Here is a 45,067-nt window from a genome sequence, read left to right as displayed (position 1 = left end):
ATCAGCGGTATGGTTGGGGGACGAATCAGCCTAACAGTGTAAAACTGGAGGATTTCATCGATTTTAGTTATTCAGTTTATGAAGAAGGTTGAAGATAGACTTCTTGACGTAAATGAACAAGGGGATTTACTATTGCTAGAAAAGTGTGCTTATAGTAATAACAACGGGCTTCTAACTTGTTTATAATAACTACTTCGATATATGAGTATAAATAAAAAATAAGCAGTTCAATTCATTCGCGTGTAAATTGAACTGTTTATTTTTATTGAAAATCAATGTTGTTTTATGATCAAAGTAACTCATATAACATATCACTAATTGAAATTTGCAATTTGAGATATTAGCATATATTCATTGTCATAGTTTATTCAAGAAAATTTATATTAAAATAATTTGTTAAGTTCTATCAGAGGTAGATGGAAATTTTTAGTCTCATCAAAACTAACTTGTGGTTCATTAAACAGAAGAGATGGGTATCCTAATTACGATGGTGGGGGGGCAGACTCAATTTAGTTTCGTGCAAGGCCTCTTTCAAATGCCGCTAGATGATTTATAGAAGCATTGCGCAGTTGGGTAAAGACTAATCGAACATCATTTGGAATATTAAGGACTAAAAATTTTTCATACATCGAAATATTGTCTATCTCACCTTGTACACAAGTAGCGTATGCCGCTTTAATGTTTTCCGGAGTAGTAATGAATGTGTACGATATATCTTCAGGTAGAGGAATCTGATAGCGATAAAAAAGGGGTAATAGTGCATTGATATGTCTTAATTCAGCATCCCTTATTTGCGCAAATGGACGAATATATCCAAAGGTTTCCAAAATATTATTGTATCTTGCTTGAGCTAAATACTCGTCTTGGAGGGCATAAGTCAACATTTGAGGCAAGGTTAATGTGGAGGCATTTAATGCCCCAGTTGCACCGTAATTATTAATTTGTCGTAATGGATTAGAATAATACAAATAGTTCTCCTCCCAGTATCTAAATTTTATTTATCTTATGCTATATGTTGGGTTGTTGTTCAATTTACAACACAGGGAAACAGGGAGCCATTACTTTTGTTTGCCCCTTTAATGAATAATATTAAAAAACTGCAGATAAACTTCAATAAACGTCAATATACAAAAGTACATTTATTAAGAATGATACATAGGATACATATGACAATAATGGAGGAGTGAGAAGATGTATTATTCACCATATATGTATCCAAATTACTATGTAAGTGTTCCAATGCACCATGTTCGCCAACATCCTATATATTGGGGTTACCCACAAGAAACAAATATGGGGAGCATGTATCAACCAACGCAAATAGAAGATAGAGCAAAAAATATGGCATTTAAAGATCAAGGGAAACAGCCATTCGTAATAAATATAGAGGAAGCTGCGGAAAGGAATCGCAACTTTCGCACGGCAATATGGACCGGAAATCATTTACAGGTTACATTGATGAGTATTGGTGTTGGAGAAGACATTGGTTTGGAAGTCCATCCAGATGTAGATCAATTTCTACGTATTGAAGAAGGTCAGGGGCTTGTTCAAATGGGTGACACCGAAAATAATTTGAACTATGAAAGAAGGGTTTCTGAAGATTATGCTATCATGGTTCCTGCTGGTAAATGGCATAATTTAACAAACACTGGAAATAAGCCATTAAAGTTATATACCATTTATGCACCTCCAGAACATCCATTTGGAACGATTCACCAAACGAAAGCAGATGCAATGGCTGCGGAAGAAGGCGGTAATTCGGCCAATCCAACTTATTTCGGTAGAACTCCAGATGAATGGGTACAGTATACAGAGTTTTTAGTGAAAGAAGGATTAGAAGACGTTAAGAGAGGAATAAATGCTACACATATCCTTCAAGAGTTTATTCTCATGGGAGTTCTCGTTGGAAAAGGCTATTCTCCTGAAAGAGCATATGAGACTGTAGAAGAATGGGAACGTACGGGAGAATCAAAACTTCTTCAGCAAAGTAAAAATATGTAGGGATAGTCTAGTATTAAATGGGGTTTGTCATTTTGACAAAACTCCTTTTTTTATTTTTATGAAATGTTAAATGTAACTTTCATCAAATTTTCACATTGGAAGGGTAAGGTACATTAGACGGAGTTTGAAAGTGAGGAAATACGATGGCTATAGCAAGTAAGTTAACAGCAATTGGTATAATTGCTCTAAGTTTCGCAGTAGGCTTTCTATCCTTCTATCTGTTAAGTGACTTAACTAGAGAGCAAAAGAAATTACAGGTAGAGGAAATAATATCGCAATTATTCAATTTTGTAATCTTTATTTGGATTGGGAAAATCTTAATAAACCTTTCCACTTTTATATCGGATCCTTTATCCATTTTGGCTTATCCGAGTGACTCAAAATCATTTTATTTTGCTATTGTATCAATAGCATTAATGCTTCTATATAAATCGAAACAAAAAACATGCAAGTAATTACCTTATTGGATTCTTTTGTCCATCTATTTCTTATTAGTTCGTTTGTATATGAGTTTATTCAATTCGTTGTAGTGGATAATTTCTATGCATTGGGATATTTAATTTTATTATCCATTTTAATCGCTATATTCTTTTTGTTACGGGAGCGTTTTACTACTTTGAAGATGTTGACGGTCATTGTTATAGTTTGGTCGATTGGTATGCTTATTTTAGGATTTGTTCAGCCTTTTGTGACGGTCTTTGGTTATATCATGGCACCATGGTTTGTTGGATTGTTTTTAGTAATGAGCGTCGGTATTTTAACTTATAAAATAAGAAGGGGGGCTACATAATGGGTATTATTGAGACTGATACGATGCTACTGGTAGGAATGCTATTAGCAATAGGAGCTGGTGCTTTATCATTTTTATCGCCATGTGTTTTGCCAATTTTCCCAGCCTATATGTCGTATATAACGGGCATTAGTGTAAAGGAATTACAAGGTAATAAGAATAGAAAAATAGTTCGCCAGTTATTCGCTCATTCGTTCTTCTTCCTTTTAGCAGTTTCCCTAGTATTCCTTAGTTTAGGTGCCAGTGCTTCGTTTTTAGGACAATGGGCGCAAAAACTCTTGGTTGGTGATTCTGGACTACTCATTCAGCGGATAGCAGGAGTTTTTATTATTATAATGGGGTTATTTATAGCGGGTTGGATCCAAATACCGTCTCTAATGAAGGAACGGCGGTTTCATTATACGAAAAAACCAGCTGGATATGTTGGGACATTCTTTATTGGGCTTGGGTTTGCTGCTGGATGGACACCTTGCATCGGACCAATTTTCGGTTCCATTCTACTCTTAGCTGCTAGTAATCCCGGTCAAGGAATGTTTTATACGATTATGTATGTATTTGGATTTGCATTACCATTTCTGGTCTTAACATTCTTTATTGGGAAAACGAAATGGATAGTACGGCATAGCAACATCATAATGAAGATAGGTGCCATCATGATGATTTTGATGGGATTCGTTCTATTCTTCGGATTAATGCCACGTATTTCAGGATTCTTACTAGATTTAGTACAAGATACTTGGTTATCAAGATTAGGGTAAACTTAGGAGGTGTTTGTGATGAAAAAATGGATTCTTTTAGTTGTAGTGATAGGTATGGTAGGCTGGGCAGTCTATGATTTCCTCGACTCAAACAAAAAGTCTGCGGTCCATTTTGAAAATGTAGAGGAGCTACAAGAAGTAGAGGCTGAAGCTACAGATGAAGGAGTAGAAGAAAATCAGAAGCCTGTTATTGGTTTGGAAGTTGGGAACAAGGCACCAGATTTTCAACTAGATACGTTAAGTGGGGACAGTGTAAAATTATCGGACTTTCGTGGACACCGTGTAATGATTAATTTTTGGGCAACATGGTGTCCACCATGTCGAGCAGAAATGCCTGATATGGAAAAGTTCCATCAAGATAAGGATATTGTTATTTTAGCAGTTAATCTAACCAATTCGGAATCTACTGTAGAAGATATAGAGAACTTTGCTGACGAATATAAACTAACTTTTCCAGTTTTAATGGATTCCAATTTAGACGTAGCAAATCTCTATGCAATCCAACCAATTCCAACTACTTATATGGTTGATTCCAACGGATTGATTAGTTACAAGGCATATGGTGCAATGAATTACGATTTGATGGTGCAGGAATTTGAGAAGATGGAGTAAATTACATATGATGGGCAAAGAGGTGAGAGAATGAAACAAACCATATTAATTGTTGAAGACGATAAAATGATACGTGATTTAATCAGCATTTATTTGAAAAAATCAGGCTATGATGTTGTGGAGGCTGTAGATGGAGAGGAAGCAAAGGAAGTATTTCTATCGAAACATCCTTGTCTTATCATACTAGATCTAATGCTCCCTAAACTTAGTGGAGAAGAATTTTGTACATGGGTTCGGGAACAAGAGAGAAATGAAGTATCGATCATTATGCTATCTGCTAAATCACGTATAGAGGATAAAATTAATGGGTTAAAGATTGGGGCAGATGATTATATAGTGAAACCATTTGAACCAGAGGAACTTCTAGCTCATATTGAAGCTGTACTACGGCGAACAGGGCAATTTTGCCAGAAGATTACTTATGATGGATTATGTATTAAACCTCGAAAAGGGGAAGTTTTACTTTTGGATCAAGAAGTAAAACTAACGAAGCATGAGTTCAATCTTTTATATTATTTTATGGAGAATCCGAATACGGTTATCTCTAGAGAAAGCCTTTTGAATCAACTATATCCTTATGCGGACAAATTAATACTAGACCGGACAATAGATGCACATATAAAGAAACTAAGGAAAAAAATCGAAGAAAATCCAGCTGTACCTAAACGAATTATTACGGTCCGAGGAATGGGGTATAAATTTGTTACGGAATAAAATAAGAAAGGTGCTTGTTCCCAAACAATTTCTTTTTCGATTAACGTTTATTAACATATTAGTGATTGCTGCATTTGTAGGTTTAAGTAGTTGGGCAATTTATAATACTGCATGTGTTCTTGCGGATGGATTAACTTCAATGAGTAATCAAAAACAAGCTCAATTCGAGACGACATTATTTCAATACTTGTGGATATTCAGTATTTCTACCATTATTATTGGTAGTCTTATTCATTTCTATTTAACCAAAAAGTTGATTCATCCATTAAAAGAACTAATTTCCTCTACTAAAAGGATGAAACAGGGTGAATATCCTAATCCTATTCAAGCTAAATCAGATGGTGAAATAGGCGAATTAATTAGTCATTTTAATGATTTAATTAAACAGCTTGAGGATAATGAACTTCATCGACAAAAACTAGTTTCTGATTTATCCCATGAGTTTCGTACTCCTCTATCCAACTTAAAAGGGTATCTCCGTGCATTACAAAGTGGAGTGATTCAAGGAGACGAAAAGCTATACCAATCTTTATTCAATGAATCAAAGCGGCTTATTCATTTGGTAGAGCAGATGGAACAACTGAAAGAATGGGATCACGTATCAACCCAGAGTTTTTCAGAAAAATCACTTGTTCAAATTGAAAAGATAGTGGAACAATCGATAGAAATGTTTCGCTGGGCAATAGAACAGGAAGACATTAACATGCAAGTAGACGTTGCACCGAGTATTATTAAACTAAATAGTGGTGCAATCTCACAAGTCATTAGTAATTTACTTGATAATGCCATTCGCTACTATGAGGGTAGTGGGTCAATAACAATCAAGGGAATAGATTCTCAATCAGAGTATAGGCTTAGTATAGCTGGACCCGGAAAATCTCTTTCGATTGATGAGCAGGAACGAATTTTTGAACGGTTTTATCGTGTTGACCATTCGAGATCACGAGAATATGGCGGTTCTGGTTTAGGGCTTGCTATTTCAAAAGAGATTATTGAACATCACCGAGGAAAGATAGGTGTTATTTCAGAAGAGAATGTGCATACCTTTTGGTTTAGTCTGCCTAAAGGATAAGTATTGACTTTTAGCTATCTCATGAGGGCATTATTAAAAAATAAGAGAGGCGAATAAAATGAAGTTTAATTTTAAGGACTCAGGAGCGTTAGAAGCAGAATTTGAATATGGTAAACTTGATATTTCGAGTAATTCGGAACTTGGCTTTCGACCAGTACAGCTACTCGTTTCGTCACTTGTGGGGTGTAGTGGGGGATTATTAAAGAAGGTAATGGAAAAGAAACGTATTGCTTTTGATACAATTAAAATGGAGGTAGAAATCGAACGTAATGAGGAAGAAGCGAATAAAGTTACAAAAATAGTGTTACATTTCATTGTTTTTGGTAAGAATTTAAGTATTTCAAAAGTCCAAAAATCGCTTGACCTTGCAATCAAAAACTGTGCCATGATTCAGTCTGTTAATAGTGCTATTGAAGTTGTTGAAACAATAGAAGTTAGAGAAAAGTAGGTCGGGTGAGCATTGTTGGTAAAAGGAAGGTGTTGGAAAGGTTCTACCATATTAATGAGCGTGGGAAGATTAATCTAAATCTAAACAATCAAAACCTGTCTCATTCTAGAACCATCCAAAAAAATAGAAATCAAAGGGTTGACATTTTACCCTAGGGGGTATATTATTGGTCTTGTAATTGATTTTCAACAAGCTAAATCAATGGAGATCTATAAAAGGTATACTGCAAACGTCGTTATCAATAACGACTAATTTATTGCTAAATATTATACCCATAGAGGTATAATAAATACCAAATCGTAAATTTTTTTGTTAAAAATAATACCGTGGGGGGTAAATGTATGATTCAAGCAAATCACCAATTAGATGCAAAAGGCTTAGCTTGTCCAATGCCAATTGTGAAAACTAAAAAAGCAATTACGGATCTTGAAGATGGTCAAGTATTGGAAGTTCAAGCTACAGACAAAGGATCTAAAGCTGATTTAGCAGCATGGGCAAGCACTGTTGGACACCAATATCTAGGAACATTGGAAGAAGGCGATGTTCTTTATCATTACATTCGCAAAGGCTCTAATGAACCAGAAGTGGAAAAAACATTTGAACACACTGTTTCACTTGATGAAATTGAATCAGGTGACGGTTTAATTTTAGATGTGCGTGAAGCAGCAGAATATGCATTTGGTCATATTCAAGGTGCAAAGTCCATTCCAATGGGTGAATTAGAATCACGCCTTGAAGAATTGGATAAAGAAAAAGAAATCTATGTAATCTGCCGTACAGGGAAACGTTCTGATTTGGCAGCACAACTATTAGCAAACAATGGTTATAAAAAAGTTTATAACGTTCTACCGGGTATGAATGAGTGGAACGGAAAAATAACAAAAGAAATCTAGGAGGAATTTATTATGTCAGAAAAAGTAGCTATTATCGCAGCAAACGGTGGAATGTTTGATGCATACAAAGTATTCAATATCGCAACAGCAGCAGCAGCTTCAGAAAAAGAGGTACAAATCTTCTTCACTTTTGAAGGACTAAACTTAATTCATAAACAAGCAATGCACGCTTTAGAAATGCCAGCAGGAAAGGAACATTTTGCTGAAGGGTTTGAAAAGGAAAATGTTCCTACTATCCCACAACTAGTTGGGATGGCACAGGAACTAGGTGTTAAATTTATAGCATGTCAAATGACAATGGATGTTATGGGACTTACGAAAGAAGATTTCGTTGATGGTATAGAAGTTGGTGGAGCAGTAACATTCCTAGAATATGCAAAAGATGCATCACCAACATTAACTTTCTAATTAGATGATCAATCTTTATGCAGTGGAGAAATTCTCCACTGCTAAAAAATAATTTAAAATATACCTAGGGGGGTAATTCAATAATGACAGTAAATAAATGGACTGCAGCAGAAGTTGCTCGAAAAGTAATTGATAACGAAGAATTATTTATTTTAGATGTTCGTAATCATGATGCATTTGAGGATTGGAAAATTGAAGGACATAAATTCGAGTATTTAAATATCCCTTACTTCGAATTATTAGATGGTGTAGAAGAGATTTTGCCTAAACTTCCAACAGATAAGGAAGTATTAGTAGTATGTGCTAAGGAAGGATCTTCCGTTATGGTAGCAGAAATGCTTTCTGAAGCTGGTCGTGAAGTTGCATATCTTGAAGGTGGAATGAAATCTTGGAGTAGTTATCTAGAACCAATTAAAGTTTCCGATTTAGAAAATGGTGGGGAGCTATACCAATTTGTTCGTTTAGGAAAAGGTTGTTTATCTTATATGGTAATTTCTGAAGGCGAAGCAGCTATTATTGATGCAGTGCGTTTCACGGATGTATTCACAAACTTTGCGAAAGAAAAAGGAGTAGAAATCAAGCACGTATTTGATACACACCTACACGCAGATCATATTTCAGGTGGACGTCATATTGCAGCAAATACAGGAGCAACTTACTATCTACCACCAAAAGATGCGACAGAGGTAGTGTTTGATTACACGCCACTTACAGAAGGATTAAATGTAAAAATTGGTGCATCTCAAATTGATGTAAATGCACTTTATTCACCGGGTCATACCATTGGTTCTACTTCATTTGTTATCGACAATCAGTTCTTGTTAACAGGTGATATTTTATTTATCGACTCCATTGGTCGTCCCGATTTAGCAGGACTTGCGGAAGATTGGGTAGGTGACTTACGAGAAACATTATATTCCCGTTATCGTGAACTAGCTGAAGACCTAGTGGTGTTACCTGCACATTTCATGATTATTGATGAGTTAAATGAAGATGGTACAGTGGCTAGAAGATTAGGTGATTTGTTTAAAGAGAATCATGGATTAAACATCGAGGATGAAGCGGAATTCCGTCGTACTGTTACAGATAACCTACCACCACAGCCAAATGCGTATGAACAAATTCGTCAGGTAAATATGGGGAAAATCACACCTAATAATGACGAACAAACAGAAATGGAAATCGGTCCAAACCGTTGTGCAGTTCGCTAATTAATCAATAGAAAAAAATGGGGGTAAATTAAATGAACATTACAAAAACATTAGATGCAAAAGGCTTAGCATGTCCTATGCCAATTGTAAAAACTAAAAAAGCAATGGATACGATTAACTCTGGTGAAGTACTTGAAGTACTTTTAACAGATAAGGGTGCTTTAAATGATATCCCACCATGGGCTAAATCAGGTGGCCATACCGTATTAGAACAAAAAACAGAAGAGGATGTTCTGTACTTCTATATTCAAAAAGGATAAAGAAAACCAAATAGCGAGTAGCGTGAACTACTCGCTTTTCTAAATAAGAAAGAAGGTTTAGTAATGGATTTAACTTTTATCATCGTTGTGTTTGCAATTGGGTTTATTGGTTCCTTTTTATCCGGTATGTTAGGTGTTGGGGGTTCCATTATTAAATACCCAATGCTACTTTATATTCCCCCTTTATTTGGTCTAGTAGCATTTACAGCCCATGAGGTTTCTGGAATAAGTGCAGTACAAGTACTGTTTGCTTCCATTGCAGGTGTATGGGCATATCGAAAAGGTGGATACCTAAACAAGCAGCTCATCATTTATATGGGTGGAGCTATCCTAATAGGAAGTTTAATTGGTAGTTATGGATCGAGTTTCTTATCCGAGCAAGCAGTAAATGTTGTGTATGGTATTCTAGCTGTGATTGCAGCTGTAATGATGTTTGTACCAAAGAAAAAAATGGACGATGTACCATTAAATGAAGTTACCTTCAACAAGCCGCTAGCGGCAATATTAGCATTAATTGTGGGAATAGCATCTGGTATTGTCGGTGCGGCAGGAGGTTTTTTACTTGTACCAATCATGCTTACGGTTTTGCACATTCCAACACGAATGACGATTGCAACAAGTTTAGCAGTAACGTTCATTTCTTCTATCGGGGGAAGTGTTGGTAAAATTGCTACTGGACAAGTAGATTATTGGCCAGCTGCTATTATGATTGTAGCAAGTTTATTAGCGGCACCACTTGGAGCAAAAGTAGGAAAGAGAATGAATACCCGAATTTTACAAGTGATATTAGCACTTTTGATTGCGGGTACTGCTATTAAAATTTGGATAGATATTTTGACTTAAATAATATTTTAAACCTTCTAGATACGAAAATAGACAATAATAAAGGAGATGCAGACTGATGAAAAGTATATCAGCAGTAGAGTTACATGAGAAAATAAAAAATGGAGAAAACGTCCATATTATTGATGTCCGGGAAGACGTTGAAGTTGCAGAGGGGAAAATTCCTGAAGCTAAACATATTCCTTTGGGGGACATCCCAAATTCTTTAGACAAAATAGATAAAAATAAACATTATTACATGGTTTGTCGTTCTGGTGGAAGAAGTTCAAGAGCATGTGAATTTTTAATCAATCAAGGATACAATGTTACGAATATGACTGGCGGAATGTTAGCGTGGGTTGGTGAAATAGAATAGGAGGCTTAAATATGGGAAAGAAAGTACTGATTGTTGGTGGAGTTGCTGGTGGAGCTTCTGTCGCTGCACGAGTCAGAAGATTAGATGAAAGTGCAGAGATTATTATGTTTGAAAAAGGTCCTCACGTATCCTTTTCGAACTGTTCGTTACCTTATCATTTAAGCGGTATTGTAGAAGATAGCGAAAAGCTTGTTTTAATGTCTCCCGATATCTTTAAGAGTCGCTACAATATTGAAGCTAGGGTACAACAGGAAGTTATTCAAATTAATCGGGATAAGAAAACAATCACTGTAAAAGATTTGATCTCAGATAAAACATACGAAGAGGGCTATGATAAATTGGTGCTTTCCCCCGGTGCTTCACCTATTCGACCAAATTTAGAAGGCATAGACAATTCTAATGTTTTTACAGTACGAAACGTAGTCGATATTGAGAATATCAATTCATATATCAAGCAAAAAGGTATGAAGGATATCGCGGTCATCGGTGGTGGCTTTATTGGAGTAGAGGTTGCAGAAAATCTTAAACTTGCGAACTATAATGTAACATTAGTTGAGTTTGCAAATCAAGTAATGGCACCATTTGATTACGATATGGCTCAAATCCTTCATAAAGAAATGGTGGATCACGGAGTTGAACTTATTCTAGATGATGGGTTATCTAAAATTTCTGATGGATATATTACAACAAACTCCGGTAGGAAAATTGATGCGCAGGCAGTGGTATTAGCGATTGGTGTAAGACCTGAAACCAACTTGGCTAAGGAGGCAGGTCTTGAGATTGGAGAAACAGGAGCTATTAAGGTCGACTCCAATTACTTAACAAGTGATAGAGATATTTATGCAGTTGGGGATGCCATTGAAGTGTATCATCGTTTGTTACAAAAACAAACAAGACTAGCACTAGCTGGGCCAGCCCAAAAACAAGCCAGAGCGGCTGCAGATCATATGTATGGAATTCCAAATAGAAATATCGGTGTAATAGGATCATCATCCATCCATCTCTTTGATCTAAATGCAGCATCTACTGGACTTAATGCAAGAACAGCTGAGCAAGCAGGAATGATGTACGATTATGTTTACTTAATGCCGGGAGATAAAGTGGGACTCATGCCAGACAGCAATCCGATGCATTTTAAATTGGTTTATGAATATCCAACAGGTCGAATTTTAGGTGCGCAGGCAATTGGTAAAGGAAATGTAGATAAACGAATTGATATTATTGCAACCATGATTACAATGAATGGAACGTTGGAAGATTTGAAAGACCTAGAATTGACCTACTCCCCAATGCTAGGAACAGCTAAAGATGTCGTTAATCATGCCGCTTTAGTAGGGCTAAACCTACTACAAGGCAGATACAAAGAAGTAAAAGTTTCCCAAGTTCGAGAACTAGTAGAAAGTAATGCTTTTATTATTGATGCACGAGAAAAAGGTGAATATAATGCAGGTCATTTTAAAAACGCAGTTAATATTCCTTTAAGTGAGTTTAGACAGAGACTTGATGAAATTCCAAAAGGTCAGCCCGTATACATTCACTGTCGTTCAGGTCAAAGAAGTTATAATATGGTAATGGCATTACAAAATTTAGGATATGAGAATGTATACAACATTTCTGGTTCCTATTTGGGTGTAAACCTTTATGAATATTTTAATGATTTAGTTACTGGTAGAGAAAGAATAGTAACTGAATATAATTTTAAGTAGACTTAAAATCTGAAGAATATTATTTAACAGTATGAAACGGAGGTACATTATTTGGTGTATCCTCCATTTATTTTCTAATCTCAAGATGTGTATAAGTTTTGTTAAAGAAATCAAAAGCGACTAATAGAAAATAATATTGAAATCTTGACAATATACCTTATGGGGTATATTATTATTTATGTATTCCTTATTAAAAGGTGATCAATTATGATTATATATTTGCTATGTGTAGTTTTTGTTTTATTATGTTACGAATTATATAGAAGGTATTTCCCAATTATGGGAATAACTTGTAAGAATAGAATTGGCGAAAAGGATATCGTTATATTAGATTTAAGAGATTACAACGAAAAAGGAACTTTAAAAAATGTGGCAATGCAGATACCTTACGCTTATTTGAGAAGACACTACAGTGAGATTCCGGATCAGTCACTTCATGTTGTAGCGAGTGATCGAATGGATATTAATCTAGGGGTGAGATTTTTATTAAGAAAAGGATATAGTGTTAGTAGTTTCGAGATTATAGGTTGTGCATGTAAAGGAGGAATAATAGATGGAGTATGATAAATCTGTTATAAATCGTTTAAAACGTATTGAAGGTCAAATTAGAGGCGTATTAAATATGATTGAGCAAAATAAAGATTGTAGGGAAGTAATTACTCAATTATCAGCATCTCGTACTGGTATTGATCGTACAATTGGATTAATTGTAAGTATGAATTTAGAACAATGTGTTCGAGAGAATATTGAAAATGATGAAGATACGAAAGAACTTGTAAAAGAAGCAGTAAATTTATTAGTGAAAAGTAGATAAGGGTTCTAAAAATTTTCTTACTAAAAGGAAATTTAACAACCTTTTTCTTTTTAAATAAAACATACCCCGATGGGTATGTGGTTAAGTCTAGTCTAATGGAAGTAACCGAATGAAACAATTAGAACAGAAGGTAAAATGACATCAGATAAAAATTAAGAAAAGAGAAGGTGAAGGTAGAGTGGATATTATACAATGGATTTTTATTATTTTGATCGCACTCTTTGTGATCAATCGTTTTATTCCCAAAAAAGGCATTACGAATATAACTGTTCAAGAAGCAAAAGATAAATTTAAGGATAAAAGTGTTCAATTTATAGATGTCCGTACACCGGGTGAATATAAAGCAAATCATCGCAAACCGTTTAAAAATATCCCACTTTCCAACTTGCCTAGCCAAGTAGACAAATTGGAAAAACATAAAGAAGTTGTTGTTATATGTCAAAGCGGAATGAGAAGTGCAAAAGCAGCAAATATCCTGAAAAAACAAGGATTCGAAAATATTTACAATGTAAAAGGTGGAATGAGTGCTTGGTATTAGAAAGGATGACAAGTGATGGCAAAACAAATAGCACCAGAAGAAGTAGCTAAACGTCTTCAAAATAGTGAAGAAGTATTCATAATTGATGTTCGTGAAAATGGAGAAGTAGCTAGTGGTAAAATCCCAAGTGCCAACAACATTCCTTTAGGTCAGCTTGCATTACGAAAAGGTGAACTGGACAAGGAAAAGAGCTATGTGGTTGTTTGTCAATCAGGTAATCGAAGTAAAGCTGCCTGTGGAATACTAGAGGCATTAGGTTTCAAAGTTGAAGATATGGTCGGTGGAATGAATAATTGGAATGGAAACAGTGAATAAAAACTAAGTAGATAGGAGTGAAATCAAAAGATGTTTCATTACACAATAGAGACACACAAATCTAGAGAAGATGCCATTAAGTCATTGGAAGTAAATTTAAAGGAAGAAAAGTTTGGTGTTCAGTGGCAGTTTGACATTAAGGAAACATTGCAAAAGAAAGGATATGAACTAGACCATCCATTTACTGTTTTAGAAGTATGTAATCCTATAGAAGCGCAGCGTGTGTTGTCAACGAATCAGCTAATTGGATATTTCCTTCCATGTAAAATCGTTGTTTACGAGGATAATGAAGGGAAAACTAACATAGGGCTACCAAAACCAACTGCTCTAATTCAAATGGTAGAAGATGAAGAATTAAAGGAAATTGCAACCGACATTGAAGAAAGACTGATTGCCTGTATTGATAAAAGTAAGTAATCAAGTGAAGTTCAACAGGATTTTCATTTAGTAAAAGAGGTTATGTTCAAATGAATCAAACTGTCACGGTATATACATCAAGCTTCTGCCCTGTCTGTGGAATGGTAAAAAGCTTTCTAGACTCCTTTGATATCACTTATAAAGAAGTAATTGTAGACTTAAATCCTATAGCAAGGATGAAAGTAATAGGAAAAACGAAAAGATTGACGGTTCCGCAAACCAATATAAATGGAGAGTGGATAAGCGGGTTTGATCCGGAGAGAATGTTAAAGATATTGATTAAATGATCTCGTACTACTACGAATACGTAAAGACAGTAAGGATATAAACATTCTTTACTGTTTTTTTGTGATATAAAAATAAAGTTATATCATTAAAAAGGCATTATTCTAGCTTTAATATTCCTCTACAAAGGGTAACTTTTATGTACAACATAGAATTGAATACAGTGGTTAATTAAAGATAAAATAATATATGGTAACTATTAATAGTTACCAATAAAAGATACTATGCAGAGTAATAGTGCAATAAAGTTAGTGAAATACAGTGCCAGTCAATGTTTGGGTTGGTATCTATTAATGGTTACCATTCATATTTAAATGGCTATTTTGATGTTAGTGATTATCAAATGAGTGTATTACTTTGGATAATGGTTACTATTAATCGTAACTAATAGTAAAAGTGGATAGAAAGGTGAGAGGTGTAACTGCAGGAAAAGTGTTGATCTGATAGCTTTTATTCATAGTATGGGTTTGTCAAATAAAGTGTGTAAGTCCCTTTTACTCAAGATACTTTAACACTCTATGTTTTAGCTCATCTTGAAGAAGAAGTTGGTTCATAACCATTGCCCAGTTTTGATTATGGCCACCTTCCCATTTGGTTTCGAGTTCTTTTACCCGTAAAAATAATACTTTTAATAGGGCGTTCTCGTTGATATGTTCCCCTTAACTCAAAATCACTTAATCGGAACCTTACTTCAATTATATTGCAGGAGTCTATTTGGATTTGGGAAGAGAAATTTTAAAATAGGACCGAAATGTTTTTATTAATTAAAAATAAGGAGTATAGGAACGGTTTCCACGCATTATAATTACAAGCTATTGCGTAAAAATCCGTTTCAATACTCTTTTTATGCAAACTCCTCATTAGATTCATAAACCTTATTTGCCAACGCTTCAAGCCAATAAGTTACTAACTTTATTCCATCAATCAACTCAATGTTTAAGTCCTTAGCATACTTTCTAGCTGCAGGGCTAAAATTTGATGTTGTAACAACGTATCCTCCTTTAGCACCTCGTTTCACCATGTTTGAATGTATCAAGGCAATAGGAGTGAAATCAAGATTTTCCTTATACGCCTTAACTTGACCTAAATAAAGTCCATCTTCTCTTTCATGTTCAAAGTCTATCCCATAGTCTCCTGATTTCACGGTAGTAAATGCGTGTCCTCCATATTGATTTTTCATAATAGGTACAACAAAATCTTCAAATTGATAAGGTAGTTGTTTAAGAAAAAGGTCTGTTGATTTCAAGAACTCAATTTCTTGGTTATCGTTTTTAACACGAGGAAAATTGAATCGATAGTACAACCCCATAGCCATTGTTCTTTTTAATTCTAAACTAGTTTCTATCTTTCTAACGATTATGGCAGCCTCTTGCTCATCACGCTTCTTAATGTACCATATTAATCCGCCAATAATTATTAATAGTAGTATTATTATGAGTACCAAAACGTTCATAATAGACACCTCCTATTACCAATGTGAACATATTTAAATAGATTTATACTGAAGGATATACTTTCGATGGAACAGATAGAAGGGATCTATTCCGTAAGAGTATCTACAATTGAGTGACTTATCGAAACTTTCTAGGGATAAATCGTATAAAAAGTAATATTTTAGTAACTAGCCAGGTAAGTATCCCACTAAAGAAAGGGAGTCCTTACTTTGAAACAATTGTATATAAAACAAAAAGTAATGAGTTTTAACGACAAGTTCACGATAAAGGACGAGCAGGAGAATGATGCTTATTATGTGGAAGGAAGTTTTATGAAAATCCCAAAAACGTTCTCCATCTTGAATACAGCTGGAGCAGAGGTTGTTGCACTTATAACGAAAAAGGTGATCAGCTTCCTGCCAAAATTTAATGTTGAAGTGAACGGCCAAGAGGTATTAACGATTAATATAGAGTTTTCTCTGTTTAAACCACGTTATTCCATTGATGCCGCTGGGATAGAAGTGCAGGGGAACTGGTGGGATATAAACTTTGAAGTGTTACAGCATGGGGAAAGTGAATAAAGAATGGTTCGCATGGGGCGATAGCTACAAGGGACAAGTCCTGAACGAAAAGATGGAGACGATTATTATTGCACTCGTAATAGCCATTGATTGTGTGAAGGCTGACAACTCAGGAACTCTACCAGATATGACATAACATTAGTTTCAACAGCATTTACTAAGGAGATAGGTAATGCAGGCAAAGTTAGTTTGAAATACTACCAGTATGATTTACAAGGGAAAGCGATTTCCGAGAGCTCATACATCAATGAATGTCGATAAATAAAGCCCTACAAACAACTTATCTAGTGTGTGTCTGCAGAGCCTTTTATAGATTTCTATTCGAAAATGATTCTCCTATCCGTAATTACTACTAGTTCAGCTTATAGTTCTTTATAAATAAATATCGCTGTATAAAAAAAGATGAACAGCTAAGTTTACCTTTCTTTTTGGATAGATTTACTTCTATTTTCCAGAAACACGGGGTGAAAAATCTGTAACATTATCAAGGCCAAAATCTTGCTTGCTAATAAAATATTTATCAAAGAAGGTTGATTCAATTCCTGTCATTCGGTAGAAAAAAGTAACTTCAACTTTCCAATCGGTTTCAATCATGCGGCGAATGTCCAGTAGGCCCTTTTTTGAAACTAAATCAATTATTGACTTTACCTTCATCGGTTTTTGGATAGGTATTAATTCATCAAGAGGCTCTTTTTTTAAATATCCCTTCCTATGAAGTGCAGCATAAAAATTTCGATGCGTTTTTGGTTCGATAATCCTTAGTTTGGCTGCCCGGTAACCTAGTACTTGCAGTGAGACACTCCATTTCTTTTTTAAATCGATGTAAGCATCTGGATTAGTAATATGAAGTATGTCTTTCATATCATTCCTAAACTCATCCTCTGGCAAAAGGAATGTACCTGCAAAAATATTTGCCTCATTTTCTATATTCTTATGCTCCTTGCGATCTAGGTTAGTGAATTCAATACGATAGTGAAGTAGTATATGAGCTAGTTCATGGGCAATATCAAAGTTCCTTCGAGATGCGGAACGTTTCATATTTCCTAAAATGATGTACGGACGCTCATTATTAGTCCATAAACTATATGCATCAATTTCTTCTCCTAACGCCTTCTCGAAAATAAACACGCCACTTTTTTCAACTAAAAACATCAAATCCTCATTTGTATCATTCCTAAAACCAAGTTTTTTACGAGCTAGTTCAGCTACTTTATTAATTTGAACCAATCTATCATCGGTTGAATTATTCAGATAACTAATAACTTCGTCTCTTAAGCGAATAATCTGCATAGTGGGATACCTTACTTTTGCCGTTAAATAGTCAACAAATGTATCTAAATATTCTATATGTTTGGCTTCGGCCTGTGTCTTTGAGACTACATTCATAATCTTAGAACGGTAAGCTATGTTCATAACATTTACAGTTTCTGTTTTGTTTGTTTTCTTCAGTACATCATTAGTGTAAAAATACTTATTCTTAACATTGAAAACCTGTTTTAATTCGTTAATAACTTGCATTTTTGGAGATGTATAATTATTTTCGTATTGCCAAACCGCTTGTTCTGTTACACCTAATATATCAGAGAGCTGTTTTCTCGAATACCCATGCATGATACGAAGATTGGTTAAATTTTCACCAACAAACATGCTGCTCCCTCCTTATCTAACTACTTTAACAAATTGCTACTTCAGTCATTCTTTTCTTCTTCCTCAAGAATACCAATGTCAAATGCTGCTGGATCCATTATTTCATCACCTGCATCTGGAGCAACTACTTCGCGCTCTTCTTCTGTCAAGTCTGCTCCAGAAATATAAGCTGATAGATTTTCTACCTCGTAAGCTATATTATCTCCTGGATTCGGTAAATAATGCATAATTTCAGATACTTGATATGCTTCATCAAGTGCGTAAGTAAGTATATGAAATTCATTATAGGAGGATTTGAATTGCTCTATTTCACTCTTTATCCGATTTTCTGGGACCAAGAACGATAGTTGTTCAGAGCGTTCCACAGCAAATGCTGAAGCATCGTCAATTTTATTGGGAAATGCTATGTCTTTATTGATCTGTGATAGTTCGTGAAGATAAGTTCGTATACGGCCATTTCGCTTATTAGCTAGCTTTGCTTGGGAGAAACTTTCTTTATTAAAATAGGCAGCATTTTTGATTAAAAAAAGAATTTTAGAATCTCCATGTACAAATTGAAGATAGTCCCATGTTAACCCTGCTTTTGATTTCTTGTAAGTGAACCCATGTTCACTACATTCCTCTGCAACTTTACTTTCTATAAAGTTCCCTTTAGTCCAAGCAAAGGCAGAACTGATCTTCATATTTTTTCTCCGATCTTTTCGATGTTCGATGTAATCCCGGTAACCTTCTACTATTGCCTCGACTATCATCTTACTTTGTTCTGAATCGAATTTGTATTGTTCCATGCCCCTATCACTCCAATTCATTAAGTATACATCTGCTTCTATTTTAGTAGATAATTAGCAAAATGAAAATGATTTTTTTGATTTTTTTAAAGTTTAACATGAAAAACAATTAAATTATTATAGTCTAAGGGGTGTTGTGAAAAGCACCCAATGATAATATTACTTTATTTTTTAAATATAACAATCAGTGATAAAATAGAAAGGACAAATAAAGGGTTAGTTTACCCCGGAGCAACCGTTAGTTTTAGTCAGAGTAAACAGACGCTAGCACCCCGATCCGTTCAACTAACAATCAGTGGGGGAAGAGCGAAAAACCCCACTGATTGAAGTTTCACTTTATTAAATAGAAAACTATCCATCAACAGGTTGAAGATTTATGTTTAGATGAATTAAATTTAGAAGCAGAACGAGATAATGTATGTATAAACATAAGAAAAGCGACAACCTTGATTCATATATAAATAATTCATTGATTGAAAGCGGTTATTTAAAAAAATACTTTACCATATAGGATGGGACATGCCATGAAAGAAATGAAAGAAGCGCTTGCTTTATATCCGAAGAAAACAATTGATATTAATACATTACAAGAATTATTCTCCGCCTTTTTTGATAGCTATGAAGCATTTGCAGAAGAAGTGCTTGCACTAGAGAATGCAGGCATTTTGTTGATGATGAAAAGTAAAGGCCGCTCGACTAGACAACCATCTATCGCCCTGCATTATCGTATTCAAAGCGCAACGTTAAAAAAAGTTCATCACCATCTCCTACAACAATACCGTATACAATTCCACTCTGCTATAAACCTAGACTACTATTACCAGCATGATCCCAAGCAATGGCATGAAGATTTACCGTATTTACAACAAATTGACCAGTACATAAAGAGGCACGGATTTCCTATTGAGGCGATCCCAGCTCCAGAACGCAGCTATGAGATTGTAGGGGATGAGAAGTGGATTACCGAGAAAAAAGGAAAGGAACTACTAGAACGAGTTCAATTATTCAATAAACTGCAGGTAATCCCTGTATCCGAGCCATTACAGTTTGCGATTAACCCAGATAAAATACAGCACTCCATGCAAATGCACTTGGTTGTCGAGAATAAAACAACCTATCAGGGCTTATTGCCATCCATTAAACAAACTTCTTTTGCCACACTTATTTATGGGAGGGGAAAGGGTATTATTCAGAGCATGGAGCAATTTGATCGGCAATATCCAGTCACTGCTAGTCACCACTTCTTTTATTTTGGAGACATAGACAGAGAAGGTATTGCCATTTGGCATAGCTTAACGAAAAAGGTTGAGATGCAGTTAGCACTACCCTTTTACCGAGCATGCTTAGAGAGGCAACCTGCACAGGGTAAGGATTACCAAAGACAACGCCTTGAAGCAGAGGAAGCATTCTTCCAGGGTTTTAACAAAGCGGAGCAAAGTCAACTAAAGGACCTACTTGAGGCGGGGTATTATTATCCACAGGAAACACTTAAAACAAAGGAATTACAAAAGATTTGGGAGGGATCGCATTGGAACGATATGATATAGCAACTATCACTGCAGGCTATCATGAAAGGATCCGTCGTCTCGCTTTGTTTGATCCCTTAACAGACTTGGATCGTAAACGCGAAAAAGATGAGAATGAAAAAGTTATTGATATGAAGGGATTGGGTTTATTAACTCTACTGTTTTTCTTTGAACAGAAGGTGATGCGACAGTATAAAACAGGTTTAAAACAGCTTGCTACTTTTATTCAAGAAGTGACAGCAGATAGCTATCAGCTACAAGCAAATGATTACTATCGTCTTGCTGGAACGCTTATTGAGACCTTTCGTCCGGTGACCGGTCTGAAGCGTACATATCCCTTCTATAACTGGGAAATGAATCAAAGAGAGCAGCTGGAGTATTCCATTCTAAAGACAAACCGATTCAATCAAGCGACTAATGAACAGTATTACACTTTAGATGATGATGGGCTCGAGCTAGTTTTTGCGACCAGAGAGTTTTATAGTGAGTTTCAATTATCGATTAATCAGTTAATGCTTCGCAAACAATTGGAAAGGGGCGAATTCAATGGTGCCCTGCGCCAAATTAACGAAATGCGGGTTGCAGTGGAAAACATTGATGGGCGAATGCTAACACTTAAACAGGAGATTCAACGAAGCATTGTCTCAGAGGAAACGTTTGATCGGTATAAAGAAGTATTGGATGACAGCTATAGTCGCCTGCAACGAGAGGACGATGAGTTCAAAGAGTTGCGACAATTTGTGAAAGAAACAAAAGATCGGCTTTATGCGAAGGATATTCATCGTAAGGAGCAAAAAACCTATGATCTTATCCTGACCATTACGAGAGAATTGGAAGCCGTTCATTATGATCATTCGAGATTACTAGAACAAACCTTATCACTAAAAAACACCACACTTATAACGGCACAGGAATCCTTGTATTATACGGGAATTGAAGCTTTTAACTTCGATCATGAGATTACCTCTCATATCATCTCAGTGCCTCTTCCAATAGAGACGATGAAAGGTGTGCTACATCCCTTTTTACAAGTAGAGGAAGAAAGGTCTTGGTCACCTTTCACGCTTTTTGCGGAACAAAATATAGTAGAAGATCGACAGGAGGAGAAAGAGGCTACCATGCCGGAAGCAGAAAGTGATGAGGAAATAAATGAGCGGAATAACCTGTTGCGTAAACAATATAAAAAGCTAATGGAGGAATTGTTAAGCCTGTTAAAGGAGCAGCCGGAAATAACCCTTTCTGCCATATTTGACCATTTAACAGAAACGAATCAGGCACAGCTTTATACAACAAGGTCTTTTTATGATTTTTGGCTCATTTTACATCAGCGCTCTCCCATCTCTCGTGGGGATATGGAGCATGATGAAGATGGGAGTTCTCTGTTAACAGAAGCATTATACATACTTGGTGACAATCGGCTAATTATTACAGAGGAGAACACCATTCTAAACCGATATAAACGTTATTCCATTCAGGAAATGGTCATTCGATTGGAGGAATCCTAATGCACTATAGTGAAGAGAAGGTAATGAAAGCTTTTCAAATCTATGCAAACCTAGCAAGGACAGCTGTTACCGACCAGGAAGCAGTGCAATTATACCGGGCAGATGACGATATTCGAAGTTTGTTAGATTTGTATGCAAAAGAAGTGGATGCTGTCATCGTGAACACGACCGAACATTTATATTTAATTCCAGAGACAAAGCTATCAAGCTTCCATGTCAGCAATGATTGGATAAAGCGTCATTATTTGCGCTCAGGGGCAACGAACGGAGATATTTACTTACTTTATTTCGCCACGATCATTTTATTTGGCACCTTCTATAATTCGTATCAGAGCGGGCGGCCCACGCGTGATTTTTTAAGAGTAGAGGAATGGATGCATCAAATTCAAGAACTCATGGAGCAATTGCAGGCATTAGATGAAGAAGTATTAAAACAAAAAGAAAGTGAGTTTTCCTATAATTGGCGGCAAATAGTCGATAAATGGGTTGATATGAATGATATTAAAGAGAGTGTTAAGCGGCAAACGGGAAATACGATAAGTCGCTATAGCTTCTTAGATACCGTAAAACGATTTTTAGTTGATCAAGATCTGGTAATGGATCAGGGGAATGAGGAGATAGCCTTAACGGAAAAGGCGAAAACCATTATCCAACGTTACTTTATGGAAGTGGAATATAACAAAGGAATCTTTACATTTATATATGAGATGGAGGGGGAGAAAGCAAATGCCAGCGATTAGTAAGATCCGATTAGCGAATGTTATTTATGAGGAAGGTAATAAGCGCTATAACGATGAATTGTTTTTGTTTGATGGCTACAATGGTGCTATTTTATTAGAAAATGGTGGAGGCAAAACAGTGCTGATCCAAACCGCACTTCAAGCCATGCTGCCACATACAGAACTGGCTAGTCGGAAAATAGGTAAAACCTTAACGTTGGCAAGTGCGCCCGCCCATATTGCAGTGGAGTGGATCATTAATGATAAACCGAGGCGTTATGTGGTAACGGCTGTTACGCTTTTCATGAATAAGCACGGATTAGACTCCCTCCGTTATGTGTATGAATACCAACAAGGCGATCCACATGCGATTGAAGAAATCCCATTTGTTCGGGAAGTACAGGGTGGGAAACGTCCTGCTGAGCGCGGCGAAATGCAAGACTATTATAGTGCAATGAAGGATAAATCCTTATCCGCAAACACCTTTAACACCATAAAAGACTATCGTGCATACATAGAAGACAATTATCAGATCATCTCTAATGAATGGGAAAGCATTGTGAAAATTAATAGCTCAGAAGGTGGAGTTGAGGCGTTTTTCGAAGCATGTAAAACGACCAATCAGCTTTTTGATCGCCTGCTCATTCCTACTGTGGAGCGTGCAATGGCAGGACATGATGAGACGCTCTTTGCCGATCTGTTTGAACAGCGTTACACGAGTTTTAAAAATTACCAAAAACTGAAGGAAACAATCAAAGAGAATGAGAAGATTCAAGAGGAGTTAACAGGTTATACAACTGCCTTTGCAAGACTCCATTCCAAGGAGCAGGACTTCCTTGAGGCAAAACAACAAACAAAAGGGATCTGGGAACAAACAGTAGAGCAGAAGCAAGCTTTCGAGGCTGAAAGGGAGTCTTTACAAGCTAAAGAAATCAGCCTGCAACAGGACATGGACCAACATCAGGTGAAAGTGTCCTCTCATGAAATTGCTGAAAAGGTAGCAGAAATACAGGAGATTAAGAAGAACTACGACAATGCTCATCTAGTTTTAAAGGAGCAGAAGGAAAAGGTCGAAGAAGTGGAGAGTCATCGTGCTGCATTGCGGTATGCGAAGTTTACGAAGGATAAGCATGCAGCAGAGCAAGCACTCATTTTTATTCAGGAACAGATCGCTTCTTCTGAGAAAAAGTTCGATTTAGAAGAGATACAGGATCAATTGACCGAAGCGGAACAAGCCTTGCATGGTGCCTATCTATCTCAAATAGAATCCATAGGTAATGATAGGAAAGACTTGCAGCTAGAGAAAAATCCGTTGCAACAACAAGTAGTTACGCTAAAACAGCAATGCGAAACGTATCTAAAAGTGAAGCAAAGCTTAAATAACGAGGTAATAAAATTAACCTCGTTTATAGAAAATCGAGAAAAAGACAGTGAGCAACTGCGTCAATCTCTCCTGGCAAACCCAGAACAGGAGAAAGTAGAGGAACAATTACCGACATGGGAAAGCCGTTACCAAGCATTGGATAATGAAATTACCCAGCTGAAAACGGACAAAAAAAGATTTGTTCGTGAAGCTGAGGAGAAACGACAAGAGAAACAAGAATTACGAGAAACCCTTCAACAGAATGGACTGCAATCACAACAAGTAGAACAACACTTAAATACCATGAAGGAAGATGAACAGCAATTGGTTCAATCTTTAGCTATGCTCAAAAGTAACTGGCAGAACATTGCTGGAATCCATTTACAACAGGAATCCATCCAAGGACAATTGGAAAGCAATCTAGAAAAGCAGCGAATAGAGCGTAAGAAATGGCTTGATAAGGAACGTCTCGCTTTACGCTATGTGGACGATTACGGGGAGCAGGATACATTTTTTAGTGATCCCTTTTTAGCAAAGCAAATTGAAATTTGGAAAAACCAAATCGATTACATCGAGACAGGGATTGATTATTTATCTCAGCTCCCAAGTGAAAAGCAAGAGCTGTTAAAGCAGGAGGCGTTATGGCCTAGCATCATCGTGACAACAGAAAAGGCAAAGCCCCGTTTAATGGAACGATTAGAGCAAGTATCTGATCGAATTATGATGCCAGTGATGATTGTGTCAACAGAAGAAGCAACGAGCCTTACTGACATGGAAAAGGGTAACTGGATTGTACCTAATCACTGGAGTAAAAACATTGATGGTGATCAATTTTCGACATGGAAGCAGAAATTAGAGCAGCATGCTAAAGACATTACGAATACAAGGGAACATACAGAAAATGAGTTAAAGAGTTGGGAACATGCATTAAACCAATTCCTCCATTTTCTAAAGAAGTATCCCTACGACCAGGTAGTCTCATGGCAAGAAGATATGTCTAACCTACAAACCGTGAAGGAAAAAACAGAAGCAATTATGCGACAAGTAGAGAAATATTTAGGCGATCTCAACCAGTCGATTGATAAAAATGCAAAACGAACAGAAGAAGCAGAAGCAGAGCGTACTGGTATGGAAAGGAAACTACAAGATGGCCAGCAATATGAAAACTATCAAAAAGAGATAACCAAACACACGCTTGATAAAAAGAAACATAATGAAGAACAACAGGCAGTTGAACGAAAAGTGAAACAGACAACACGTGCATTGGACCGTTATGAAGAAGATATTAAACTGTTGGATGAGCGGATGCGGGAGTTAGAAGTAGAAAAGGAAAAGGTTCAAAGTAATCCGTATTATCAAGAGGTTTCCGGGTTATCCGCATCCTACACAGGAGAAGATGTCACAATCCTTCTAACGAAGCGAAAGGAACTACTTAGACAAAAAGACCGCATTTCACGCCAAATTGGGGAATGGGAAGCAAAGCAAGAAACGGAGCGGCAACGAATCCAGACTACAAACGAAAGAATGTATGAAATTGAACAAGACTATCCCACGGTTGACAAGAATTTGGATTTTCCTGCTGATGGCGACTATTATATAGAACGATTAAAAGGACAAATACAAACGTCTAAAAAGAAATTAGCTCAGATTATGGAAACATATCAAGGGTTTAAATTAGAATTTAGTAATAAAGAAGTCTTGCTTGACCAGGCATACAAAGACTTCCGGTTAACATTTCCACAGGACGTAATTATCGAATTTGAAGGAAATTTATCTGAGGTTAAACAACAGATTCAAACAGAGCAAATAGATCTACAGAAGCGGAAAGGCTTTCTGGAGCAAGAGTTTAAGCGAGTAGATAAGGAGTTAGGTAGTCTAGAGGAGTCACAACGGCTCTTGGAGAATTTTATCGAAGGCTATCATTTCAACGCACCAGGAATTGCAAGTATTGCATTAGATGATCAAGAGGCCCTTGATTTCCAATACCAGCGCAAGCATTTTGCAAAAAAATCTACCGACAGATTAAAAGAGGTGAAGCGGCTTGTAGAGGAAGAAAGGAAGCTTGTCCATGATGCCAAGGATAAATTCCGTGCATTTTGCCGTTCCAAAATAACAGATAAGAAGCTTCAGCAAATGGCCATTCAGGGTGTAGAACAAAAGCGTGATTATGAGGAAGTTATTACTTTTAAACAGAATATGTTTGCTAGTATTCAACGGATCACGAAATATGCAAATGAGCATATTCGAAAAAGTGATGAGGAGCTTCAGCTTTTTATAAATCAAATTCATACACATCTTGAAACATTAGTAGAAGAACTTGAACAAATTCCAAAGAAAACGAGAGTGAAGGTAGACAACTGGAAAGCAATCTATAGCTTCTCCATTCCCAAATGGGAGTCCGGGGACGGGAAGTTGCGTATTCGAAACCATACAGAGTGGATTATTAACCAATTAGATAGCGATAAATATCAAGATGAGCAGGGCCATCAGGATATGAATAAAGTACGCATTGATTTAGAAAAATGGCTGGAGTCGAAGCAATTATTAAAAGCTGTGATGGACCGGGATGTCATGAAGGTGCATTGTCGTAAGGTCACGAACGACAATCAAGTCTCTAACAGGTCCTATACTTGGGAACAAAGTAATGTTTGGTCTGGTGGAGAGAAGTGGAGTAAAAACATGACCCTTTTCTTAGGAATCCAAAAATATGTAGCAGAAAAGAAAAAAGCAAATTTAACAAATCGAGCGGTCATTTTAGACAATCCATTTGGAAAGGCATCAAGTGATCATGTATTAAGTCCTGTATTTTTCATAGCAGACCAGTTAGGTTTTCAAATCATTGCTTTAACTGCCCATGCGGAAGGGAAGTTTCTGCAAGACTACTTCCCGATCATCTACAGCTGTCGACTACGTGCTTCAAAGGACGCAAACAAAAAGGTCATGACAACAGATAAATGGCTTCACCATGCTTACTTCCAAGATCATGAACCGGCTGTAATTGGACGTTTAGGGCAAACCGAACAGCAACAGCTTGACTTGTCTGAGTGATGGAAGGAGAGTGAAAGAGAAATTTGAGTAATAGGGGGAGGGGACGCCAACTAGCTTGGACTCCTTCTTTTTGGGTATTGATTTTTGTAAATGAGTCGCCCTCATGTTTATGTCTAGTCTCATTACTACAGATACAATAAAGCCCTATTTATGACTCAAAACAAGAAAATCAGGAGGTTAACCAATTTGTTAAAATACAACGTTACCCAATTTACAATCGATGGCCCGTATCAATTCTTCAATAATGCGGGGATAGAAGGAAAACAAAACCTAACCTAACCTAACAGAAGACTACACTATGGTAGTGATGAATTTGAAAAAGTTGTAAGCATTAATTTAAACGGTGTCTTTTACGGCAGAAATATATACTAAAGGTAATGAAAGAACAAGGTTCTGGTTCAGTCGTAATACAGCTTCTGTAGGTGGTATTCGCGGGGTAGGAAACCAGTCTGGCTATGCAGCTCCCGGAAGTTAGATTTCAACTCTAATTTCGAGTGTTGGTACCATAATTATCTGGGCAGTTTTTTAGCTTGGAAAAAGTGATCAGTCTGGAAAGATTTCTAAGTATCTTATCAATTACCTTTATATCTTCGTTGTTCCAGAGTTTTTCCACATGAGCAGGATTCCTATAATAATGGCCAAAACCGTTAGAGCAATGGTTAACAGTAAAGTTTCTACATAGTATTCATTTCCGGTTTCAGCCATTAACTGAACGCTGTAATCAGCTAGTTTCCATGTGGAGATGTTCCAGTATTTTCCGATCAATGATTCAATCATAATGCCAATTGGCAGGATAATGATGGTGAAGGTCGTTGCAATTGTTGGCTTAAACATTGCGCTGAACATAGGGGAAATAGCTGTTGCGAATAAAATAGACAGACAATAAGACAGGACCATTTGAATGCCCTTTTTGTAAAAAGAGCAGCAGGTCTGTTATTTCTTCGGCATCATTTAAAATGTGCGTGGAATACAAAATCGTTGATTGCTGCTGCAATTCTTTTAATAAATTCATTATTTCCCGTCTGCCGGCTGGATCTAGAGCGGACACCGGTTCGTCTAAGACAAGGAGCTTGGGTTTGTGGATGATGGCTTGATCAATGCCAAGCCGCTGTTTCATTCCACCAGAAAAGGTTGCGGTCTATTTTTATAAGTCATTTAAGAACAAATGGAAAACAAGGATAATATTCACTTCAAAGACTACCAAATAGAGACGACTTCGTATCATACCTCATCAAAGATCATGCACTAGATAAACAGCTATCTAGTGTTTTATACATTATAGGAGATTGTCCTGCAAGTCAGCCTTTCTTAAGCTATCGGGGAATGATCTCGTAAGTTCTCAGGAAGTGCTTATACATAACTAACAAAGATTACGCATTTGTAAGGCATTCGTTATCTTATTATCAGCGCTTTTTCATTACATATAGAATGTTGATGCATGTATTAAATCCCACCAACAACAGGTTAGAGTAAAAATTGACAATTGAAACCATTTTTAGCCGGGCGTCGTCAAAAGGGATAGTGACATAAATACTCTTGGAAAGAGGGGGAGTAATGGAGAATGGTAGAAAAGAAGATACATTAGAGGAAATAATGATAGAACATGGAAGTGATTTGGTCAGGCTGGCCTATAATTACGTGAAAGATAAAGAAACTGCAAAGGACATGGTTCAAAACACCTTTATAAAATGTTATGAAAACTTAGATGAATTCAGGTATGATTCTTCAATAAAAACATGGCTGTACAGAATCACGATTAATCAGTGCAAGGATTATTTAAGGAGTTGGCATTACAGGAAAGTGCAGACCAAAGAAGTTCTTGATAATGCGATAAAACCCCTTTTACTTACACCAGAAGACAAGGCAATCAGGAAGTCAGAACAGGAGAAGATCAAAGATTTTATTTTTTCGTTGCCCAAAAATTATCGGGAAGTTATCTTTCTGTATTACTATAAGTCTTTATCAATTGGCGAAATAGCTGAAGTAGCAGAGCTGAATACGAATACAGTTAAAACAAGGCTAAGGAGAGCAAAGCAAAAGTTAAAAATTTTAATGGAGGAGGCAAATGTTTATGGATAACAAGTCTAATAAGGAATTATTTTCTTACTTGGAAAAGGAAGACTTAACCTTTACTAAAGAGGACAGGATTGATACCTTCAAAAAGATTCACCGAAACAGTAATAAAAACAAATCAAACAATAACCCCATCTTTTTCAATATTGTTAAACGTTACATAGGCCCCATATTAGGTACTGCAGTGGTACTTCTCTTAGCGATTGGATTGCTTTTGCCGAATCTATATCAAGGCAATGAAAACAAGCAGCCGATTACAGAGCAAGCCTCCAAACAGGAAACCATATCGTTTTCGGTCTTATTGCTGGGAGAGAATTCAGTTAGTTATAGAAGTACGATACATATCTTACTCACTTATAATAGCAAAGATAACAGTATGAAATTAGTACCGATTCCTCGTGAAACTTATGTAGAAATCTTTAATTCAGAAGGGAAGAGTATGGGTAAAGATAAGATCATGCACGCGCTTGCTCTAGAATCAAGTCCTGAACTGACTGTGACGGCTGTATCGAATCTGTTTGATTTTCCGATTGATTATTATTCCGTAATTCCAGAGGAGGATATTTACGCGAAATTAGAAATGGCTAAAGATGATACCGGAATGAACGGTATTCAAACAAATGAGTTTGGAGATTTAATCAAGGAGCGGCTATCCTTTTCTGAGGTAAAAAGCCTTTTAACAGAAGGCGAAACGAATATACCAAGTGACATACTCAATCAATTACAAACAGAGAAGCGTAATTCTGAATCTACTCAGGTGATTGATATGGAAAAAGGGATAGAGGAAACATTCATCAATGGTATTTATTACAAACAGATTGATCAAAGACTTTTAGAAACAACCTCCGACACGCTGAAACAGCATTTAGCTGACAAATAAATCCACTTAATTAGAAGAGGTTTTAATTATGAGTGCCAGAAAATAAGACCCCCCGACAAAAAAACCAAAACTTCCCCAAACTTCTTTTGCTTAAAGTGTTACAGCGTGTATAATGATTATTGAGCAAGAGAAATGGGGTAGATCAAATGGTTCAATCAATCAATACAAAGGTCGATTTGGTTATCGATGCGACCTCACATTTAGGTGTTTCTGCTTATGGTCAGATCATGATTGGAGACAAGGGATTTGAGTTCTTCAATAAACGTGATGCCCGTAAGTTTATCCAAATTCCCTGGGAAGAAGTGGAGTACGTCATTGCTTCCGTTATGTTCAAGGGTAAATGGATTCCGCGTTACGCAATCCAAACGAAGCGGAATGGAACCTATACATTTTCTTCTAAAGATCCCAAGAAAGTCTTTCGGGCAATGCGTGAATATGTTAATCCCGATCATATGGTCCAATCATTAGGTTTCCTTGATATAATCAAGCGCGGCTTGAAGAGCAAATTAAATAAGTAATAGAAATGGTTTTGCCAACTTTTTCCATATTAAGCCAATCGATTTTCAAGACATTGCGGAAATGCGCAGATCCTTCCCGGCAGCAGCATGATTCTGTAAACTTAGCAGAATAGCAGTTTGGTATGGCCGGGAATAGGAAGAGTATGAATGTAAGCGGCGTCTCTGCCTAGCACTGAAGCGATAGTCCCTGCCAGGCAGGAATAGATTTAGTAAAATAACCTCTTGAAACGGGAAATCGGCTGTGATATAATTTTTCGGAGGAGATCTTTAAAGTATTTTAGAGGCTTATTTTCAGCGGTATAATTAAAGCGTTTTCAACATAAAGTTAAATATGCTATCTCAATTATTTTTACGTGTTACTGATTCGATCAGGCATGAGTGAAAAGGATTGATTAGAACGAAGCGTAAGGGTCTTATTTTCCCCTGCCTTCATTTAATCTTCTTTTTGCTCATGCCTTTTTTAATTTTTTTCGAACGTGTAACCGCTTGATAGGCTGAAAAAATACGCTTTAGGGTTTGCCAAGTTAACGCAAGCTTTAACAATAATAGTAATAGGAGGTAAAAAGATGGTAGGAATTATCATTGCTAGTCACGGTGAATTTGCCAATGGTATCTTGCAATCTGGAGAGATGATCTTTGGAGAGCAGGAAAATGTAAAAGCTGTTACATTGATGCCAAGCGAAGGACCTGATGATGTAAGGGCAAAAATGGAAGAAGCAATTGCCTCTTTCGACAACCAGGACGAAGTATTATTCTTAGTCGATCTTTGGGGTGGAACTCCTTTCAACCAAGCCAGCAGCTTGATGGAAGAGCACCAGGATAAATGGGCAATCGTTGCTGGTTTAAACTTAGCAATGCTGATTGAATCATTTGCATCGCGCTTTTCCATGGATACAGCACATGAGATTGCGACACATATTTTGGACACAGCAAAAGAAGCGGTTAAGGTAAAACCGGAAGAATTGGAACCGGCAGATACTGCTGCAGGTGCTGCTCAGCAAGTGAATACTGGAGCTCCTGGTAAATTCGAATATGTGTTAGCACGTATCGATACGCGTTTACTTCACGGACAAGTAGCGACTGCTTGGACCAAGAATACATTGCCAACACGTATTATCGTTGTATCGGATGAAGTAGCGAAGGATGAACTTCGGAAGAAATTGATTCAGCAGGCTGCTCCATCGGGTGTAAAGGCCCACGTTGTTCCGGTCAATAAAATGATTGAACTTGCGAAAGACGATCAGCATTTTGGCGGTCAGCGCGCGTTGCTTCTTTTCGAAAACCCGCATGATGTACTTAGAGCAGTTGAAGGCGGCGTCCCATTGGAAACAATTAATGTTGGTTCTATGGCACACTCACCTGGTAAGGTTCAGCCGAATAAGGTATTGGCATTTAGCCAAGCTGATATCGATGCCTTCGTCAAATTAAAAGAATTTGATGTGAAGTTCGATGTTCGTAAGGTTCCAAACGATTCAAAAGGGAACATGGATGAAATTATCAGAAGGGCTCAAGCAGAGCTGAACAAACAGAAATGATCCTATTTATCAGATAAAAAGGAGGATTAATAATACTCATGGAATTAACTATTATTCAACTCATATTGATTGTTATTGTGGCATTCTTAGCTGGTATTGAAGGAATCCTGGATGAATTTCACTTCCACCAGCCAATTATTGCCTGTACGTTAATCGGTTTAGTTACAGGAGAATTAGTAGCATGCCTTATCTTAGGTGGTACCCTGCAATTAATCGCTTTAGGTTGGGCAAACATCGGAGCTGCCGTAGCACCGGATGCTGCGCTGGCCTCAGTTGCATCTGCAATTATTCTCGTTTTAGGTGGTCAAGGTGAAGCAGGTGTATCTTCTGCAATCGCGATTGCAGTACCGCTTGCAGTTGCTGGTCTATTATTGACAATCATCGTCCGGACGATTGCAACCGGTTTGGTGCATCTAATGGATGCCGCAGCTAAAGAAGGGAATTTCAGGAAAATAGAATTCTGGCATATTGTCGCTATTTGCATGCAGGGGTTACGTATTGCCATCCCGGCTGCATTGATTTTGGCAGTTGGCGCAGGTCCCGTTAGAGAATTGCTGCAGTCTATGCCGGATTGGCTGACAGATGGTTTGGCAGTTGGTGGCGGAATGGTAGTAGCCGTTGGTTATGCGATGGTTATTAACATGATGGCTACGAAAGAAGTATGGCCATTCTTCGCAATCGGTTTTGTATTAGCAACTATCCCGTCCATCACGCTATTAGGGCTTGGTGCTATCGGCGTGGCGCTTGCGCTTATCTATCTAGCGCTTACGAAGCAAGGCGGTTCAGGTAATGGTGGAAACGGAAACACTGGTGATCCGTTAGGCGAAATTATAGATAACTACTAAAAGGAGGAGGACATAAAAATGGCTCAAGAATTGAAATTATCAAGAAGAGATCGCATTGCTATTTGGTGGCGGTCCACTTTTATTCAAGGTTCTTGGAACTATGAACGTATGCAAAACGGTGGCTGGGCATTTTCCATGATTCCCGCCATCAAAAGATTATATAAAACAAAAGAAGATCGTGCTGCTGCACTACAACGTCACTTAGAATTCTTTAATACGCATCCATATGTAGCTTCTCCTATTATTGGTGTAACGTTAGCGCTGGAAGAAGAACGTGCAAATGGTGCCCCGGTTGATGACAAGGCCATCCAAGGGGTTAAAGTCGGGATGATGGGACCATTGGCAGGTATCGGGGATCCAACTTTCTGGTTCACCGTTAAGCCGATCCTTGGTGCATTGGCGGCTTCCCTTGCTTTGAGTGGAAACATCCTTGGACCGATTCTTTACTTCGTTTTATGGAATATTATTCGTATGGGATTCATGTGGTATTCACAGGAGCTTGGCTACAAAGCCGGTTCCAAAATTACGGAAGACTTATCTGGCGGATTACTGCAGGATATTACCAAAGGCGCCTCGATACTGGGTATGTTCATTCTCGGTTCATTAGTTAACCGATGGGTATCTGTCTCATTTACACCGACTGTATCCGAAGTCCAGCTTGACGAGGGTGCCTATATTGACTGGGATAGCCTGCCTGCTGGATCGGAAGGGATTCGGACGGCATTGGAACAGCAAGCCGCCGGCCGATCATTAAGTGAATATAATGTAACCACTTTACAGGATAACTTAGATAGCTTGATTCCTGGTTTAGCTGGATTGTTAATCACATTACTTAGCATGTGGCTGCTTAGGAAGAAAGTTTCTCCAATCGTGATGATTCTTGGCTTGTTCGTGGTAGGTATTGTCTTCCACGCGATTGGCCTCATGTAATATAAGCTAGACATTTTTCAAAGTGTCCATATAAATAGAAAAGTACCTCCTTGGCAGGATAGATTATCGATCCAAGGAGGTGCTTTTTCTTACAAACCATTCACACAGGATAAACGTAAGAACAGAAAGAATACATATAAATAGATTTTAGGAGGATGGCTATGCTTACTATCGGTTATATTGGAAACGGAAAAAGCACGAACAGATATCATCTGCCGTTCGTACTGCAAAGAGAGAATATAAAGGTAAAAACAATTTATCGAAGAAATCCTCAGCGTGATAATTGGGGTAAGATTGCCGGAGTGAATTATACTTCCGATTTAGATGAATTGTTAAACGACAAGGATATTCAGCTCATTGTGGTGTGCACCAGACATGACAGCCATTATGAATATGCCAAAAAAGTATTGGAACATAATAAGCACTGTTTGGTTGAGAAGCCTTTTATGGAAACCTCTGAACAGGCAAAGGAAATATTTGCATTGGCCAAAGAGAAAGGGCTGATTGTCCAGACGTATCAAAACAGACGTTTCGATAGTGATTTCCTAACCGTACAAAAGGTTATCGAAGAAGGGAAAATGGGAGACCTGCTGGAAGTGGAAATGCATTATGATTATTTCCGCCCCGAAGTACCCGAATCGGTGCATTCCTTTGATCCGGCATCGTCATTTCTATATGGACATGGCTGCCATACATTAGATCAGGTCATCAGCTATTTCGGCAAGCCGGATGATATACACTATGATGTCAGACAATTGCTGGGACAAGGAAGAATGAATGATTATTTTGATCTGGATTTATATTACAGCGGATTGAAAGTATCGGTGAAATCGAGTTATTTTAGACTGAAAGAGAGACCGAGCTTCGCTATTTATGGCAAGAAGGGCAGCTTTATAAAAGAAACCAAAGATCGTCAGGAAGAACATCTCAAACTATTCTACATGCCGGATAACAAGGACTTCGGTATAGATACGTTAAAACACTATGGCACGCTGACATATGTCGATGAAGAAGGAACCGTCCACGAAGAAAAAGTGAAATCCGTAGATGGTGATTATGGCCTTGTTTACGATGATCTATATGAAGCCATCATAAATGGCAAAGATAAAACCATAACAGACGAGCAGACAATGCTGCAAATGGAAATATTAGAAACCGGGGTTAAGAACTTGAAGTGAAGATTATATGATAGAGATTTGCTGGCAAGTGCTCGTATAAAAGAATAATATAGTGAAAAGAAATGGTGACCTTTATAAAAGGGTCACCATATTTTTTGGTAGTGTAAGATAGGCAAAAATCTTTATTTATATATCATTTTAGGGCGTTTATTACGATTTTTGCGGCCTCTGCAATGAGAGCATCGTCATAGGTTGCATCCTCCGTATCGCGGTCAGATAGAATGGAGATGGCAATTGGACCACGGTCAGGCGGCCAAACAATGGCAATGTCATTTCGTGTTCCGTACATTCCTGCCCCGCTCTTATCACCAACGACCCAATTTTCAGGCACACCAGCGCGGATTAGTGTATCTCCAGTGGAGTTACCGACTAACCAATCGGTCATAAGTTCACGCTCTTCTGAAGGAAGCAAATCACTCAGCACAAATGTTTGCAGATTTGTGGCAAGTTCTCTCGGTGTACTTGTGTCACGAGAATCCCCCGGAACCGTGAAGTTCAAATCGGGCTCGAAACGAACAGACTCTGTAACTGTATCGCCAATCTCCCTCAATGCAGCTTCAAATCCTGCAGGCCCTCCCAATTCTTTGAAAAGTAGATTCCCTGCTGTATTGTCGCTGTACCGGATAGCAGCCTCCGCAACTTCCTTCAATGACATCCCTGTATCGACATGTTTCTCGGTGATCGGTGAATATGTAACCAAATCATCCTCCGTGTACGTGATGATTTTCTCGAGTTCGTTCATTGTTTTTTGATCAAGCAATACACCTGCAGCAAGCGCCTTGTAAGTAGAGGCAAAAGCGAACCGCTCATCTGCCCGATAGACGACACTCTTTTCTGTTTCGGTATCGATCGCATAAATTCCGAGGCGGGCGTCGAACTCATTCTCAAGTTGTTTGAATTCCTGTGCGAGTTCCTCTTCGGCAGGAGTTCCTTTTTCCTTATCTGTTTCCGGTTCGGACGGAGAAGCAGGAGACGTGGCAGCTTTCGCGCAACCAGCTAGCATGATGAAAATAAACAAAGATAGAAGGAAAGTGCCCTTAAGTTTAGGGAATCTGGATAACGTAATCATTAATTTCTTCAAAATCATAACCTCTTTTCTAGTAAATGATATTTTCTACTGTTTCGAAGCAATCGAACGCCATTACAAGTGTAATGCAATGTTCAATACTTTCAAGCAAAAACTGTCCATTTTCTCTAGCAGTTATAAAAGCTGAATAGCCGATTGATATAAATAATAGTTATTCAAAGGTGTGGATTTCCTTTTTCTCTATGTAGTTTTCTTCACTAATTTCCTTCCTGTCACTAACCAAAAGAGACTGGAATGCATCGAACAGTTCCTGTATCTCTTCCTGCTCATTAATCAAATTCATCCCTTTTTGATACTCTGACTCATCCTTATATCGAGATATCTCTATCCATTTCGTGCCATCGTCTTTGCTTTTCAGATACATTGTATGAAAATCCAGATACCTGCTATAAACTTCGGATGCCTTCTCTTGAATCAGTAAATATTCATCTGTTTTATCTTCTCGGATATGGTATTGATAGATTTTAACAAACATAATTCGCCCTCCAATTTAATGATGTTCATTATATAAAAACATCCTTAACATTGAACATAGAGTGTCCTTGCTATAAATATCTTAACGCAAAAAAGCAATTGACGAAATATTTATGCTAATATAGTTTACAATAGCACCGATTTCCAATTTAAGTACTTTTTAACAAAACTAGGAGACTAAATTTGGTTTCCGGACAACTTTTTCAAAGTGATTTATTTATTTGCGCAACCCTGCTTATGCTGTTTTTATTCGTTCTATGTTTTGAGTTAGCTATATTTACTGGACTCTATAGAAGCAGTAAAAAGAAGTCTATGATTTTCCTGGTGATAGTTTTGGCGGGGAATATTTACTCGTTAATAGCAATCTTTATAAACTACTCCATATATCTAGGGATTTCTTTATTATTGATTTTTATATTAATGATAACTTTAGCCATCTATTCTGTAAAAAAATCGAAGGGGCCGGGACTAAAAGTGAAATCAGACATGAAGTGAATTCAGACTTGAAATGAAATCAAACATGAAGTGAAACCAAATTGAAGTGAATTCCTTTAAACGCCCAATCTTTATTCCAGGTTTTTTAGGTAACCACCAGCATACCATTCTTCCGGTCCGGGAGAACAGCGGGTGGTTCCCGTCTTCATATGGGCGGCAACGCGGGCTTTGAATGTGGTTTATTATATAAACTCAAAAGCATTATAAAACCCCTTAGGATATTACATCCAAAGGGGTAAAAGCTCGGTGAATTATTGCTTTTTTTGTGGAGTCATGATGCATTTCAAATCTATTAACTATAGATTAGCAGTTGTAAGCTCGTTTACTGCTAAGATTGCATCAGCAATTTGCTCTGGTGTAAGTTCCGGATTCATGTTATGCGATGTTTCTTCGGCTGCAGTTGCTAATTTACCGATTTTGAGTAAGTCTTCATAAGCAGCGTTTTCTAAATGAAGATCTTTCAATGTTGTTGGTAATTCAATTTCTTTGAAGAATTTCGCATAACGTAAGATTTCCGTTTCGGAATATCCTTCAAGTACTAATTGAGTTAAGACACCATACGCTACTTTTTGGCCATGTGTCAGATGGTGAATGTCGCCTTCTAATGCAGTAAATCCATTATGAATCGCATGAGCTGCGGCTAGGCCACCATTTTCAAATCCTAATCCAGATAATAGCGTATTTGCTTCTATAACAGCTTCAACTTGGGGAGTCACTAGCCCTTTTTTCGCTGCTCGGTATGCTGCAATACCTTGATCGAATAAAACTTTTTCTGCTTTTTCAGCAATTGCTTGTCCAGCAAGGGTTGCTTTTCCGCCAGCCATTGTATCTGAATTTCGTTTTTTGGAAGCCCTCGTCTCAACAAACGTTGCCATTGCATCTCCCATACCTGAAGCCAGAAGAACGGTTGGTGCACCAACAACTATTTTTGAATCAATTAAAACTAAATCCGGATTTTTGTTATAGAATTTGTAGCCCTCAAACACACCTTCATCTGAATAAATGACTGAAAGTGCACTTGTTGGTGCGTCCGTTGATGCCGTTGTAGGTGCAACAACAACTGGAATACTTAGGTTATCGCCAACTGCTTTTGCAGTATCAATTGTTTTTCCGCCACCTAGTCCAATTACGACATCAGCATTTTTCTCTTTCCCAGCCTGAGTCAGACGGTCAATTTCTGTATTGGATGCTTCACCAGTAAATTCCTCATAAAAGTAGGAAGTGTCGGATGATTTGAAGCTCTCTTCTATTGTATCTCCAGTAATCCCCCAAACGTTGCTATCAGATAAAATGAGGGGTGCTTTTCCAATCTTCGCAACTTCTTCCCCGATTTTACTAAGAACTCCTGCGCCCTGAATATATTTTTTAGGTGAAATAAACACGCTCTTTTGCATGGTTAATGGCCCCTTTCTTCATAATAAAAATTTCCTTTTCCGTAAATAGTAATTTAGTAGTTTGGCACTGTGAATCATTTCGCCTGAAAAGACTATAGTGATTCATTATCTGCAGATTATCCCCGTAAATTCTGCCTGTTAACTCGATGGGATACCTGCTGTTTCGTTAATAACGAAATCTCCCGGTCCAAATATCAGCCCCTTTCGGATCATTCCAGTTCACGCCAGAACAAAAAATCTGCAATTATCCTCCATAATTGGACTTTTCCCGGTTTCTCTTGAAATTAATCAATGTTCTCTGTAAGAAAAGGTAGGACCAGAATCTGGAAGGCTATGTTCCTGGGAAAAGGCCTCTTTTCTGTCGACTTACAACGATTCCGCCAATTAACCGCTTGCAATTATCAGATGATTACAGTATTTTTTTTAAAATCTTTCAGTATTTTTAATAGAATATGATATGATTATAGATAGAACATTAATGACTACCTAGAAGTGGACTTGTTTAGATCATAAAGCAAGCACTTACATTTTTATTATAGGGGATGGGAACGGTTACAATGAAAAGCGTACATGAGAAGACAGATGTAATCTTAATTGGTGCTGGAGTCATGAGTGCGACATTGGGGTCACTGCTGAAAGAGTTAGCACCTGATATGGAAATCAAAGTGTTTGAAAAACTTGCTAACCCAGGAGAAGAGAGCTCGAATGAGTGGAATAATGCCGGGACAGGGCATTCGGCACTCTGTGAGCTTAATTATACGACCGAGAACTCTGACGGGACAATGGACATTAACAAGGCAATCAACATAAATGAACAGTTTCAGCTTTCCAGACAGTTTTGGTCTTATCTTATAAAGAGCAATCTGATTCGGAACCCTCAAGATTTCATAATGCCATTACCACATATAAGCTTAGTGCATGGGGAGAAAAATGTGGCATTCTTGAAAAAGCGTTTTGCAGCGCTGACAAGCAATCCACTCTTCAAAGGAATGGAATTTTCCGATGATCCTGAGAAACTGAGGGAATGGCTTCCGCTTATCATGGAAGGGCGCTCATCCAGTGATCCGATTGCGGCAACGAAAATCGATTCTGGAACAGACGTCAATTTTGGTGCTTTGACCCGCATGATGTTTGACCATCTAGAGGATAATAATCTGGACATAAACTACAGACATAATGTGAAGGATATTAAGCGTACAAGTGACGGCTCGTGGGAATTGATAGCGGAGGATATCGATAACGAGATAATCGAATCCCATACGGCGAAATTCGTCTTTATCGGTGGTGGAGGCGGTAGTCTGCCTTTACTGCAAAAGACGGGCATTCCAGAGTCAAAGCGCATTGGAGGATTTCCGGTAAGCGGCCTCTTTATGGTATGCAACAATCCAGAAGTGGTAGCAAAGCATCAAGCGAAAGTATATGGCAAGGCGAAGGTAGGGGCTCCACCGATGTCCGTACCGCATATCGATACAAGATATATCGGTAACAAACAAGCATTGCTGTTTGGGCCATTTGCCGGCTTCTCGCCGAAGTTCTTAAAGACAGGCTCCAACTTTGATCTGATCAGTTCCGTAAAACCGAATAATTTATTGACCATGCTCTCGGCAGCATTCAAACAGATGCCATTGACAAAATACTTAATCCAGCAGGTATTGTTATCGAATGAAAAGCGCATGGAAGAACTGCGGGAGTTTATCCCGAATGCCAAAAGCGAAGACTGGGATATCGTGGTAGCAGGCCAGCGCGTCCAGGTAATCAAAGATACGGAGACAGGCGGAAAAGGAACACTCCAATTCGGAACAGAAGTAGTCACAGCTGCTGATGGTTCCGTCGCTGCCTTGCTCGGAGCATCTCCAGGAGCATCCACCGCCGTCCACGTAATGCTTGAAGTATTGGAAAAATGCTTCCTGGGACAAATGAAAGAATGGGAACCGAAGATCAAAGAAATGATCCCGTCCTATGGTATCTCGCTAACGGATAACCCAGAGCTTTTCCACGAAGTCCACTCATCAACAGCACAGACGCTAGGACTTAATGAAAATCCCAACCCAAGTAAATCGGTTGGATGAAGAAACAGACTCGGCAGCAGCCCTATCAGCAGATGCCACTAATAATTTACAGAGCCTTTAACCTAGCAATGGGTTAAAGGCTCTTTTTTGGCTGGATTTACGGGCTGGTTTAATGGAGATAGGCTGTGCGAAGCAGCGTTTTCCCGCTTTGGATTTCAGCCTGCACAGGGCCGGCTACAATTGCCGCGCCGCCGCAATTGTGAACATCAGCAATAATTATGTGAACATCGGCATTTTTTTGTGAACATCAGCCATTTCCGGTAAAATATCAGCCTTTTCGCTGTGAACATCAGCATTTCCGCCGATTTCCCATCAGATTGGCGCTCCACCCGCGTTGATCAGCACTCCTGAAGGGCCCCATGCACGCCGGAGGGCTCCTCGGAACTCACTCAGCCCCCGCCGCGCCGCCCCAATTGTGAACATCAGCAATTATTATGTGAACATCGGCATTTTCTTTGTGAACATCAGCCATTTCCGGTAAAATATCAGCCTTTCCGCTGTGAACATCAGCATTTCCGCTAATTTCCCATCAGATTGGCGCGTCCCCCGCGTTGATCAGCACTCCTGAAAGGCCCCATGCACGCCGGAGGGCTCCTCGGAACTCACTCAGCCCCGCCGCCCCGCCCCAATTGTGAACATCAGCAATTATTATGTGAACATCGGCATTTTCTTTGTGAACATCAGCCATTTCCGGTAAAATATCAGCCTTTTCGATGTGAACATCAGCCTTTCCGCTAATTTCTCGCCCTCGCCGCCGATTCCCCGCTCCCCGCGCCCCAACGCTCACCCTCGCATCCGCGCCGCTCCCCGCGCCCCAACGCTCATCCCCGCATCCGCGCCCTTCCCGCACCCCAACGCTCATCCCCGCGCCGCCTCCCCTGCTCCCGCTCACATCCCTGCGTCCGCGCCATCCCCCACCCCCACACTTTGTTAAGTTTTTGTAAATTGGGTTTTAGTAAACTTTAATCTATGCTATCATCCATTGTAGAAAACCGATATTGTGTTTCGAAAACAGGGGGGTGTTCTTTATGGAAGAGAGAGTGCTGCGGAAGCTGTTTCTCGGTTTTATCCAGATTCATATCCTGCACCATGCGAAGGAGCATCCGATATTTGGCCTGTGGATGCTGGAAGAGCTGAAGGAGCATGGGTATAACATCAGCTCAGGTACCCTGTATCCAATCCTTCATTCCATGGAGACGGACGGGCTTTTGATAATGGAAGAGAAGAATGTGGAGGGTAAGATCAGGAAGTATTACCGGATAACGGAAAAAGGAAATGCTGTTCACGATGAGGCAAGAATAAAGGCATATGAATTATTTAAGGAAATCAGAGATTAAAAAAGTGACCGATTAAAAGGAGAGGAGCAAACGAATGGATCAATCAACAGGGAAAGAAAGAGGCTTATTTCATACTTTGCTTGAAATTTTAATGGTTTCGACCAGATTGGGATTCACATCCTTTGGCGGTCCCATTGCCCATTTGGGTTATTTTCATGAAGAGTACATTCGCAGAAGAAAGTGGATGGATGAGAAGAGCTATGCTGACCTCGTGGCATTATGTCAGTTCCTGCCAGGCCCTGCAAGCAGTCAGGTGGGGATTGGGATAGGTGTGATGCGCGGGGGTGTTTTGGGAGGCTTCGTATCGTTTATTGGTTTCACGCTGCCATCTGTATTTGCGCTGATTATTTTTGCTTTAATATTACAAGGTCTGGATGTCGGTGATGCTGGCTGGATTCAAGGCTTGAAAATTGTTGCTGTTGCCGTAGTGGCACACGCTATTTTGGGAATGGCGCAAAAATTGACCCCTGATCTCAAGAGGAAGGCAATCGCTTTGCTGGCATTAGTAGTGGCGCTGCTGTGGCAAACAGCCTATTCACAGATAGCGATTATTCTTTTATCGGCATTTATTGGTTATCTTATTTATCGGGAGCAGAAGGATGAATCGAGTGATAGATTGAGTTTTCCCGTTAGCCGAAGCTTTGCAGTGGCATGTTTAGTATTATTTTTTGGTCTGCTCGTTCTGCTTCCGGTGCTGAGAGAGGTTACGTCATTTCATTGGATTGCGATGTTTGACAGCTTCTATCGTTCTGGTTCCCTTGTGTTTGGAGGGGGTCATGTTGTCTTGCCATTGCTGGAGCGGGAGTTTGTGCCGACTGGCTGGCTCAGTGAAGAGGCTTTCCTTGCAGGATATGGAGCTGCCCAAGCGGTTCCGGGACCACTATTCACATTTGCTGCCTACCTCGGTGCGGTAATGAACGGCTGGGCAGGTGGTCTATTGGCAACCGTTGCTATCTTCTTACCTGCTTTTCTGTTGATTTTAGGGACGCTTCCTTTTTGGGATAGCCTGCGTCGCAATCCAAAGGTCAAGGGGGCACTAATGGGAGTGAATGCGGCAGTGGTTGGAATATTAATCGCGGCATTCTATCAGCCGATTTGGACAAGTACCATTTTGGCGCCAATCGATTTTGCCTTTGCAGCCATCTTGTTTAGCATGCTCGTTTTCTGGAAGCTGCCACCTTGGATGATTGTCGTAACAGGAGCAATCGGCGGTACACTAATGACGCTGATCCAATGATTTCTAATTTAAAACAGGCGGGGAAATGCTTCAGACTCCCCGCCTGTTTTTTATTGGGTAAGAAAAAATAAAAGCATCCCCCTGATTTAAGAGAGATACTTCGGATAAAATCAAACCCACTTTACAACATCATCAAAGGGTCTTCGGGTTTTAGGACGGGGATCTTGCGTGCGGTACCCAAAAGCTGCCATAACCGATATACCGAAATGACCATCCTCCAGTAATCCTTCCTCATCCAGCAGCTGATTCATCTTTTCAATGTTAAAGCCCTCGATAGGACAGGAATCAATGCCGATTTGGGCAGCGGCAGTCATCATATTCGCAAGAGCTACATAGGTTTGCTTGGATGCCCAGTCATATAAAGGGCGCTCCCCGTCGAGCAGTTTAAAATCATCCCGCTGGAACTCTTCTACTTTGCTTAGGAACTTCTCCAGTATTTCCTCTGGGAAATGGGAGACATTCTTTAAATGATCCTGCAAGTAATCGGAGTTATATATCGTGTCGACCTTGGTTCTGGCCAGAAAAATTACAAAATGACTTGCGGCTGGAAGCTTGCTGAAAGCACCCCATGATGCTTGTTTGATTTTCTCGCGAAGCTCAGGATTCTGAACTACAACGAAGCGCCATGGCTCAAATCCAAACGAACTTGGTGACAATCTGCCTGTTTCTAAAATAAATCGAAAATCCTCATCGGGAATTTGTTTGTCGGGGTCAAACTCCTTAGTAGCGTGTCTGAAATGAAAGGCATCCATGATTTCTTGTTTTAAAGTATCTTTATTACGCAACTGATCCACTCCTTCTGCTATTTGTGCTTATTGTAATATAATGCATTCACCCTTTTCAAATATGCGAGACTTAATCGGTTGGCCTATTTGACGTTTCGCCGGCAATCGGATAAGATATCAGAGAAGATATACGCGTGCTTATACGAGAGAGGTTCATAGCAGATACCCTCTATAAAAAACTATGGATACTTGATTGCGCCATGTCCATACGGATGGGGCTTTTTTGTTTTTATCCGGAATGTTTGTATAGATTGGTAGGAACGCTCTTTTATGAAAGTGTGGAATCACATTTTACTAGGGGGTTATTTTTATGTCCGGCCGAAGCCAACAAGAAGGTTTAGAGGATTTAACATTATTGGGAAACCAGCAAGTGGATTATTCGTTTGACTATGCACCGCAAGTACTGGAGGCAGTCGATAATCTTCATTCCAATCGCGATTATTTCGTGAAATTCAACTGTCCCGAGTTTACGAGTCTTTGTCCAATCACAAAGCAGCCTGATTTTGCTACGATGTACATCACTTATATACCAGATAAGAAAATTGTCGAAAGCAAATCGCTGAAATTATATCTGTTCAGTTTCCGTAATCATGGGGATTTTCACGAGGACTGCGTTAATATTATCATGGACGACCTCATCAAATTGCTTGATCCAAGATATATTGAGGTGTGGGGGAAATTCACACCACGCGGAGGAATATCGATCGACCCCTGGTGCAATTACGGTAAACCAGATACCAAGTATGAGGAAATGGCAAACCATCGATTGATGAACCACGACCTCAACCCTGAAAAAGTAGATAATCGATAGAAATACAGGAATAAAATAAAAAGCCAATCTAATAAGCCCCAGCCGCAGCCAAATATGCGAAAGCTGGGGCTTTGTTCTGCCCATTTATTCCGCGCGCTGCCTGGTAATTCCGCGATTTTGGAGCTTATTCCGCGCGCCGGCCGATAATTCCGCGATTTTGGAGTTAATTCCGCGCGCCGCTCGATAATTCCGCGTTTTTGGAGATAATTCCGCGCGCCGCTCGATAATTCCGCGATTTTGGAGATAATTCCGCGCGCCGCTCGATAATTCCGCGTTTTTGGAGATAATTCCGCGCGCCGCTCGATAATTCCGCGATTTTGGAGCTTATTCCGCGCGCCGCCCGGTAATTCCGCGGTTTTGGAGGTTATT

44 protein-coding genes, 4 pseudogenes and 1 riboswitch are annotated in these 45,067 nt (G+C 38.6%); of the genes and pseudogenes, 37 read left to right on the top strand and 11 right to left on the bottom strand.

The window, feature by feature from the left end; translation table 11 throughout:
• Positions 1-509 precede the first annotated feature (509 nt).
• Positions 510-947, bottom strand: a pseudogene (locus OMHG_RS04855) (ferritin-like domain-containing protein); the annotation flags it as partial.
• Between the two features lie 244 nt (positions 948-1,191).
• Between OMHG_RS04855 and OMHG_RS04850 the strand changes: the two are divergent.
• The 21 genes from OMHG_RS04850 (at position 1,192) to OMHG_RS04755 (ending at position 14,442) form a co-directional block, all read left to right on the top strand.
• Positions 1,192-2,001: a cupin domain-containing protein gene (locus tag OMHG_RS04850; RefSeq protein ID WP_010648807.1), complete on the top strand. Its 810-nt coding sequence runs from the start codon at positions 1,192-1,194 to the stop codon at positions 1,999-2,001.
• Positions 2,002-2,144: 143 nt separating this feature from the next.
• Positions 2,145-2,456 carry a hypothetical protein gene (locus OMHG_RS18745; RefSeq protein WP_010648806.1) on the top strand — a complete coding sequence of 104 codons (312 nt, stop codon included), beginning with the start codon at positions 2,145-2,147 and terminating at the stop codon, positions 2,454-2,456.
• Positions 2,447-2,791: a hypothetical protein gene (locus tag OMHG_RS18740; protein ID WP_202594343.1), complete on the top strand. Its 345-nt coding sequence runs from the start codon at positions 2,447-2,449 to the stop codon at positions 2,789-2,791. The genes OMHG_RS18745 and OMHG_RS18740 overlap by 10 nt, the downstream gene beginning before the upstream one ends.
• Positions 2,791-3,549 carry a cytochrome c biogenesis CcdA family protein gene (locus tag OMHG_RS04840; protein ID WP_010648805.1) on the top strand — a complete coding sequence of 253 codons (759 nt, stop codon included), beginning with the start codon at positions 2,791-2,793 and terminating at the stop codon, positions 3,547-3,549. Before OMHG_RS18740 ends, OMHG_RS04840 begins: the two co-directional genes overlap by 1 nt.
• An 18-nt stretch (positions 3,550-3,567) precedes the next feature.
• Positions 3,568-4,161, top strand: coding sequence for a peroxiredoxin family protein (locus OMHG_RS04835; protein WP_010648804.1), 594 nt, complete (start codon positions 3,568-3,570; stop codon positions 4,159-4,161).
• Positions 4,162-4,191: 30 nt separating this feature from the next.
• Complete coding sequence (locus OMHG_RS04830; protein ID WP_010648803.1) at positions 4,192-4,875, top strand: response regulator transcription factor; 684 nt, start codon at positions 4,192-4,194, stop codon at positions 4,873-4,875.
• 61 nt (positions 4,876-4,936) lie between these two features.
• The gene (locus tag OMHG_RS04825; RefSeq protein WP_237566135.1) at positions 4,937-5,947 is read left to right on the top strand and encodes a sensor histidine kinase; all 1,011 of its coding nucleotides are present in this window, start codon (positions 4,937-4,939) and stop codon (positions 5,945-5,947) included.
• Between the two features lie 58 nt (positions 5,948-6,005).
• Complete coding sequence (locus tag OMHG_RS04820) at positions 6,006-6,395, top strand: OsmC family protein (protein ID WP_010648801.1); 390 nt, start codon at positions 6,006-6,008, stop codon at positions 6,393-6,395.
• 341 nt (positions 6,396-6,736) lie between these two features.
• Positions 6,737-7,288, top strand: coding sequence for a sulfurtransferase TusA family protein (locus OMHG_RS04815; protein WP_010648799.1), 552 nt, complete (start codon positions 6,737-6,739; stop codon positions 7,286-7,288).
• A 12-nt stretch (positions 7,289-7,300) separates the two neighbouring features.
• Positions 7,301-7,696, top strand: a complete 396-nt coding sequence (locus tag OMHG_RS04810) for a DsrE/DsrF/DrsH-like family protein (protein ID WP_010648798.1) — start codon at positions 7,301-7,303, stop codon at positions 7,694-7,696.
• Positions 7,697-7,779: 83 nt separating this feature from the next.
• On the top strand, positions 7,780-8,907 hold the full coding sequence (locus OMHG_RS04805; protein WP_010648797.1) for an MBL fold metallo-hydrolase: 1,128 nt from the start codon (positions 7,780-7,782) through the stop codon (positions 8,905-8,907).
• A gap of 32 nt (positions 8,908-8,939) precedes the next feature.
• Entirely contained in the window at positions 8,940-9,167 is a 228-nt protein-coding gene (locus OMHG_RS04800) for a sulfurtransferase TusA family protein (RefSeq protein WP_010648796.1), read from the top strand.
• A 63-nt stretch (positions 9,168-9,230) separates the two neighbouring features.
• Positions 9,231-10,010: a sulfite exporter TauE/SafE family protein gene (locus OMHG_RS04795; RefSeq protein WP_010648795.1), complete on the top strand. Its 780-nt coding sequence runs from the start codon at positions 9,231-9,233 to the stop codon at positions 10,008-10,010.
• Between the two features lie 58 nt (positions 10,011-10,068).
• Complete coding sequence (locus OMHG_RS04790) at positions 10,069-10,365, top strand: rhodanese-like domain-containing protein (RefSeq protein WP_010648794.1); 297 nt, start codon at positions 10,069-10,071, stop codon at positions 10,363-10,365.
• A gap of 11 nt (positions 10,366-10,376) precedes the next feature.
• Positions 10,377-12,071, top strand: coding sequence for an FAD-dependent oxidoreductase (locus OMHG_RS04785; protein WP_010648793.1), 1,695 nt, complete (start codon positions 10,377-10,379; stop codon positions 12,069-12,071).
• Between the two features lie 207 nt (positions 12,072-12,278).
• Positions 12,279-12,635 carry a rhodanese-like domain-containing protein gene (locus OMHG_RS04780; RefSeq protein ID WP_049887919.1) on the top strand — a complete coding sequence of 119 codons (357 nt, stop codon included), beginning with the start codon at positions 12,279-12,281 and terminating at the stop codon, positions 12,633-12,635.
• Positions 12,625-12,885, top strand: coding sequence for a metal-sensitive transcriptional regulator (locus OMHG_RS04775; RefSeq protein ID WP_010648789.1), 261 nt, complete (start codon positions 12,625-12,627; stop codon positions 12,883-12,885). The genes OMHG_RS04780 and OMHG_RS04775 overlap by 11 nt, the downstream gene beginning before the upstream one ends.
• Before the next feature lie 178 nt (positions 12,886-13,063).
• On the top strand, positions 13,064-13,423 hold the full coding sequence (locus OMHG_RS04770; protein ID WP_010648787.1) for a rhodanese-like domain-containing protein: 360 nt from the start codon (positions 13,064-13,066) through the stop codon (positions 13,421-13,423).
• Positions 13,424-13,438: 15 nt separating this feature from the next.
• The gene (locus tag OMHG_RS04765; RefSeq protein WP_010648785.1) at positions 13,439-13,738 is read left to right on the top strand and encodes a rhodanese-like domain-containing protein; all 300 of its coding nucleotides are present in this window, start codon (positions 13,439-13,441) and stop codon (positions 13,736-13,738) included.
• A gap of 30 nt (positions 13,739-13,768) precedes the next feature.
• Positions 13,769-14,155, top strand: coding sequence for a DUF302 domain-containing protein (locus tag OMHG_RS04760; RefSeq protein ID WP_010648783.1), 387 nt, complete (start codon positions 13,769-13,771; stop codon positions 14,153-14,155).
• Positions 14,156-14,205: 50 nt separating this feature from the next.
• The gene (locus tag OMHG_RS04755) at positions 14,206-14,442 is read left to right on the top strand and encodes a glutaredoxin family protein (RefSeq protein ID WP_010648781.1); all 237 of its coding nucleotides are present in this window, start codon (positions 14,206-14,208) and stop codon (positions 14,440-14,442) included.
• 492 nt (positions 14,443-14,934) lie between these two features.
• On the opposite strand, the pseudogene OMHG_RS18250 reads toward OMHG_RS04755, so the two are convergent.
• Positions 14,935-15,099, bottom strand: a pseudogene (locus OMHG_RS18250) (IS256 family transposase); the annotation flags it as partial.
• Positions 15,100-15,284: 185 nt separating this feature from the next.
• Positions 15,285-15,893: a restriction endonuclease gene (locus OMHG_RS04750; RefSeq protein ID WP_010648780.1), complete on the bottom strand. Its 609-nt coding sequence runs from the start codon at positions 15,891-15,893 to the stop codon at positions 15,285-15,287.
• A gap of 210 nt (positions 15,894-16,103) precedes the next feature.
• Here OMHG_RS04750 and OMHG_RS04745 point away from each other — a divergent pair.
• Positions 16,104-16,590 (top strand): annotated as a pseudogene (locus tag OMHG_RS04745) (LURP-one-related/scramblase family protein).
• 308 nt (positions 16,591-16,898) lie between these two features.
• Here OMHG_RS04745 and OMHG_RS04740 read toward each other — a convergent pair.
• Positions 16,899-18,101: a spr1629 family repressor/antitoxin gene (locus OMHG_RS04740; RefSeq protein ID WP_010648778.1), complete on the bottom strand. Its 1,203-nt coding sequence runs from the start codon at positions 18,099-18,101 to the stop codon at positions 16,899-16,901.
• 41 nt (positions 18,102-18,142) lie between these two features.
• On the bottom strand, positions 18,143-18,889 hold the full coding sequence (locus OMHG_RS04735; protein ID WP_010648776.1) for a spr1630 family ClpXP-sensitive toxin: 747 nt from the start codon (positions 18,887-18,889) through the stop codon (positions 18,143-18,145).
• 524 nt (positions 18,890-19,413) lie between these two features.
• On the opposite strand from OMHG_RS04735, the gene OMHG_RS04730 reads away from it, so the two are divergent.
• From OMHG_RS04730 to OMHG_RS04715, 4 genes are read left to right on the top strand one after another with little or no spacing between them, the layout of a single operon-like run.
• The gene (locus OMHG_RS04730; protein WP_010648774.1) at positions 19,414-20,436 is read left to right on the top strand and encodes a Wadjet anti-phage system protein JetD domain-containing protein; all 1,023 of its coding nucleotides are present in this window, start codon (positions 19,414-19,416) and stop codon (positions 20,434-20,436) included.
• Positions 20,418-21,920: a hypothetical protein gene (locus tag OMHG_RS04725; protein WP_010648773.1), complete on the top strand. Its 1,503-nt coding sequence runs from the start codon at positions 20,418-20,420 to the stop codon at positions 21,918-21,920. Before OMHG_RS04730 ends, OMHG_RS04725 begins: the two co-directional genes overlap by 19 nt.
• Positions 21,920-22,660: a DUF6063 family protein gene (locus tag OMHG_RS04720; RefSeq protein WP_010648771.1), complete on the top strand. Its 741-nt coding sequence runs from the start codon at positions 21,920-21,922 to the stop codon at positions 22,658-22,660. Before OMHG_RS04725 ends, OMHG_RS04720 begins: the two co-directional genes overlap by 1 nt.
• Entirely contained in the window at positions 22,647-27,050 is a 4,404-nt protein-coding gene (locus tag OMHG_RS04715) for a coiled-coil domain-containing protein (protein ID WP_010648770.1), read from the top strand. The genes OMHG_RS04720 and OMHG_RS04715 overlap by 14 nt, the downstream gene beginning before the upstream one ends.
• Positions 27,051-27,632: 582 nt before the next feature.
• On the opposite strand, the gene OMHG_RS04710 is transcribed toward OMHG_RS04715, so the two are convergent.
• Entirely contained in the window at positions 27,633-27,884 is a 252-nt protein-coding gene (locus OMHG_RS04710) for a hypothetical protein (protein WP_147629003.1), read from the bottom strand.
• A gap of 70 nt (positions 27,885-27,954) precedes the next feature.
• Positions 27,955-28,182: pseudogene (locus OMHG_RS04705) on the bottom strand (AAA family ATPase); the annotation flags it as partial.
• Between the two features lie 422 nt (positions 28,183-28,604).
• Here OMHG_RS04705 and OMHG_RS04700 point away from each other — a divergent pair.
• From OMHG_RS04700 to OMHG_RS04670, 7 genes are all read left to right on the top strand, one after another.
• Positions 28,605-29,129 carry a sigma-70 family RNA polymerase sigma factor gene (locus OMHG_RS04700; RefSeq protein ID WP_010648762.1) on the top strand — a complete coding sequence of 175 codons (525 nt, stop codon included), beginning with the start codon at positions 28,605-28,607 and terminating at the stop codon, positions 29,127-29,129.
• Positions 29,122-30,003, top strand: a complete 882-nt coding sequence (locus tag OMHG_RS17480; protein ID WP_010648761.1) for an LCP family glycopolymer transferase — start codon at positions 29,122-29,124, stop codon at positions 30,001-30,003. The genes OMHG_RS04700 and OMHG_RS17480 overlap by 8 nt, the downstream gene beginning before the upstream one ends.
• 146 nt (positions 30,004-30,149) lie before the next feature.
• Positions 30,150-30,521, top strand: coding sequence for a DUF956 family protein (locus OMHG_RS04690; protein ID WP_010648760.1), 372 nt, complete (start codon positions 30,150-30,152; stop codon positions 30,519-30,521).
• Between the two features lie 566 nt (positions 30,522-31,087).
• Entirely contained in the window at positions 31,088-32,056 is a 969-nt protein-coding gene (locus tag OMHG_RS04685; RefSeq protein WP_010648759.1) for a mannose/fructose/sorbose PTS transporter subunit IIA, read from the top strand.
• A gap of 38 nt (positions 32,057-32,094) precedes the next feature.
• Positions 32,095-32,901, top strand: coding sequence for a PTS mannose/fructose/sorbose transporter subunit IIC (locus tag OMHG_RS04680; protein WP_010648756.1), 807 nt, complete (start codon positions 32,095-32,097; stop codon positions 32,899-32,901).
• 18 nt (positions 32,902-32,919) lie between these two features.
• Entirely contained in the window at positions 32,920-33,831 is a 912-nt protein-coding gene (locus tag OMHG_RS04675) for a PTS system mannose/fructose/sorbose family transporter subunit IID (protein WP_010648754.1), read from the top strand.
• Between the two features lie 161 nt (positions 33,832-33,992).
• Positions 33,993-35,009, top strand: a complete 1,017-nt coding sequence (locus OMHG_RS04670) for an oxidoreductase (RefSeq protein WP_010648752.1) — start codon at positions 33,993-33,995, stop codon at positions 35,007-35,009.
• A 133-nt stretch (positions 35,010-35,142) separates the two neighbouring features.
• Here OMHG_RS04670 and bla read toward each other — a convergent pair whose 3' ends face one another.
• From bla to OMHG_RS04650, 3 genes are all read right to left on the bottom strand, one after another.
• Positions 35,143-36,012 (bottom strand): class A beta-lactamase, encoded by an 870-nt coding sequence (bla, locus tag OMHG_RS04665; protein WP_390621665.1) that lies wholly within the window; start codon positions 36,010-36,012, stop codon positions 35,143-35,145.
• 235 nt (positions 36,013-36,247) lie between these two features.
• The gene (locus tag OMHG_RS04660; protein ID WP_010648749.1) at positions 36,248-36,571 is read right to left on the bottom strand and encodes a hypothetical protein; all 324 of its coding nucleotides are present in this window, start codon (positions 36,569-36,571) and stop codon (positions 36,248-36,250) included.
• Between the two features lie 790 nt (positions 36,572-37,361).
• The gene (locus OMHG_RS04650; RefSeq protein WP_010648745.1) at positions 37,362-38,459 is read right to left on the bottom strand and encodes a glycerol dehydrogenase; all 1,098 of its coding nucleotides are present in this window, start codon (positions 38,457-38,459) and stop codon (positions 37,362-37,364) included.
• A 557-nt stretch (positions 38,460-39,016) separates the two neighbouring features.
• Here OMHG_RS04650 and mqo point away from each other — a divergent pair.
• The 3 genes from mqo to OMHG_RS04630 all read left to right on the top strand — a co-directional run bounded on the left by mqo (position 39,017) and on the right by OMHG_RS04630 (position 43,102).
• Entirely contained in the window at positions 39,017-40,528 is a 1,512-nt protein-coding gene (gene mqo, locus OMHG_RS04645; protein WP_010648743.1) for a malate dehydrogenase (quinone), read from the top strand.
• Between the two features lie 1,028 nt (positions 40,529-41,556).
• Positions 41,557-41,865 carry a PadR family transcriptional regulator gene (locus tag OMHG_RS04635; RefSeq protein WP_010648739.1) on the top strand — a complete coding sequence of 103 codons (309 nt, stop codon included), beginning with the start codon at positions 41,557-41,559 and terminating at the stop codon, positions 41,863-41,865.
• Between the two features lie 34 nt (positions 41,866-41,899).
• On the top strand, positions 41,900-43,102 hold the full coding sequence (locus OMHG_RS04630; RefSeq protein WP_010648737.1) for a chromate transporter: 1,203 nt from the start codon (positions 41,900-41,902) through the stop codon (positions 43,100-43,102).
• 110 nt (positions 43,103-43,212) lie between these two features.
• On the opposite strand, the gene OMHG_RS04625 is transcribed toward OMHG_RS04630, so the two are convergent.
• Positions 43,213-43,854 (bottom strand): NAD(P)H-dependent oxidoreductase, encoded by a 642-nt coding sequence (locus OMHG_RS04625; protein ID WP_237566149.1) that lies wholly within the window; start codon positions 43,852-43,854, stop codon positions 43,213-43,215.
• Between the two features lie 175 nt (positions 43,855-44,029).
• Positions 44,030-44,076, top strand: a riboswitch (PreQ1 riboswitch).
• A 121-nt stretch (positions 44,077-44,197) separates the two neighbouring features.
• Between OMHG_RS04625 and queF the strand changes: the two genes are divergently transcribed.
• On the top strand, positions 44,198-44,698 hold the full coding sequence (queF, locus tag OMHG_RS04620) for a preQ(1) synthase (RefSeq protein ID WP_010648734.1): 501 nt from the start codon (positions 44,198-44,200) through the stop codon (positions 44,696-44,698).
• The last annotated feature ends 369 nt before the right edge of the window (positions 44,699-45,067 follow it).

The sequence above is a fragment of the Oceanobacillus massiliensis str. N'diop genome (assembly GCF_000285495.1).
Lineage (GTDB): Bacteria > Bacillota > Bacilli > Bacillales > Amphibacillaceae > Oceanobacillus > Oceanobacillus massiliensis.
This window is presented reverse-complemented; position numbering and strand designations above follow the sequence as displayed.

Coding starts and splice junctions, on each gene's coding strand:
- OMHG_RS04690 (WP_010648760.1), top strand. CDS start 30,150: ATGGTTCAATCAATCAATACAAAGGTCGATTTGGTTATCGATGCGACC.
- OMHG_RS04850 (WP_010648807.1), top strand. CDS start 1,192: ATGTATTATTCACCATATATGTATCCAAATTACTATGTAAGTGTTCCA.
- OMHG_RS04735 (WP_010648776.1), bottom strand. CDS start 18,889: ATGGAACAATACAAATTCGATTCAGAACAAAGTAAGATGATAGTCGAG.
- OMHG_RS04800 (WP_010648796.1), top strand. CDS start 8,940: ATGAACATTACAAAAACATTAGATGCAAAAGGCTTAGCATGTCCTATG.
- OMHG_RS04730 (WP_010648774.1), top strand. CDS start 19,414: ATGAAAGAAATGAAAGAAGCGCTTGCTTTATATCCGAAGAAAACAATT.
- OMHG_RS17480 (WP_010648761.1), top strand. CDS start 29,122: ATGGATAACAAGTCTAATAAGGAATTATTTTCTTACTTGGAAAAGGAA.
- OMHG_RS04780 (WP_049887919.1), top strand. CDS start 12,279: ATGATTATATATTTGCTATGTGTAGTTTTTGTTTTATTATGTTACGAA.
- OMHG_RS04840 (WP_010648805.1), top strand. CDS start 2,791: ATGGGTATTATTGAGACTGATACGATGCTACTGGTAGGAATGCTATTA.
- OMHG_RS04750 (WP_010648780.1), bottom strand. CDS start 15,893: ATGAACGTTTTGGTACTCATAATAATACTACTATTAATAATTATTGGC.
- OMHG_RS04740 (WP_010648778.1), bottom strand. CDS start 18,101: ATGTTTGTTGGTGAAAATTTAACCAATCTTCGTATCATGCATGGGTAT.
- OMHG_RS04710 (WP_147629003.1), bottom strand. CDS start 27,884: ATGTTTAAGCCAACAATTGCAACGACCTTCACCATCATTATCCTGCCA.
- OMHG_RS04805 (WP_010648797.1), top strand. CDS start 7,780: ATGACAGTAAATAAATGGACTGCAGCAGAAGTTGCTCGAAAAGTAATT.
- OMHG_RS04715 (WP_010648770.1), top strand. CDS start 22,647: ATGCCAGCGATTAGTAAGATCCGATTAGCGAATGTTATTTATGAGGAA.
- OMHG_RS04790 (WP_010648794.1), top strand. CDS start 10,069: ATGAAAAGTATATCAGCAGTAGAGTTACATGAGAAAATAAAAAATGGA.
- OMHG_RS04635 (WP_010648739.1), top strand. CDS start 41,557: ATGGAAGAGAGAGTGCTGCGGAAGCTGTTTCTCGGTTTTATCCAGATT.
- OMHG_RS04680 (WP_010648756.1), top strand. CDS start 32,095: ATGGAATTAACTATTATTCAACTCATATTGATTGTTATTGTGGCATTC.
- OMHG_RS04795 (WP_010648795.1), top strand. CDS start 9,231: ATGGATTTAACTTTTATCATCGTTGTGTTTGCAATTGGGTTTATTGGT.
- OMHG_RS04720 (WP_010648771.1), top strand. CDS start 21,920: ATGCACTATAGTGAAGAGAAGGTAATGAAAGCTTTTCAAATCTATGCA.
- OMHG_RS04820 (WP_010648801.1), top strand. CDS start 6,006: ATGAAGTTTAATTTTAAGGACTCAGGAGCGTTAGAAGCAGAATTTGAA.
- queF (WP_010648734.1), top strand. CDS start 44,198: ATGTCCGGCCGAAGCCAACAAGAAGGTTTAGAGGATTTAACATTATTG.
- OMHG_RS04650 (WP_010648745.1), bottom strand. CDS start 38,459: ATGCAAAAGAGCGTGTTTATTTCACCTAAAAAATATATTCAGGGCGCA.
- OMHG_RS18740 (WP_202594343.1), top strand. CDS start 2,447: ATGCAAGTAATTACCTTATTGGATTCTTTTGTCCATCTATTTCTTATT.
- OMHG_RS04810 (WP_010648798.1), top strand. CDS start 7,301: ATGTCAGAAAAAGTAGCTATTATCGCAGCAAACGGTGGAATGTTTGAT.
- OMHG_RS04660 (WP_010648749.1), bottom strand. CDS start 36,571: ATGTTTGTTAAAATCTATCAATACCATATCCGAGAAGATAAAACAGAT.
- bla (WP_390621665.1), bottom strand. CDS start 36,012: ATGCTAGCTGGTTGCGCGAAAGCTGCCACGTCTCCTGCTTCTCCGTCC.
- OMHG_RS04685 (WP_010648759.1), top strand. CDS start 31,088: ATGGTAGGAATTATCATTGCTAGTCACGGTGAATTTGCCAATGGTATC.
- OMHG_RS04775 (WP_010648789.1), top strand. CDS start 12,625: ATGGAGTATGATAAATCTGTTATAAATCGTTTAAAACGTATTGAAGGT.
- OMHG_RS04670 (WP_010648752.1), top strand. CDS start 33,993: ATGCTTACTATCGGTTATATTGGAAACGGAAAAAGCACGAACAGATAT.
- OMHG_RS04815 (WP_010648799.1), top strand. CDS start 6,737: ATGATTCAAGCAAATCACCAATTAGATGCAAAAGGCTTAGCTTGTCCA.
- OMHG_RS04760 (WP_010648783.1), top strand. CDS start 13,769: ATGTTTCATTACACAATAGAGACACACAAATCTAGAGAAGATGCCATT.
- OMHG_RS04630 (WP_010648737.1), top strand. CDS start 41,900: ATGGATCAATCAACAGGGAAAGAAAGAGGCTTATTTCATACTTTGCTT.
- OMHG_RS04835 (WP_010648804.1), top strand. CDS start 3,568: ATGAAAAAATGGATTCTTTTAGTTGTAGTGATAGGTATGGTAGGCTGG.
- OMHG_RS04625 (WP_237566149.1), bottom strand. CDS start 43,854: ATGGATGCCTTTCATTTCAGACACGCTACTAAGGAGTTTGACCCCGAC.
- OMHG_RS04785 (WP_010648793.1), top strand. CDS start 10,377: ATGGGAAAGAAAGTACTGATTGTTGGTGGAGTTGCTGGTGGAGCTTCT.
- mqo (WP_010648743.1), top strand. CDS start 39,017: ATGAAAAGCGTACATGAGAAGACAGATGTAATCTTAATTGGTGCTGGA.
- OMHG_RS04765 (WP_010648785.1), top strand. CDS start 13,439: ATGGCAAAACAAATAGCACCAGAAGAAGTAGCTAAACGTCTTCAAAAT.
- OMHG_RS04675 (WP_010648754.1), top strand. CDS start 32,920: ATGGCTCAAGAATTGAAATTATCAAGAAGAGATCGCATTGCTATTTGG.
- OMHG_RS04830 (WP_010648803.1), top strand. CDS start 4,192: ATGAAACAAACCATATTAATTGTTGAAGACGATAAAATGATACGTGAT.
- OMHG_RS18745 (WP_010648806.1), top strand. CDS start 2,145: ATGGCTATAGCAAGTAAGTTAACAGCAATTGGTATAATTGCTCTAAGT.
- OMHG_RS04700 (WP_010648762.1), top strand. CDS start 28,605: ATGGAGAATGGTAGAAAAGAAGATACATTAGAGGAAATAATGATAGAA.
- OMHG_RS04755 (WP_010648781.1), top strand. CDS start 14,206: ATGAATCAAACTGTCACGGTATATACATCAAGCTTCTGCCCTGTCTGT.